General features: G+C 51.3%; 45 protein-coding genes. 18 read left to right on the forward strand and 27 right to left on the reverse strand.

Going from position 1 to position 48,825, the window contains the following annotated elements; translation table 11 throughout:
* The first annotated feature begins 28 nt into the window (after positions 1–28).
* Positions 29–160, forward strand: a complete 132-nt coding sequence (locus HK25_RS13505) for a hypothetical protein (protein WP_255375970.1) — start codon at positions 29–31, stop codon at positions 158–160.
* A 100-nt stretch (positions 161–260) separates the two neighbouring features.
* Here HK25_RS13505 and HK25_RS08905 read toward each other — a convergent pair whose 3' ends face one another.
* The 4 genes from HK25_RS08905 to HK25_RS08920 all read right to left on the reverse strand — a co-directional run bounded on the left by HK25_RS08905 (position 261) and on the right by HK25_RS08920 (position 4,018).
* The gene (locus tag HK25_RS08905) at positions 261–1,073 is read right to left on the reverse strand and encodes an SDR family oxidoreductase (protein WP_233127766.1); all 813 of its coding nucleotides are present in this window, start codon (positions 1,071–1,073) and stop codon (positions 261–263) included.
* 79 nt (positions 1,074–1,152) lie between these two features.
* Positions 1,153–2,043 carry an S-methyl-5'-thioadenosine phosphorylase gene (locus HK25_RS08910; RefSeq protein ID WP_086635977.1) on the reverse strand — a complete coding sequence of 297 codons (891 nt, stop codon included), beginning with the start codon at positions 2,041–2,043 and terminating at the stop codon, positions 1,153–1,155.
* Positions 2,030–2,806 (reverse strand): cytochrome c1, encoded by a 777-nt coding sequence (locus HK25_RS08915; protein WP_233127767.1) that lies wholly within the window; start codon positions 2,804–2,806, stop codon positions 2,030–2,032. Before HK25_RS08915 ends, HK25_RS08910 begins: the two co-directional genes overlap by 14 nt.
* A 9-nt stretch (positions 2,807–2,815) precedes the next feature.
* Complete coding sequence (locus HK25_RS08920) at positions 2,816–4,018, reverse strand: cytochrome b N-terminal domain-containing protein (protein WP_086635979.1); 1,203 nt, start codon at positions 4,016–4,018, stop codon at positions 2,816–2,818.
* A 324-nt stretch (positions 4,019–4,342) separates the two neighbouring features.
* On the opposite strand from HK25_RS08920, the gene hemF reads away from it, so the two are divergent.
* Both hemF and HK25_RS08930 read left to right on the forward strand, forming a co-directional pair.
* Positions 4,343–5,257, forward strand: a complete 915-nt coding sequence (hemF, locus tag HK25_RS08925; protein ID WP_086635980.1) for an oxygen-dependent coproporphyrinogen oxidase — start codon at positions 4,343–4,345, stop codon at positions 5,255–5,257.
* A gap of 108 nt (positions 5,258–5,365) precedes the next feature.
* The gene (locus HK25_RS08930) at positions 5,366–6,511 is read left to right on the forward strand and encodes a hypothetical protein (RefSeq protein WP_086635981.1); all 1,146 of its coding nucleotides are present in this window, start codon (positions 5,366–5,368) and stop codon (positions 6,509–6,511) included.
* Here HK25_RS08930 and HK25_RS08935 read toward each other — a convergent pair.
* The 3 genes from HK25_RS08935 to HK25_RS08945 form a co-directional block, all read right to left on the reverse strand.
* Complete coding sequence (locus tag HK25_RS08935) at positions 6,488–7,108, reverse strand: Smr/MutS family protein (protein ID WP_369824741.1); 621 nt, start codon at positions 7,106–7,108, stop codon at positions 6,488–6,490. The two genes, HK25_RS08930 and HK25_RS08935, sit on opposite strands and share 24 nt — an antisense overlap.
* A gap of 63 nt (positions 7,109–7,171) precedes the next feature.
* On the reverse strand, positions 7,172–8,593 hold the full coding sequence (locus HK25_RS08940; protein WP_086554461.1) for a cytochrome-c peroxidase: 1,422 nt from the start codon (positions 8,591–8,593) through the stop codon (positions 7,172–7,174).
* Positions 8,594–8,833: 240 nt separating this feature from the next.
* A complete protein-coding gene (locus HK25_RS08945; protein WP_086635982.1) occupies positions 8,834–9,514 on the reverse strand; it encodes a Tim44/TimA family putative adaptor protein in 681 nt (226 codons plus the stop codon).
* Positions 9,515–9,672: 158 nt separating this feature from the next.
* Here HK25_RS08945 and HK25_RS08950 point away from each other — a divergent pair, with 158 nt between their 5' ends.
* Both HK25_RS08950 and secB read left to right on the forward strand, forming a co-directional pair.
* On the forward strand, positions 9,673–10,188 hold the full coding sequence (locus HK25_RS08950) for a histidine phosphatase family protein (protein WP_086635983.1): 516 nt from the start codon (positions 9,673–9,675) through the stop codon (positions 10,186–10,188).
* Positions 10,189–10,402: 214 nt separating this feature from the next.
* A complete protein-coding gene (gene secB / locus HK25_RS08955) occupies positions 10,403–10,900 on the forward strand; it encodes a protein-export chaperone SecB (protein WP_086554464.1) in 498 nt (165 codons plus the stop codon).
* A 62-nt stretch (positions 10,901–10,962) separates the two neighbouring features.
* Here secB and HK25_RS08960 read toward each other — a convergent pair whose 3' ends face one another.
* Both HK25_RS08960 and hemC read right to left on the reverse strand, forming a co-directional pair.
* Entirely contained in the window at positions 10,963–11,682 is a 720-nt protein-coding gene (locus tag HK25_RS08960) for a uroporphyrinogen-III synthase (protein WP_233127768.1), read from the reverse strand.
* A complete protein-coding gene (gene hemC / locus HK25_RS08965) occupies positions 11,679–12,749 on the reverse strand; it encodes a hydroxymethylbilane synthase (protein ID WP_086554465.1) in 1,071 nt (356 codons plus the stop codon). Before hemC ends, HK25_RS08960 begins: the two co-directional genes overlap by 4 nt.
* Before the next feature lie 279 nt (positions 12,750–13,028).
* On the opposite strand from hemC, the gene tsaD reads away from it, so the two are divergent.
* The 3 genes from tsaD (at position 13,029) to HK25_RS08980 (ending at position 15,757) form a co-directional block, all read left to right on the forward strand.
* Entirely contained in the window at positions 13,029–14,129 is a 1,101-nt protein-coding gene (gene tsaD, locus HK25_RS08970; RefSeq protein WP_086554466.1) for a tRNA (adenosine(37)-N6)-threonylcarbamoyltransferase complex transferase subunit TsaD, read from the forward strand.
* 6 nt (positions 14,130–14,135) lie between these two features.
* A complete protein-coding gene (locus HK25_RS12970; RefSeq protein WP_158092940.1) occupies positions 14,136–14,309 on the forward strand; it encodes a hypothetical protein in 174 nt (57 codons plus the stop codon).
* A 626-nt stretch (positions 14,310–14,935) separates the two neighbouring features.
* A complete protein-coding gene (locus tag HK25_RS08980; RefSeq protein WP_086635986.1) occupies positions 14,936–15,757 on the forward strand; it encodes a 23S rRNA (adenine(2030)-N(6))-methyltransferase RlmJ in 822 nt (273 codons plus the stop codon).
* 9 nt (positions 15,758–15,766) lie between these two features.
* Here HK25_RS08980 and HK25_RS08985 read toward each other — a convergent pair whose 3' ends face one another.
* From HK25_RS08985 to HK25_RS08995, 3 genes are read right to left on the reverse strand one after another with little or no spacing between them, the layout of a single operon-like run.
* Positions 15,767–16,495 carry a MarC family protein gene (locus HK25_RS08985; protein ID WP_086554469.1) on the reverse strand — a complete coding sequence of 243 codons (729 nt, stop codon included), beginning with the start codon at positions 16,493–16,495 and terminating at the stop codon, positions 15,767–15,769.
* A 45-nt stretch (positions 16,496–16,540) separates the two neighbouring features.
* Complete coding sequence (locus tag HK25_RS08990) at positions 16,541–18,616, reverse strand: lysylphosphatidylglycerol synthase domain-containing protein (RefSeq protein ID WP_086635987.1); 2,076 nt, start codon at positions 18,614–18,616, stop codon at positions 16,541–16,543.
* Between the two features lie 17 nt (positions 18,617–18,633).
* On the reverse strand, positions 18,634–20,262 hold the full coding sequence (locus HK25_RS08995) for a lysine--tRNA ligase (protein WP_086635988.1): 1,629 nt from the start codon (positions 20,260–20,262) through the stop codon (positions 18,634–18,636).
* 166 nt (positions 20,263–20,428) lie between these two features.
* Between HK25_RS08995 and HK25_RS09000 the strand changes: the two genes are divergently transcribed.
* Positions 20,429–21,181 (forward strand): molybdopterin-binding protein, encoded by a 753-nt coding sequence (locus tag HK25_RS09000; protein WP_086635989.1) that lies wholly within the window; start codon positions 20,429–20,431, stop codon positions 21,179–21,181.
* A gap of 32 nt (positions 21,182–21,213) precedes the next feature.
* Here HK25_RS09000 and HK25_RS09005 read toward each other — a convergent pair whose 3' ends face one another.
* The 3 genes from HK25_RS09005 to HK25_RS09015 all read right to left on the reverse strand — a co-directional run bounded on the left by HK25_RS09005 (position 21,214) and on the right by HK25_RS09015 (position 23,435).
* On the reverse strand, positions 21,214–22,173 hold the full coding sequence (locus HK25_RS09005; protein ID WP_086554473.1) for an acetyl-CoA carboxylase carboxyltransferase subunit alpha: 960 nt from the start codon (positions 22,171–22,173) through the stop codon (positions 21,214–21,216).
* An 81-nt stretch (positions 22,174–22,254) separates the two neighbouring features.
* Entirely contained in the window at positions 22,255–23,184 is a 930-nt protein-coding gene (locus HK25_RS09010; protein WP_086554474.1) for a tyrosine recombinase, read from the reverse strand.
* Positions 23,184–23,435, reverse strand: coding sequence for a hypothetical protein (locus HK25_RS09015; RefSeq protein WP_086636003.1), 252 nt, complete (start codon positions 23,433–23,435; stop codon positions 23,184–23,186). Before HK25_RS09015 ends, HK25_RS09010 begins: the two co-directional genes overlap by 1 nt.
* 68 nt (positions 23,436–23,503) lie before the next feature.
* Between HK25_RS09015 and aroB the strand changes: the two genes are divergently transcribed.
* The 6 genes from aroB (at position 23,504) to HK25_RS09045 (ending at position 31,992) form a co-directional block, all read left to right on the forward strand.
* Positions 23,504–25,234, forward strand: coding sequence for a 3-dehydroquinate synthase (gene aroB, locus HK25_RS09020; protein WP_086636004.1), 1,731 nt, complete (start codon positions 23,504–23,506; stop codon positions 25,232–25,234).
* Positions 25,235–25,580: 346 nt separating this feature from the next.
* Positions 25,581–26,723: an OmpA family protein gene (locus tag HK25_RS09025; RefSeq protein WP_086635990.1), complete on the forward strand. Its 1,143-nt coding sequence runs from the start codon at positions 25,581–25,583 to the stop codon at positions 26,721–26,723.
* 153 nt (positions 26,724–26,876) lie between these two features.
* On the forward strand, positions 26,877–27,344 hold the full coding sequence (locus tag HK25_RS09030; RefSeq protein ID WP_086554476.1) for a GtrA family protein: 468 nt from the start codon (positions 26,877–26,879) through the stop codon (positions 27,342–27,344).
* Between the two features lie 191 nt (positions 27,345–27,535).
* On the forward strand, positions 27,536–30,181 hold the full coding sequence (gene alaS, locus HK25_RS09035) for an alanine--tRNA ligase (RefSeq protein ID WP_086635991.1): 2,646 nt from the start codon (positions 27,536–27,538) through the stop codon (positions 30,179–30,181).
* Positions 30,182–30,276: 95 nt separating this feature from the next.
* The gene (locus HK25_RS09040) at positions 30,277–30,978 is read left to right on the forward strand and encodes a phosphatidylserine decarboxylase (protein WP_086635992.1); all 702 of its coding nucleotides are present in this window, start codon (positions 30,277–30,279) and stop codon (positions 30,976–30,978) included.
* Between the two features lie 129 nt (positions 30,979–31,107).
* A complete protein-coding gene (locus HK25_RS09045; protein WP_086554479.1) occupies positions 31,108–31,992 on the forward strand; it encodes a phosphatidylcholine/phosphatidylserine synthase in 885 nt (294 codons plus the stop codon).
* Here the strand turns inward: HK25_RS09045 and HK25_RS09050 are convergent.
* The 7 genes from HK25_RS09050 to HK25_RS09080 all read right to left on the reverse strand — a co-directional run bounded on the left by HK25_RS09050 (position 31,984) and on the right by HK25_RS09080 (position 39,369).
* Positions 31,984–32,463 (reverse strand): NADH-quinone oxidoreductase subunit B family protein, encoded by a 480-nt coding sequence (locus HK25_RS09050; protein WP_086635993.1) that lies wholly within the window; start codon positions 32,461–32,463, stop codon positions 31,984–31,986. The genes HK25_RS09045 and HK25_RS09050 overlap by 9 nt on opposite strands.
* 18 nt (positions 32,464–32,481) lie before the next feature.
* Positions 32,482–33,987: an NADH-quinone oxidoreductase subunit D gene (locus tag HK25_RS09055; protein ID WP_086635994.1), complete on the reverse strand. Its 1,506-nt coding sequence runs from the start codon at positions 33,985–33,987 to the stop codon at positions 32,482–32,484.
* The gene (locus HK25_RS09060; protein ID WP_086635995.1) at positions 33,987–35,105 is read right to left on the reverse strand and encodes a hypothetical protein; all 1,119 of its coding nucleotides are present in this window, start codon (positions 35,103–35,105) and stop codon (positions 33,987–33,989) included. Before HK25_RS09060 ends, HK25_RS09055 begins: the two co-directional genes overlap by 1 nt.
* Positions 35,105–35,779 carry a hypothetical protein gene (locus HK25_RS09065; protein ID WP_233127769.1) on the reverse strand — a complete coding sequence of 225 codons (675 nt, stop codon included), beginning with the start codon at positions 35,777–35,779 and terminating at the stop codon, positions 35,105–35,107. The genes HK25_RS09060 and HK25_RS09065 overlap by 1 nt, the downstream gene beginning before the upstream one ends.
* Positions 35,776–36,807: a hypothetical protein gene (locus tag HK25_RS09070; protein WP_086554483.1), complete on the reverse strand. Its 1,032-nt coding sequence runs from the start codon at positions 36,805–36,807 to the stop codon at positions 35,776–35,778. Before HK25_RS09070 ends, HK25_RS09065 begins: the two co-directional genes overlap by 4 nt.
* Positions 36,807–38,576 carry a hypothetical protein gene (locus tag HK25_RS09075; RefSeq protein WP_086635996.1) on the reverse strand — a complete coding sequence of 590 codons (1,770 nt, stop codon included), beginning with the start codon at positions 38,574–38,576 and terminating at the stop codon, positions 36,807–36,809. The genes HK25_RS09070 and HK25_RS09075 overlap by 1 nt, the downstream gene beginning before the upstream one ends.
* 94 nt (positions 38,577–38,670) lie before the next feature.
* The gene (locus HK25_RS09080; protein WP_158092941.1) at positions 38,671–39,369 is read right to left on the reverse strand and encodes a class I SAM-dependent methyltransferase; all 699 of its coding nucleotides are present in this window, start codon (positions 39,367–39,369) and stop codon (positions 38,671–38,673) included.
* A 149-nt stretch (positions 39,370–39,518) separates the two neighbouring features.
* On the opposite strand from HK25_RS09080, the gene gloB reads away from it, so the two are divergent.
* A complete protein-coding gene (gloB, locus tag HK25_RS09085; RefSeq protein WP_086554486.1) occupies positions 39,519–40,247 on the forward strand; it encodes a hydroxyacylglutathione hydrolase in 729 nt (242 codons plus the stop codon).
* Between the two features lie 10 nt (positions 40,248–40,257).
* Here the strand turns inward: gloB and HK25_RS09090 are convergent, their stop codons facing one another.
* Together HK25_RS09090 and HK25_RS09095 are read right to left on the reverse strand one after the other, a co-directional pair.
* A complete protein-coding gene (locus HK25_RS09090) occupies positions 40,258–41,412 on the reverse strand; it encodes a DUF2125 domain-containing protein (RefSeq protein WP_086635998.1) in 1,155 nt (384 codons plus the stop codon).
* An 18-nt stretch (positions 41,413–41,430) separates the two neighbouring features.
* Positions 41,431–42,084 carry a lysophospholipid acyltransferase family protein gene (locus tag HK25_RS09095; protein WP_086636005.1) on the reverse strand — a complete coding sequence of 218 codons (654 nt, stop codon included), beginning with the start codon at positions 42,082–42,084 and terminating at the stop codon, positions 41,431–41,433.
* 249 nt (positions 42,085–42,333) lie between these two features.
* Here HK25_RS09095 and ahcY point away from each other — a divergent pair, with 249 nt between their 5' ends.
* Positions 42,334–43,623, forward strand: coding sequence for an adenosylhomocysteinase (gene ahcY / locus HK25_RS09100; RefSeq protein WP_086554488.1), 1,290 nt, complete (start codon positions 42,334–42,336; stop codon positions 43,621–43,623).
* Between the two features lie 78 nt (positions 43,624–43,701).
* On the forward strand, positions 43,702–44,088 hold the full coding sequence (locus HK25_RS09105) for a DUF3597 domain-containing protein (protein ID WP_086554489.1): 387 nt from the start codon (positions 43,702–43,704) through the stop codon (positions 44,086–44,088).
* Positions 44,089–44,289: 201 nt separating this feature from the next.
* Here HK25_RS09105 and dld read toward each other — a convergent pair whose 3' ends face one another.
* The 3 genes from dld to lpdA form a co-directional block, all read right to left on the reverse strand.
* The gene (gene dld / locus HK25_RS09110; protein ID WP_086635999.1) at positions 44,290–46,008 is read right to left on the reverse strand and encodes a D-lactate dehydrogenase; all 1,719 of its coding nucleotides are present in this window, start codon (positions 46,006–46,008) and stop codon (positions 44,290–44,292) included.
* Positions 46,009–46,129: 121 nt separating this feature from the next.
* On the reverse strand, positions 46,130–47,104 hold the full coding sequence (locus HK25_RS13395; protein ID WP_369822927.1) for a L,D-transpeptidase: 975 nt from the start codon (positions 47,102–47,104) through the stop codon (positions 46,130–46,132).
* 90 nt (positions 47,105–47,194) lie between these two features.
* On the reverse strand, positions 47,195–48,825 hold a 1,631-nt coding region (gene lpdA / locus HK25_RS09120; protein WP_086636000.1), incomplete at its 5' end, for a dihydrolipoyl dehydrogenase.

Here is a 48,825-nt window from a genome sequence, read left to right on the forward strand (position 1 = left end):
AAACTGTTTTCTAAAAAGGAATCAAATCATGAAAAAATCTACCTTAGCTAAACTTGCTGTTGTTCTTTTTGCTTACCCAAACCTGACGACCTGCTCTGTTCCAGCTGTTAAAGCAGCACCGGTACAGCATGTCGTTGCTCACACAACAACGGCACATTGATCGTCAGATCAGTCTGACCTGAAGCCTGGCGATGCCGGGCTTCAGGAGATGGGCTCTGTATTTTAAAAGTAAACCGGTATTATATTATAGTAATTTTTATCTAAACTTTTCCGCGCGCCAGGTATTTCTTTTTTCCTTTCAGTCCTTTTTTCATAAGGACCGGAAGAATCATTCGCCAGACACGCGGCATAATTAACATAAGCTGCGCCAGCACGCCGTCTGAACTCGGACAAAAAATCTCTGCTTTCGGACGCAAAAGAAGGCGCTGAACAATGCAGGCTATTTCATCCGGTGACGAGGGCGCCGTTACAAAATTTAAAGGAGAACCGCCACTATCAATTTCTTTTTGCAGCATCGGTGTATCAACGGCACCAGGAAACACTGAGGATACACGCAAACCGAGTGGCTGCACATCCTGAGCCAGAGCCAGAGCATATCCACGTAAACCAAATTTACTGGCAGTATAAATGCTGCTCCCCGCCAGAGGCACAAGAGCTGCCATAGAGTTAATAAAGATGATGTGCCCGGCTGCTGGCATAAGCGGCAACAACAAAGTTGTTAAAAAAACCGGGGCTTCGAGATTAACCCGCAGCTGCCAGGAGGCGCTTTCGATATCGTAATCTCCTGCTCTCTGAGGATTAATAACGCCTGCACAGTGAATTAATGCGGCAAGCGTAACACCAGCCTGACGCAAATCATCAGTCAGTGCTTCTATCTGCTGATTCTGTGCAATATCGCAGGCAACTGGCGTAACGTGATCCTGCGGCTGAAAATCACCGGCACGGTTGACCGCCAGAATGTGATACCCCTGACTGACAAGACGCTGCACAAGGTGGACACCAATCCCACCTGTTGCTCCGGTTAACAAAGCAACAGGGCGATTAATATCAGAAGGTAACTTCATAAAAGACATAGAGAGCAAAGCCAGAGTTGTTCCTTGCTCCTATATGAACGCTCTCTATCTCTTTGTCACGTATGGTAACAATTTATTATCATACTGTAAGGACACGACCTGCAATCGTTTTCAGCCTGGCCAGTAAAGCAGGGTCACGCGCTTCAGGTGCTGTAATCAGTGCGTGCTCAAGTGCACGGTCACACCCGGCAAAACACAGGTCACGCCGCTGACCAAGCGCAGGAATAACGGCTTTAACCAGTGCCTTCGCATTTGCAGAGTTTTTTTGCATAATTTTGATAACGCTATCTACCGTCACATTATCATGCTCTTCATGCCAGCAGTCATAATCTGTAACCATGGCAACCGTCGCGTAGCACATTTCAGCTTCACGCGCTAAAGACGCTTCCGGCATATTGGTCATACCAATGACAGAACACCCCCATGAACGATAAAGTTCACTTTCCGCACGTGTCGAAAACTGCGGGCCTTCCATCACCAGGTAAGTACCGCCACGCACAACATTCAGGTCCAGCGCTCTGGCCTGGGTTTCGAGCACACTGCCTATACGAGGGCAAAGCGGGTCTGCCATAGAGATATGAGCAACACATCCTGTGTCAAAGAAGCTTTTTTCACGCCAGATCGTACGGTCAATAAACTGATCAACAATAACAAAATGACCAGGAGGCAGCTCCTCCTTCAGGGAGCCAACAGCCGACAGAGAAACAATGTCTGTGACCCCGGACATTTTCATCGCAGAGATATTTGCCCGGTAGTTGAGACGTGAAGGCGGGATAGGATGCCCACGCCCGTGACGGGGCAAAAATACACATTTCACGCCGTCGAAACGCCCGAACAGCAGCTGGTCAGATGGTGCTCCCCATGGCGTCTCCACTGTACGCCACTCTTTGTTCTCAAGACCATCAATATCATAGAGGCCTGAACCACCGATAAGACCAATAACAGGCTCTACACTCTTATTTTCTGACATGAGACCAGATTCTCCGCTTCAGGATAACAAATATAATGATGAGAAAACACAGATAGAGCACAACGCCAACACCCAGCCGGCGTTTACTGTCACGATGCGGCTCAGAAACCCACTCCAGAAAGGTCGTCACATCATGCGCCTGCTGCTGTACAGTAGCAGGATGACCGTCCGTGAATGAGACAGCATTGTCATGAAGTGGCGGTGGCATAGCCGTAATATGCCCTATCATATAAGGGTTAGCGTATCGCGGCGCTTTCTCCCCCCCAACAGGCTCACCATAGCTTGTCAGCATAGCATAAATACGATCTGCCCCGCCGGGATGAATCAGACCTATACGTGACAGATCAGGAGGAACAGCCCCTCCGTTCGCTGCACGGGCCGCAGCAGGGCTACTATACGGTGAAGGCAGAAAATCGTCGGGCAACCCTTTACGAAACTTAAAATGTCCTGCTTCATCATGACCCGCAGCGATCTGCCAGGATTCAGCTAAAGCAATTGTCTGCTCAGGTGTCAGACCCATCTGACTCAGGTCGGAAAAGTGAACCTGTTTAAGGCTGTGACAGGCTGAACATACTTTTGCAAAAACTGCGTAGCCTCTCTGTACAGCGCTGAGATCGAAATGCCCGACAGGCCCCTCAAACGACCAGTGCTGAGGCGGGGCTTTCTGAGGCAGTAAAGAGGACTGTGCGTCAGCACTCTTTACACAGCCTGCACCCTGTACGGCTGCAAAGAACACGGATGCGATAACGAGATATTTTTTCACAAACATCGCTCAGTCTTCCACTTCATCAGGCAGATCAGCTTTCTGAGAACGAGCTGCCAGAGGCAGAAAAATGAGAAAATAACCATAATACCCGGCCATAGCGATACGCTCGACCAGCAACCAGTCACCCTGCACATGGTGCTTACCGGCAAGGCCAGACACAACAAAACATGCAATAAGCATACACAGGGCAATGCGCGACTGAACATGCATGCGCCCCCACGGCCTTCCGTCAACAGGCGCATCGTCCAGGGACGGAACAAAAAACAAAATCAGTACAGCCCCTGCTGAGAGCACAAGGCCGCCAAATTTTGAAGGAATAGCCTGCAACATCCCGTAAAATGGCAGGAAATACCATTCAGGCTCAATGCTGGCAGGAGTGTGCAGCGGGTTAGCAGGGCGATAATTCTCTGGCTCTGTCACCAGACCAGGCCAGAAGCACATTACAGCTACAAAAGCCAGTGCGCAGACAAGGATACTTAATACGTCTTTCACAGTGAAATAGGGGTGAAAAGACAGCATACGCTCACGGCCCTGCCCTTTGCTGCCTGACGGGCTGCTACTGCCCTTAAAGTGCACAATAGCGATATGCAAAGCCACAAGACCGGCAATGCTGAATGCGATAGTAAAATGCAACACAAACATACGGCGCAATGTAGGAGAACCGGGGCTATCCCCTCCCAGAAAAATCGATTCAAGCAATGGCCCGACACCAGGAACCGCCCCTGCGGCCTTACCTGCGATGTCGGCACCCCAGTAGGACATCTGCCCCCATGGCAGCACATAACCAGCAAAAGCTGTCATCATCGCCATGAGCAACAACGTCACACCACTATGCCATATCGCCCGGCGTGGTGCGGCATAAGAGCGATAACACAACCCCCGAAACATATGGATATAGAGAGCTGCCATAAAAAAGCTGGCTCCGGTGGTATGAATAGCCCTGAGCAGCCAGCCTGCTGCACCCCGGCGCTCAAGGGCTTCAACCGAACTAAATGCCAGAGACGCATCAGGCGTGTAAGACGTTGCCAGCAATAAACCGCTTGCTATCATCAGTGCCAGCACCATCAGCAGCACAGCACCAAGAGTCCAGAGCAGGTTAAGGTCACCTGGCACAGGAAAACTCATATAATTTCTGATAAAACCAGACAGACTATGCGCGTCTTTGCGCTCTGTATTCTCTGAAGACTGCGCAGATTGTTCGCCGGACATTTTCTTCTCTGCCAGAGTGGTCGGGCTTTTCAGCCCTTATTAATGCCGCAAACAGATATCATGTCTTGCCCTGTTGCGTCAGACCTTTACTTCATCAGGCCTGAAATACCTGCCGTCCTGCTCAGAAATCAGCCTGACATAAAAGCGGATATGACGATAAACTCTGCCAGAAATGAGACATAAAAATATTTTCAAAAATAGCGATACAAAAAACGAAAAGAAAAACAAATCTTTACAAAATGATGACAGACCGCGATGAAACAAACATAACCCTTAGCGGGAAGCTTCTCATCTCTGCACTCAAAAGAGCAAAAGAACACCGGCATGACCTCAGACACACAACATTCAGCCTCCGGGCATATTGCCCTCAAAACGGAAGCCCGACTGTGGTTTGAATCCCTCCGCGATAAAATCTGTACAGCCTTTGAGCAGATCGAACAGGAGAGCTGTGAACGCAAAACACCTGTGCTCAGGGAACGTACAGCAGCCGGGCAGTTTAAAAGAAAAACCTGGCAACGTCAGAATGAAGATGGCTCGCCCGGCGGCGGTGGCACTATGAGCCTGATGTCAGGGCGTGTGTTTGAAAAAGTAGGCGTGAATGTTTCAACAGTTGAGGGAACATTTACCCCGGCTTTCGCTCAGACTATTCCCGGGGCAGCAGAAGACCCCCGCTTTTTTGCTACCGGCATAAGTCTGGTTGCTCATATGTGCAGCCCGCTGGTGCCGGCTGTACACTTTAACACCCGTATGATTATTACCACACAGGGCTGGTTTGGCGGTGGTGGCGATATCACTCCGATGTTCCCTGCCTCTGATGAGGCCGCTCATGATGCTGAACTTTTTCACAACGCCCTGAAAAATGCCTGTGAGAAACACGACCCCGGTTATTATCCCCGCTTTAAAAAATGGTGTGATGAATATTTCTTCCTGCCTCACCGCGATGAGCCCAGAGGTCTTGGAGGTATTTTCTATGACCGTCTCAACAGTGGTGATGTCGCGGCAGACTTCGCTTTTACAAAAGACGTTGGCCTTGCCTTCCTTGAGAGTTATCCGGCCATCGTGCAGCAACGCATGACACTCCCATGGAGTGAAGAACAACGCGAGGCACAGCTCATTCGCCGCGGGCGCTATGTCGAATTTAACCTTTTGCATGACCGCGGCACATTATTTGGCCTGAAAACAGGCGGCCACACCGAAGCAATTCTGATGAGCATGCCACCAGAAGTGAAATGGCCATAACCCTAAAAAACGTTCAGAAAAATTATGCTCTTTCATTTAAAAAAAACTTTATAAGAGTACATCTCAGGCAGAATTGACGTTCACCCCTGATAAAGGAGAATTGCCCTCGTGCCGTGTAACACTACGCAGCATAATGCACCCCGGACTTTTTCACGTCGACGTTTGCTGAAAAATACCTCGGCCGGTCTCTGTGCTGCATCTGTTAACGCTCTGCTGCCGGAGAAAAGGCACACAGCCTATGCTGCAACCACCGGAGCACAATGCCTTGTTGTCGCAGGCATGGCAGATAGCATATGCGGGCAATGGGCTGATCTTCTTGCACCCTCCCTGGCTGAGAGACTTCGCTTACCTGCTTTCAAACTCAAAAACACTCTGGGGTGGGACGGCATTACCGCAGCCAACCTGTTTGAAGTTCAGCAGATGCAGGTACAACCTCCTGCCGGGCTGGTTGTGCCGGGTACGGTTATTCTTGCTGAACTTGGTGGCGACTCGCGGGTTCACTATGATTATCAGCGCTGGATTCCGACCTTTCTGAGCTACCAGCCAACCGTTACTGTTGGTCGTATCTCTCTGCACCGCTCTTTCTCTGCCATACTGAAAGAGCACCCTTTGCGTGTTGCAGTTTCAGGATATACCGGCAGAGAACTCCCCTCCCTTCTGGCACTTGAGCTACTTAAGCTGCATCCTTTACCCCTGACAGGGTTTGGCACACCAGAATCAGCTATTGAAGCTCTGCTGTCAGGCGCAGTTGATATCATTCAGTTACCCGTTGATTCTGCTTATGCTGACCGTATCGCCAGCCTGAAAGAAAAAGGCTTCAGGCCTCTTTTTACAAATTGTCTTTATAAAAATATTCTGCCTGCCACCGAGCTGCCGCCTGTTTTCGGCAGCATCTGCATACAGGAACGTCCGCGCGCCTTTACCAGCCCGCTTTATAAAGTCTGGAGCACAGCAACAACGGCAAGTACGTTATGCGCCGGTTTAATGATGCCTTTTCTGTCTGCACCGGAAACAGTCGCACACTGGCGACAGGCCTGTCAGGAACTGGCGGCCTTACCTGACATCAGAAATCACGCCAGAGCAGAAAATGAAGTCATTAAAACAGGTGCTGACTGTATGGCACTTTATGCTGCGACAAAAGCCGACACTTTAACAACCATAACTCTGCGACGCTGGCTGGCACTCAATATACCACGCTGGCGCGATGCTCAGGCGAGTAACAAACCTGCACTAAACACGACGACGACGCAGTAATATTTTTACGGCTCCCCGGTTTGCTGCATGGGGATACACCACACCAAGCATACGGGCCCGCAGCTCAGGGCGGTCAAGCCAGAATGGCAGCTCACGCCGCAGGATGCCGCCTTCTCCACCTGAACCAAGCCCGGTAATAATTTCTACACAGCGCAGGCCCTGGCGATAAGAAACATCCATAAACTCAAGCAGGCGATGATAAGCCTCCTGCGCAACCAGACCGTGCAGATCAAGGCGACGCTGAACGCGTGTCTTACCCTGCTCAAAGTTGCGCCAGCTCTGATCATCTATACCAGGACTCCGACGCCCGATTTTATCAGCCGGGTGTATCTGCCGCTGCACCTGTGCCGAGGCAGGAGAAACAGGCGCAAAAAAAGCCGGGAAAGTATGGTCGCGCGAAAGCACCTCAGATGGAAAATAAGGTGCCCCGGCGTGGCTTTTACTCTGGCGGGCGGGTTTCTTTTCAGGCTCTGAAATCTGCGTGGCAGTACAGTCCTTAACAGCATCATCAGCAGCGTTACGCAAAGGCACAACGTCGCTCATCACGCGGCCCCATAACACTTTTTCTTCTTCAGCTAACTGCCGCCACCTCGCCACAACCTGTTTTCTCCCTTACCTGCTCCCGCACTGACGCGACTGTGCGGGAGACCTCATGCTTTATCAGTTATGGCCCATCCCGGCCAGTGACTTGCCCTGATAACGCCCTGTCAGCGTTTTGAGAAAGGCAACGATATCAGCCACATCCTGATCTGAGATGTGAGTATCTGGTGTCTGATAGCGTGCCATCTGACGAACAGCTTCCTCAAGGGTCTTCACACTGCCATCATGGAAATATGGCGCCGTCTGATCAATGTTCCTCAGTGTTGGCACAACGAAACGCGACCGGTCCTCTTCCTTATGCGTTACAGTATAACGCCCCAGATCAGCATCAGTCATCGGGCCGCCGCGATCTTTAAAGTAATCCCCTTCAAGACCCATAATCTCATAGGCACCACCACCAAGTGCAACTCCGTTATGACAGCCGGAACAGCCAACAGACTTAAACTTAGCATACCCACGCCGGGCCTGCTCGCTAATGGCTGACTCATTGCCCTTAAGGTAAGCATCAAAAGGACTATCGGGGGTCAGTAATGTTTTTTCAAATTCAGCAATTGCCCCTGTTATCGTATTCTCATCGACTTCTGCATCAGGGCCATAAGCTTCATGGAACAGATCCATGTAGTGTGGGTCAGCCATTACCTTTGCGGCAACTTCTTTCCAGTCATGTGAACCCATCTCAAGCGGATTCATAACCGGACCGGCGGCCTGTGCCGCAAGGTCTGGCGCACGGCCGTTCCAGAACTGCGCAATTTTGAAATAGGCATTATACACCGTTGGCACATTGATTGGCCCCTTCTGCCCTCCAATGCCGGTTGCTGTAACCAGATGGTCAACCCCGCCATGGTTAAGATCATGGCAGCTTGCACAGCTGATTGTGCCATCACCTGAAAGCTTTTTATCAAAAAAGAGCTGCTGACCCAGAGCAACCTTTGCCTGATCAGTCAGAACTGCAGCCGGAATTGGGCGCACAGGCTGCCCTTCAAATTTACTGACAGCACCTGTGTCAGAATAATATTTACGCCGTGTATCTTCGATCCAGCGCAGAATTGACTGACGCTCAACATCAGAAAGATGGGCATGCCAGTGCATCAGAAGGTAGAGCGTTGGAGGCATACGATTTTGCGTAATAACTTCTTCAATACGCGACAGCTGCTCCTCTGTCGGAGGCTTGCCCTGCTGCATAGCGGCAAGAACCGGCTCTATGCGGAAATGACGCAGCCCCTCTCTGAGGTCTTTGCTCATCAGCTGCTTTGCCACCGGCAGATGAAAATAAAATGGCAGATTACGATTTGTTGCATGACAATAGTCACAGCGCGCCTCGGCCAGAGCATTAAACGCAGCCTGCGCAACGAGGTCTTTCGATGAAGGAGAAGAAGCCGAAAGCTTTGGGGCCGTCTCACGATCAAAATGTGTGAGATATGCGACCGTACCGCCATAAGCCAGCACGCCAACACCCACCAAAACTGCAATAGCTCTACGCAAAACCTGAACTCCTGAAAAATACTACATTCTGTCTGACGTATTTGCGTTCACCGCATGAAAACCGTCAAACAGATTATTTTTGAAATTTTCATTGATAAAAACGATCATACAAAACGATCAGATAACGATCATTAATGTTCTGAACTTTTAAACATTATACTATTTTTTACGCATAAACCACAATAAAAACCACAGGCACAGCCATAAGCGCCTGTGGTTCATTTAAAGTGTTATTAAATATCAGGCGCTACGTGCTGCAGCCAGACGCCACGTGCTGCCAGGAGAGCCAAGCAAACGCTCAAAAGTCCAGAGGTCAGAAAACTCTGTTACGGCATCTGTGCCAGCAACAGGCAAAGCGTCCGCTCCTGTGATCATACTAACCTGATCAGAAATGATCCTTACATCTATCGAAGCCAGCGTCCCGCCGTCCTGGTTATTCAGACGCACATCCTCAATACCCATAGAGAAAATCGCTTTAATCAGGGTTGTCTGCTTCTCCGAAGCGGCATCACGCGCTGTAATAGCCTTATCAAAAGACGCATAGGCCGCCGGGGTCAGACGCAGCTGTAAAACATCCCGGTTACCTGTAGCATAAGCCTCAACAACCTGCGCAAACACAGCCTGTGCCCCGGTCAAAAACTGCTGAGGGGTGAACTCGCTATCATACTGACGCACATTACCAAGCAACTGGCCGACCCGCGTATTATCTGCCGGAATCTGATAAGCCACACGCGGCACAACAGGCTCAGGCGCAGGCCCGGCTGGTGTATTTTTTACATCGGTCCGTAAAGCAGGTGGTACAGGCGCAGGCTGTATCCCCGTGCGTCGCCCCAGAACACTGCGCAGACGCAACACCAGAAATACCGCTACAAGAGCAAAAAATATGAGATCGACCGGCAAACGATCGAAAGAAAAATTCATTTTTTACACGCCCGTTTCTGTGCACTTACAAACCTGATTAATACAGCAAGCATAACCAGGGCGATCAATTGACACAATCTTAAAGCATACATCAGCTATACGCTTTTCTCCGACAAGCCCCTTGCAGAGCAGCATCTTATGTTTCTAATCTGACAGCCATGATTGTTTTGCGACATTGTGAAAGCGAATTCAACCGGCTTTACAGCCTGACAGGCCGTGACCCCGGAACGCCCGACCCCTCTCTTTCCACTCAGGGCAAAGAACACGCCCTTAAACTTGTCAGTGAGCTGCAGGGATCTGTCACGCGTATTCTGGTCTCACCCTTTACCCGCACGTTACAAACCGCAGCACCTCTGGCACAGGCTCTGAACATAACGCCCGAGATTATGCCTCTGCTACGCGAACGCAACCTTTACTCATGCGACGCAGGCTCGCCAGCCTCGACGCTTTCAAAAGCCTGGCCCGGTCTTGATTTCAGTCAACTCGATGAAAAATGGTGGTCTGGCCACCCTGAGAGTGACCACCAGCTGCAGGACCGGGTGCGCCAGTTCAAAGCGTTTATGCGCACACAACCCGATACATCACAGACACTGGTTGTATCACACTGGTGGTTTTTACTGGCACTTAGTGGTGACAGCCTTGAAAATGGCGACTGGCAGCATCAGTCTCTGTAAAACAGCCGTTTTCTCAGCTACATTGAAAGGGCTCATGCGGTATATACAGGAAACGAGGCCTGAAGGCTTTTTCTTTGCTCCTCCCCCTTGCAGATGCAGACGGAGCATGTCCTCATAAGCACATAGCCTGAACCGGCTCCGCTTAAGGAGCGGGAGCGGGTGTTCATTGTGGTCTTAATTTTTATTATAAACTACCAAGAAAGTTGCTTTTTTTATGTCCGACTCTCAACAGGTAACACCTCCTGCACTACCTCTGGCAATTAACCTGCAGTACACAAAAGACCTCTCTTTCGAGGTCCCTGCAGGCGCAGAAATTTTTGCAACCCTGAGATCTCAGCCCAACATTTCAGTGAATATTGACGTTCAGGCTAACCGCCTGCAGAACGACCAGGCGATTTACGAAGTTATTCTGACAATTAAAGCTGATGCAAAAGAAGCTCCTGAAGGTGCTAATGCTCCTGCCGGGCGCACAGTCTTCATTGTAGATCTGACATATGCCGCCGTTGTAACCCTGACCGATGCACCTGATGACCTGGTAGAACCTATTCTGCTGGTTGAAGTGCCTCGTCTGATCTTCCCATATGCACGCAACATCATCAGTGATGTAACACGTGATGGTGGCTTCCCGCCTATCGTACTGCAGCCAATCGACTTCGTTGCTCTGTGGCAGAGCAAACGCGCAGAATTCCCACAGACCGCAGGCAACGCCTGAGTCGTGGTATGAATGCCACCTCCGGAACTACGTGTTCCGGAGGTTATTCTGACACTGAGCTTTTACTTATGCTCAAGTAATGACAAAACAGACTGTGCATCAGGCCGCAAAGCGACCCTGACATGCTGCCAGCCGGCAGCCAGAAGCACCTCTGCCGTTTTTTCAGAAATAACCAGAGCCGTTGTTTTTCTTGCCTGCATCAATGCCGCACCGGGAGACAGAGCACGGATCCATCCTCTGGCACTCTCAGCTGAAAAAAACAGAATATTGCTGACCCCCTCGTTTATAAGAGCCAGCTGAACAGCTTCATCTATATTTTCTGCAGGCAGGGCGGCGTATGTCACGTGCCTGACCACATCGAAACCCTCCGCCTGCAGGCGTGCAAGCAATGCATTTCCCTGCCCGTCACCGGCCAGTAACAGCAAAGTTCCGACAGACGGAGCGACCTGTTTTTTAAGCACAGCTACGAGAGCTTCAGCATTACCCTGTGCGCTGTAAACACGATGAAAGCCTGCAGCCTGCGCGCGCTGTGCTGTACGGTCACCAACGGCATAAACCGGCAGCCATCTGTCAGCTGTTATCGCTTGTGCCCCGCAAACAGCCTGACCACTGGTAAGAATAATACCTGCCGGATTAGCAACGGAAGACAATACCGTTTCATACTGAATAACATGCAGCGCGGGTGAGGCATAAGCGCGCCAGCCGGCCTGCTCAACAGCCCGCATCGTTTCAGACAGACCGGGCTCAGGCCGGGTAACGATAACCCCGCCTGCTTTCATCATTCTTCAAAAATAGAAGCGGGACTATCGGCACGCAGACTTTTACCAAGCTCCCGCCCCAGACGCTCTGCATCTGCCGGTGCCCCGCTGATATCACGCTTAAGCAGGAAGGTTCCGTCCTCACTGGCGACAAGACCTGTCAGATGCAGCTGAGGCTCCTCACCGGCGACAAGAGGAATCAACTGTGCATATCCACCAATAGGGGTGCGACAGGAACCATCAAGCTCAGCCAGCAAAGCACGCTCTGCGGTGGAGACTGCACGGGCTTCATAGTCTTCAATCGCAGCCAGCAGCTCGCGCAGCTCAACATTATCCTCACGCACCGTTACACCAACAATGCCCTGCCCGGCGGCTGGCACCATAACTGTGGGATCAAACACTATGTCAGCACGTTCAGCCATTCCCAGGCGGCGCAGACCTGCGAGCGCCAGCAGAGTCGCATCACACTGGCGGCCGGCTAACTTATCGATACGAGTCTGTACGTTGCCACGCAGCAAACCAAATTTAAGATCCGGCCTGGCATGAAGCATCTGCGCCTGACGACGCACTGAAGCACACCCAACGAGTGCGCCATGTGGCAAAGCAGAATAAGGATCCTCCGGGTCAGCCTGACGTAACTCAGGACCAAGGATCAGAGCATCACGAGCATCTTCACGTTTAAGAGTACAGGCCAGCACCAGACCGGGCGGCAGGTCCGTTTCGAGATCTTTAAGGCTGTGAACAGCAAAATCGATACGACCGTCGGACAGAGCTTCGTGAATTTCTTTAGAAAATAATCCCTTACCGCCAATTTCTGCCAGGCGGCGGTTTTGAACCTGGTCACCGGTGGTGTTAATCTGGTGCTCCTGAAATGCGTTCATATCACGCAAAACCGGGCAAAACCGGGTCAGCATCGTAAGGAAAGCCCTCGTCTGCACCAGCGCCAGCGGCGAACCACGTGTACCAACCCGCAAAGGCAGCTGGCTGCGCGAAGCATGTCCGGTTGTCTTTTTCTGGCGGGCGGCTGCTTCTGCTGCAATTTTCTGCAGAGCGGGCGAAAGGGCTGGTGAGGAGGGTGAGGCTGAATCCATGAGTCCTGTCTATTACCAGAAAGAATGAAAAGACAAGCAGCCATAATGCCCGGCAGGATTGAAAAATTTGTAACCCAGCCGGCCAGCCGCACCGCCACACATCATCTGACCCACGACATGCCCCGGCGTTTGCCTTATACAGGCCACGTCAGCACAATACGAGAGAGCGGAAGGCAGATAATGACAGCTGACAGCTTTTTTTCTGTCGTATAGAAAGCCTGCTATGAACATCTGGCATAACGGGGCACAGACCCGCCCTCACACTAAAGGCGCAGAATAATGTCGATACAGCACACCGGCATTGCTGGCCCGGTTCTGGCCATAGAATCCTCCTGCGATGAAACCGCCTGCGCCATTCTGGCCCCTGACGGCACCTGCCTTGCGCAACGTCTTATCTCGCAGGATGGCCATGCAGATTTTGGCGGAGTTGTGCCTGAAATTGCTGCCCGCGCGCATCTGGCACTCCTTCCCGGCCTTGTCAGCCAGACGCTGAAAGACGCTGCCATGGCCCCTGAGGATATCGGCTTTATTGCAGCCAGCACCGGCCCGGGCCTTATTGGCGGGCTGATTGTTGGTACGGGCTTTGCCAAAGGTCTGGCACTTGCCCTGAATAAGCCCTTCGTTGCAGTGAACCATGTTGAAGCCCATGCCCTGACGGCACGCCTGCCCGGGCTGGTACCTGGTGGTGCGCCATTCCCCTACCTGTTGCTCCTCGTCTCGGGCGGGCACTGCCAGTGCATTGCCGTTGAGGGTGTGGGGCAGTACCGCAAACTGGGCGGCACCATTGACGATGCAGCAGGTGAGGCCTTTGACAAAGTCGCTAAAATGCTTGGCCTGAGCTGGCCCGGCGGCCCTGCACTTGAAAAACTGGCACGTGATGGCAACCCTGACGCTATTGCTCTGCCACGCCCGCTTGCCGGACGTGCGGGATGTGACTTTTCTTTTTCCGGCCTGAAAACTGCCGTGTCACAAAAACTTGCCCCTTATGGGCAGACAGCTCTGCCCTACCGGTTCGCGGCTGATCTCGCGGCATCTTTTCAGCAGGCTGTGGCTGATGTGGTAGCCAACCGCATACAGCAGGCCTTTGATATGATGCCCGAGGCCACATTGCTGGTGTGCGCCGGTGGTGTAGCTGCCAACACTGTGCTGCGCGCACGCCTTGAAGACGTTGCTGCCAGCCGCGGACTGCGTTTTGCAGCTCCCCCGCTCAAACTCTGCACCGATAATGCCGTTATGGTCGGCTGGGCGGCGCTTGAAACCTGCCAGGAGGCCGCACGCCGTGGCCTGCCCCACCCTGACGACAGCACAACGCGCCCCCGCCCCCGCTGGCCACTGGAGGAAATGACACAGCGGTTTGAAACTGAAACGCAGGCGGAGTAGACTTGGATGTCAGATCTCGTTGTTCATTGCGCAAACTCTGACCTGAACAGCATAGCAACGGCTCTTCAGACTGCCAAAATCCATCTGATTGATGACACCAGACATGGGCGGCCCTGGAAAGAGATTCTTCAGGGGGCCGTGACGCTCTGCGTTGGACTTTTCGCCGGCTGGATTGCCTGACAGCAAAAAGAAATTGCCAAAGAGAACAAAGAAATCACAAAACAAAAATTAAAATTAGAAATTTTTGAAAAAAGAATGGAAATAATAAGCAATATTGAAAACTTTTACAAAACACAAAATGATTTACGATTATTTGAACTTGAAAAAGAAATTATCATTCAAATAAAAAGATCTTCAGTTGAATTCGAATATGATGGAGATATAAAATATAAAGAACCAATAAAAAAACTTGCAGATTAATACATAAAAATACCAAGTAATTATAAAAATAATATCATTAACATAGAAAATATAATAAAATGATTATTTACAGAAAATACATCAATTTTGATTAATGAAATTAATGATAAATTAAATGAATCATATAAAATTAGACTTGATTATATGAAGGATATAGATATCATTGAAGATAAATTCACAATAAAAGATGAATTAAAAACACTACAATCTGACTTCAACCAAGTATACGATGACATGTGGGAAAGCCTTCGCGAGAACGAATTTAAAGGTCTCAGCAACTGGTAAACATCCCCCCTGCCTGGCGGCAGCACGCGCAACATGATGAAAAACCTGCCCCGCACATAATCTCTGTTTTCAATTCTCAGCAGCTCGATTATGCACAGAGCATGAACTACAGACATGCCTATCACGCCGGAAATTTTGCTGACTGCATGAAGCACGCGCTTCTGGTCTCTTTGCTTAGCCATTTTTTGCGCAAGCCCGCTCCTTTCATGGTGCTCGACACTCACGCCGGTCTTGGCCGTTATGACCTGCTCAGCACCGAAGCCGAAAAAACCCAGGAGTGGCACAGCGGCATAGGCCTGCTGGCTGACGAGCCGCATCACAGCCCGCTTACCCCCTGGCTGGAACAGGTTAAAAAAACCCGCAACCCGCATGTCTACCCAGGTTCACCGCTGCTCATTTCTTATCTGCTGCGCGAGCAGGACAGGCTGATCTGCTGTGAAAAGCACCCTGATGATAAGCGTAAGCTTTATGGTGTTTTTGCCCGCAACCCCGCGGTAGCTGTGCATGAGCGCGACGGATACGAGGCCCTGCGTGCCCTGCTGCCCCCCAAAGATATTAAGCGCGGACTTGTACTGATTGACCCGCCGTTTGAAGAGCTGAATGAGTTTGCCCGTCTGGCCCAGGCTGTCAGCACCATTCAGGCACGTTTTCCCGCTGCTATTATTGCCATCTGGTATCCCATTAAGCACCGTACACCAGTGCGTAACTTTATGACCGGCCTGCAGGATGCCGGCGTGCGTGATATTCTGACCGCAGAACTGCTGATGAAGCCCGCCACTGACCCTGATCAGCTTAACGGCTCAGGGCTTATGGTCATTAAACCACCCTATGGCTTTGCTGAGCAGGCAAGCCAGCAGCTGACCCGCCTGAAAACCGTATTTCATGCTTTTAGTGCTGAGGTTGTGCAGTCAGTCGCGCAATAAAGCGCGACCTCACTGAACGGCTTTAAGGTGCAGCCATATATCTGTGACAAAGCCCTGCACACCGGCTTCGAGAATCTGCACGCCAATACACAACAAAACAAGGGCTGCCATCCGGCTGACAATACGGGTCCCGGTTGTGCCCAGCATGCCCACAAATTTGTCAGCCCCGGCATAAACCGCCCAGACAATCAGCACCACACAGGTCGCTGCAAGACTCAGGGCAATCTCATAGGGCAAAAAAGGCTCATCCGGCGGGCAGCCTGACCCGAGGGCAATGGCAACAGCAATTGTACCCGGCCCGACGGTAAAGGGCATTGCCAGCGGAAAAAACGCGGTATCTGCCCAGTTGGGGGCCATAACGGTTTTACCGTCCTGCAGTGCCTGCTGCTCTTTTTTAGCCTCCATCACCTCGGGCCGCTGCAGCAAAAACCAGGCACGTACGGCAACAACCAGACCACCTGCCACACGCAGTGCATTGACTGTTACGCCAAAGAACACCAGCACTTTGCCGCCAAACCAGATCGAGACCATCACGATAATAAAAGAGTAAAAAGCGACCAGCCGGCTGAGTGCCCTGATTTCACCTGGTGAGCGACCAGCTGTTGCCTGTGCAAAGATTAAGGACGCCCCAAAGGGGTTCACAATTGAGAACAAGGCCGGAAAAGCCAGAAGAAAAGCTGATATCGCCGTGGACACACTATTCCCGTGCAAAAACGACGCCACAAACGGTAATGACATCTGCAATACTCACGATCAACTACAAAACCACTCTGTCACAGTGCGCTATGAAGCCGATAAAGGCACTAACGACTCCTGCTCTCTGTATGCTGCAACAAAGCGTGAGGCGAGCACAATATCCTCTGCCGGGTAGCAAAAATGAAAACGATCATTCTCAAGGGGCCATACGCTCAGGCCGATGTCGTCATAAACCCTGAGAAATGATTTTTCCACTTTCCAGAAAACCGGCTTCAGACCGCGCTGAACAGCCAGATCGCGAAAACGCCAGATCGCTGACACACTGTCACTCTCAGGGCCGGCCGGATCACCAATCGCAACCAGAAATTTACCACGACGAAAGAAAGGAATAACCGCCTCTTTTGTCTCACCGGTCACATAACCCTGTGGAGTGATCTTCGAACTGACTATATTCGTAAGAGCGTGTGGTAATGTCAGGTAACGTGCCTGTGCTTCAGCACTCCAGCGTGTCACGGCTATGCGACCAGGCCACATCAGGCTGCCGGTTACAACCAGCCCAAGAAAAACAGCCAGTGCTATGCCACCACGTGTCGTATCAGAAAAAGAAAGCTCAAAAACAATCTGCCACCAGCTTCCGGCAGCATGATGACTGACCAGAATAAACATGCAGCCACACAGCAGCACCATACACAACAGTGTCGAAGGTGCCAGCGGCTCACTCATCAGCCGTGCACGCCGGTAGTAACATGAACGAAATGGTGCGATCAGAAATGCAGAGAACCCCAGCATGATAGGCACAATAAACGTGTCACCACGCATAAAGGTCATAACAGCAGAAAACAGTAATGCCCCGAGAGTCAGACGCCAGGCGAGCGTAACCCGCTGTGACAGCCCGACCGCAAGCCCTATAAAACCAACCCCCATCAGCGAAAGAACATAAGCACTGATTTTATTCAGCCAGAGCAGCAGGTGCCCTTCAGCAACGGGATATTTTGCAACCGGATCAAGCAATGTCAGGCAAATAAGCATAATGCCGCAGATCGAGACCGTGCCGGTCGAAACAGCGACAGAAAAATCAGCTTCACTTTCACGCACAAGCTGGCTGGGCCTGATGCGGCGTGGCTGCAATGGCTGGGAAGCCTGCCGTAATCTACGCCGCTTTTTTGCCTCAAGCGCATCATCACTGCGCATAAAAACTTCATGCGCGGCAAACATTCCGCCAGCCAGAAAAAGAGGAATAATATAATAATACAGACGAAAAATAAGAATAACGCCCATAATCTGAGGCGTAGACATATAAGGCCCGAGGGCGAGCAGCATCGCCCCGTCAAAAACACCCAGCCCACCCGGAACACTGGCAATAAGCCCTGCGCTGTATGATGCGATATAGACTGCAAGAAATGTAGGGTAATCAATCGCCACGCCTGCTGGCAGCAAGACATAAGCAATAGCCGCAGTTGCCGCTACGTCAGCCGCAGCAACCACAGTCTGCATAACCCCCATGGCAGGAGAAGGCAGGTCAACCTGCCATTTGCCTATTTTGATCTGCCTGAGCCTGAAAGCAAGGCCAATATACGCTACAACCAGCGCCCAGAGTGCAATACCAGCAAAAGTGAGCAGAAAGCCCGGCACATGCTTACCGGCAAGGGGAATGACCTGAGGCTCCCATACCAGGACACCACCAATAAGAACCGATGCCCCCAGCAGATAAGTAACTGAACAAAATGCTATAATCTGTGCGATGGAGAAGGAATCCACCCCCCAGTTACGGTACAGGCGGTACCGGACAGCTGCGCCGGAAACAGCTGAAAATCCCAGGTTGTGAGACAAAACATAAGAACAAAAAGCCGCAAAGGCCGTACGTTTATACGACACTTTCTTATAACCAACCTGAACAACGGCAAGCCGGTCGTAAAAAGAAAGTATAAAATAAGAAAGAAACGTACACCCCACTCCCAGAAACAGTTTTTTCTGAGAAATGGATGTCATGGCCTGTTTAATGTCAGAAAATCTAAGATCTCTGACCTCATGCTGAACGACCACTATCGCTGCAACCATCAGAAGCAGGCCAAGAGCGTGAGGCAAATGCCTTAACCAGCGCCGCTTCTGACACGCCGCTGGCTTGTTCTGCCCCTGCAAATCTGACAGATTTTTACTGTCCATTGAAAATAATGCCTGATTTATTCCTGAGGCTCTCGTAACAGGGCCGTTTCAATCAGTGCTACGGTTTCACTCACACCATACAGGGCAACAAAACCACCAAAACGTGGCCCCTCTTTTTGCCCGAGCAGCACTTCATACAAACAACTGAACCAGCTTCTCAGCGGGTCAAACTCATGGCGTTTACCGATCTCAAACACGAGATTTTGCAACACCGAAGCATCGGTGCTCTCACCTTCATAGCCCCGCAGAGATTCTGCCAGATCAACCAGAGCGGCACGCTCTTTATCTGTCGGCACACGAAAAACTTTAGAAGGTCTCACGAAGTCAATATAATATGCGACCGCATGTCGGACAAGACCAGCCAGCATAGGGTGTGTCTCAGGCGAGACATCTGCATCGTAACGGCGGATAAACCCCCACAACACTTCAGGCGTTTCTGCATTAGCAACCGAAGCAAGGTTAAGCAGCATGCTAAAGAATACAGGTGAGCCTGACTGAGCCTCGACCTTCCCTTTACCAAAGAACCATGCCGGGTTCCCACGCAGGTCCCCCTCCGGAGCGTCAGAGGCCTGCAACGCCAGGGCCTTATCAACATGAGTCAGATAATCATCTGCAGCTTTAGGGATGACATCAAAATACAACCGCTTTGCACGCTGCGGCTGATTAAACATGAACTGCTCAAGGCTTTGCTGAGGGGCATATCGCAGCCACTCTTCAACCGAGAGACCATTGCCTTTCGACTTGGATATTTTTTGCCCCTGCTCATCAAGGAAGAGCTCATACGTCAGACCAGCCGGCGGCTCCCCTCCCAGAATACGGCAGATTTTACCTGAGAGACGCACACTATCAATCAGGTCCTTACCTGACATTTCATAGTCCACACCCAGAGCATACCAGCGCATAGCCCAGTCAGCTTTCCACTGCATTTTAGCGTGGCCACCGGTCACCGGCGTTTCGAAAACTTCACCTGTTGCCGGGTCAGTCCAGCGCACTGTGCCTTCAGCCGGGTTTACTGCATCCATCTTAACCTGCATCACCTCACCTGTGCGTGGATGCAGGGGCAGAACAGGAGAATAGGTTGCACGTCGGTCTGCACCAAGTGTTGGCGCGATAACCCCGACAATCTCCTCATGCACTTCAAGAACACGCCTCAGTGCGGCGTCAAAACGGCCACCTGTATAATAGAGCGTTGAGGAAGCGAATTCGTAATCAAAACCAAACTGGTCAAGGAAATTGCAAAGACGGGCGTTATTATGCGCGGCAAACGATTCGTGGGTTCCAAACGGATCAGGCACACGCGAGAGTGGCTGACCAATAAACTTTGCCAGCATATCGCGCTGCGGCACATTGTCGGGCACTTTACGCAGAGCATCCATGTCGTCAGAAAAAGCCAGAAGCTGCGCAGGCTGCCCCGTCAGCTCAGTATAAGCCTGACGCACCCACGATGTGCGGGCGACCTCTCCAAATGTGCCAATATGCGGCAGGCCTGACGGGCCATAACCGGTCTCGAGCAACGCAGGCCGTGCAGCCTTGCCGTCACCTTTGACACGACCCTGACGTGCCTGAACATGATCGGCTAATTTACGGGCCTCTTCAAAAGGCCACGCACGCGGAAGAGGGGGTTGGGGTGTATTTGGATCTGACATTTTGCGGAAGCTATGAACTGTGCAGACTTAGGTCAATAAAAAACAATAACGTCACGCACTTTACTGCTATTTTTTTACAGCTCTTGACCATAAACAGCACACGCTACATCCTGCTGCGGCACTATTAAGCGTATTGTCACATTACTTGTGTCAAAAGAGGTAACCCATGACCCGCACAGCCGCTCTGATTCTGATCGGTAATGAAATTCTCTCTGGCCGCACACGCGATGACAACATCCAGTTTCTGGCAACCGGCCTCGGCGAGCTGGGCATTCCTCTGCGTGAAATCCGGGTTATCCCTGATGTACAGGCAACAATTGTCACGACAGTCACCGAAATGCGTGCGCGCTATGATGAAGTGTTCACCACGGGTGGCATCGGACCAACCCATGACGATATTACGGCTGCCTGTGTTGCTGAAGCATTCGGTGTGCCGTGGGAGTTTCATCAGCCAACATTTGAGCTGCTCAGCAAACAGTTTGGAGAGAACTTCAACACCGCCCGCCAGCGCATGGCCAAATTTCCACGTGGCGCGACCCCTATTCCTAACTCAGTCTCAGGCGCCCCTGGTTTTACAATAGGGAATGTGCATGTCATGGCCGGTGTACCCCGTATTATGCGGGCGATGTTCACTGCTCTGGCGCCGACACTGCAGCATGGCCTGCCTGTCATGTCACGAACCTGGCACACCACAACATTATTTGAGGGCTCTCTGGCTGAAGAGCTTGAGCATATTCAGACTAGTTACCCGCACCTTGATATCGGCTCATACCCTTTTCACCGTCAGGATGGCCGACGCGGTGTTGCTCTCGTTGCCAAAGGCCAGGATGAAGACGCCGTTATTAAAGCGGCAGAAGCAATCTATGATCTGATTATTAAAAAAGGCGGGTCTCCTGTTGAAGGAGAAGCCCCGCCCTGATCGGTTTTTTTAATTTTGTAGCCTGTGAGAAATTACTTAGACGGCACTTCACGGCCCATCGCGAGGAATTTCTCACGCCGCAGCTCTTTAAGACGCGATGACGACAGCTTCTGCAAAGGCTGTAACTCTTCTGCAATTGCCTGGCGCACTGTATTAAATACGGCCTGCGAGTCGCGCTGTGCTCCGCCAACCGGCTCCGGAATGATACGATCAACCAGCTTAAGGCGCAGCAGATCCTGCGCTGTAAGGCGCAGTGTTTCAGCTGCAACGCTCGCCTGCTTAGGGTCACGCCACAAAATTGAAGCACAGGCCTCTGGTGAAATAACAGAGTAGATCGCGTGCTCAAGCATAAGCACCCTGTCACCGGCACCTAAAGCAACAGCACCACCTGAGCCACCTTCACCAATCACTGTTGCGATCAGAGGCACAGGGGCTTCAAGGCATACATCAATTGAGCGTGCAATAGCTTCAGCCTGCCCGCGCTCTTCCGCATCAATACCAGGCCATGCACCTGCAGTATCAATAAATGTAAGAACTGGCAGCTTAAACTGACCTGCCAGTTTCACCAGACGCTGTGCCTTACGATATCCTTCGGGGCGGGCCATACCAAAATTACAGGCCAGGCGGCTGTCAAGATCAGAGCCACGCTCAGTGCCGATCACCACAACAGGGGTGCCATTGAAACGACCGATGCCGCCAATAACAGCACTGTCGTCAGCATAGAGCCTGTCACCCGCCAGAGGTGTAAATTCAGTCAGCAGAGCGGCCACATAATCTTTGACATGCGGGCGCTGCGGATGTCGCGCAACCTGCACTTTCTGCCACGGTGTCAGCCTGGCATAGATAGCTCGCAGGTGCTTCTCTGCCTTCTCCTGAAGACGAGCAGTTTCCTCTGCGATATTTACCCCATTGGGGTCACTCATCTGCCGCAGTTCATCGATCTTGTTACCAAGTTCGGCGACGGGCTTTTCGAAATCAAGATACTGATGCATGCGATGCGCATAGCATATCCGCGTATAAAACAAAATTAATTCATGAGCTCACAGAGACAAAATACACACAGAGAAAATGCCCTAATTTCCTTTTCTGCCGCCGCCTTCGGCTAAAGGATGGCAACTCTCTACGACGCGCCGCAAATGCTCTGTTTGCACATGCGTATATATTTGAGTCGTAGAAATATCTGCATGCCCCAGCAGCATCTGCAAAGCCCGCAGATCAGCCCCCCTGGCAAGCAGGTGCGTAGCAAAAGAATGCCTCAGCACATGAGGGGAAAGACATGTCGGATCAAGCCCGGCTCTGACACCAGCCTCGTGCAGAATTTTATCAAAAGCCTGACGGGTCAGAGCACGCTTTGGGTCACGCCCGGGAAACAGCCATGGGCTTTCAAGCCAGGCATCACAGGCATACAGCTCTTTAACCGCCTGCCAGGCCGTGACTGAAACCGGGACCAGACGCTCACGCCCGCCTTTACCGCGAATCAGCAACATAGGCCGTTCGCCCCTCAGCGCCTCTCTGGGCAAAGACAACAGTTCAGAAATTCGCAACCCGGAACTATAAAGCAGCTCCAGAGCCGCACGCGCAACGAGCATACGGCGCTTCTGCGCTACCGTATTATCACTCTCCTGCACATGACAGGCCTCTATAAGAGCCTCGACCTCTGCCTCAGAGAGAAAGTGAGGCAGTGCCAGCTCAGGGCGTGGCGAATCAAGAGTCGCAGCAGGATTATCCTTCCTTATCCCCTCACGCAGCAGGAAGAGATAAAACTGCCTGATGCATGACAGCCGCCGCGCAATTGTACGACGCGCCTGCCCATCTGCACCAAGGTCAGCCAGCCAGGCAGCCAGCTCGTCTGTTTTTGCATCAACAGGCAATATTCCACGCATGGCCAGGAAATCAGAGCACGACTCGAGATCTGCTGCATAGGCAGCAAGTGTGCGCGCTGAAGCCGCACGCTCTGCTACCAGCATTTCAAGAAACAGTTCTGCCTCGTGCCCTTTGATCATCACGGTGCCGGAGCGGCCTGAACAGCTGGTGCGGCTGGCGCCACCGGAGCCGCCAGAGGCACAGGCGGAGGAGGTGCCGGCGGCATAGCCTCAGCTGGCATGACAGCCATTGGAGCAGGAGCAGCCTGAACAGCAACGGTGCCGTGTACTGCCTGCTGTGCAGGCGGGTGAACAGAACCACCCAGAGCGAAAATACCACCGGCAAGAGCCAGGCAGATGACAGCAATACCAATCAGTAGCTTACGATTCATTTTTCTTTTTCCCGTCATAAGCAGAGAACATAGATGTGTTCCTGCAGCTCTATGGTAAGCTGAGCATCATGTCATCACGTATCTTATCATCACATCAGACGGCAGACCCGCCTCCGCTTCCACTTAACCTGGAAAAAATTACTCACCAGCATAATGCAGGCGCCCCTCCTTCGCGACGCAGCATCGTTCTGGTGGGGCTTATGGGAGCCGGGAAAACCACTATAGGCCGCAGGCTTGCTGACCGCCTGCGCCTTCCCTTTATTGATGCTGACGTTGAAATAGAACGCGCAGCAGGCTGCTCTATCGCTGAAGTTTTTCGCCTCTACGGTGAGGCTGCCTTCCGTGACGGAGAGCGCCGTGTCATTCGTCGCCTGCTCGAAGGCCCGCCTATGGTGCTGGCAACGGGTGGTGGTGCCTATATGGATGCCCAGACACGCGCCCTTGTACGCGAGCGCTCTGTTTCTGTCTGGCTGCGCTGCTCACTGCCGGTTCTTCTCAGTCGGGTTATCGGCCGGACACACCGCCCGCTCCTGAACACGGAGAGCCCTCATATTGTGCTGTCACGCCTTATGGACGCACGTCACCCGATTTATGCCGAAGCTGATATTATCGTCGATTGCGGAGAATATAACGTGGATCACAGTACAACCAGAGTGATCGAGGCTCTGGCTCATTCACGCCGGCCAGTCAGCCTGCCCGTCGCTTTATCACACACCTCATATGACATTCTGATCGGCACAGACCTGCTTCAACGTGCCGGCGCTCTCCTCGCCCCGCTGCTACCGCAGAAAAAAGCAGTTATTATCACGGACAGTAATGTCGAGACTCTTTATCTGGAAAGACTCCAGAACTCTCTGAGTGAAACCGGCATCACCTTTCGCACACATGCGGTCATGCCCGGAGAAGCGTCGAAAAGTTTTAAAACATTTGAAAGCATTATCGATTCCATCCTTGAGGATGGCATTGAGCGTAAAACCGCCATCATTGCCCTGGGCGGCGGGGTTGTAGGTGATCTGGCCGGCTTTATCGCCGCATCGACTCTGAGGGGGCTGCCATTTGTACAGATTCCGACAACGCTGCTTTCACAGGTCGACTCCTCAGTTGGTGGTAAAACCGGCATTAACACCCGGTGGGGTAAAAATCTGGTCGGAGCTTTTTGTCAGCCTCTGACCGTACTGGCTGACGTTTCAACCCTTCAGACTCTACCACTAAGAGAACTGAAAGCCGGATATGCCGAAATCGTCAAAGCAGGGCTTATTGGCAGCCGCAGGCTGTTCAGATGGTGCGAGCTGAACGGAAAAGCTGTTCTTGAAGGCAACACAGAAGCACAGACCGAAGCTGTACGGCAGGCCTGTGCCTTTAAAACTGAGGTCGTGGCAGCTGACGAACGTGAACAGCAGGCCAGCAACGGGCGGGCTCTGCTCAACCTTGGCCACACTTTTGGTCACGCACTCGAAGCTGAAATGGGATATGACGGACGCCTGCTTCACGGTGAAGCCGTCTCTGTTGGCATGCAGCTTGCGTGCGCACTCTCTGTCAGACTGGGCCTCTGCCCCGCTGCTGACTATGAGCGGCTGACAGCACATTTGCATGCTCTTGAGATGCCGGCACACGTTCGTGATCTGCCATACAGCTTCAGCGCCCGGACACTCATCACTCATATGCAGCGCGACAAAAAAATGCAGGACGGCAAACTTTCTTTTGTTCTGTTACGCGGAATCGGAGAAGCCTTCACCAGTCGCGATATTGACGACCATCTTGTGCATGAGGTCCTGACCGAAGACGGCTGCATATCTTAAAAAAAGATTTTTTAAACCTTTCAGATTTATTATGGCAGACCTCGTCAGGTCTGCCATAATCCTGCCGTGTTTAACGGCGAGATAACTGCGCAGGCTGCCTGATATGAAGCCTGCGACTTGAAATCACTGCCTTATTCTTCAAACAGTTGCATCAATAATTGTTTGTCGGAGCGAAACAAACTGTTGCACCCAGGACACAATTGTGTTTTGTAATGGCAGTAAGGATGCAGCTACGGGTTTCTATTTTAGAACTAATCGTTTTATTAGAACTTCAGGCATCTAAAGTAACTTGGTCCGCCGAATGGTTGGCGGCATAATTAACAGATGAATTATTGAGGGCGAAAAAATGCGTCTCCGCACGGCGTTACTTGCAACCACACTAATGGCAGCGGCTCCTGCGGCCGCATCTGCCACCACCATTACCGGACCTTACGTCAACGTTGGTGGCGGCTACAACCTGGTCCAGAGCCAGCATGCTCACATCTCCGGCTTTGCCGGTGGCGCATCAAGCGATGAGAACGTCAGTTCTTCACGCTACCGCCACCAGAACGGCTTCACCGGTTTTGGTGCATTTGGCTGGGGCTTCGGCAACGGTCTCCGCGCTGAAGTAGAAGGTGTTTACAACTACTCAGAAATCAATCACCGCACGGCATCTGTTGCTAACAAAACACGCAGCAGTGATCAGTCTTACGGTGGTTTCGTTAATGTTCTTTACGACATTGACCTGAAGCAGTTTGGCCTTGATGTGCCTGTTACACCATTCGTTGGTGTTGGTGCCGGCTACCTGTGGCAGCATTACAACCCAACCTACTCTTATTTCTCTAACAAAAACACAAGCCATCTTGGCGGCACAAACGGTGGCTTTGCTTACCAGGGCATCATCGGTGCAGCTTATGACACCGGCATTCCTGGCCTGCAGGTTACAACTGAATACCGTATGATTGGCCAGCCTGGCTCATTCGTTGATGGAGCTTTCTCTTCATCAGCTAACTATGCCAACGGCAGCACAGGTCGCGGTCACGTTAACTTTGACCAGCGCTTCAATCATCAGTTCATCCTGAGCCTGCGTTACGCTTTCGACACAGCTCCACCAGCACCACCAGCTGTTGCTCCTGTTCCGGCAGTGCCAGTACACGCACCAGCTCGTTCTTACCTGGTGTTCTTCGACTGGGATAAAGCAACACTCAGCGCACGCGCTCGTCAGATCGTAGCTGAAGCTGCACAGGCTTCAACACACGTTCAGACAACACGCATCGAAGTTAACGGCTACACCGATAACTCAGCAGCACACCCTGGCCCACGTGGTGAGAAATACAACCTGGGTCTTTCTGTTCGTCGTGCAGACAGCGTAAAAGCTGAACTGATCCGCGATGGCGTTCCTGCTGCTGCAATCGACGTTCATGGTTATGGTGAAGCTCACCCACTGGTCCCAACAGGCCCTGATACACGTGAGCCTCAGAACCGTCGTGTGGAAATCATCCTCCACTAATACGGCTGGTCTTTATGACAAGGAAAAGAGGTGTCTCACGACACCTCTTTTTTTTTGCTATCCTTCTTCTGTGTTCACACAGGGGCGTAAAATATAGTGTCTGAAAAGCTTACAATTTTCCTTTCCCGATTCACTACAGCGGAAAATACCGCAATGGTGATAAGGCTTTTCAAATTTGGAAGTATCGGCTGCCTGGGCTTTATATGGGATTCTGCAACCGTTTATGGTCTGCGCCCTTTTACTGGCCTGACAGCTGCCACTCTTATTGCATATTTTGTCGCAGCCACCCTTAACTGGCTGCTCAATCGCCTCTGGACATTCAGAGAAGTCGAATCCTTTGATCATCCGCTCCGTCAGTGGGCTCGTTTTCTTGTCGCAAACAGTCTTGGTTTTCTGCTTAATCGCAGTACGGTTTATACGCTATTTTACTTCTTCCCTCTGTGCAGGGATTATCCGGTTATTGCGCTGGCAGCCGGCTCCCTCGCTGGCCTCATCGCCAATTTTAACCTGAGCGAAAAAATCGTTTTTCGAAAAACCATATCCTCTGCTCCATCTCCGGATCAGACGAGTAACGTACAATCAGAGCCGGAAAAAACATCTCCCACCAAAGATGCTGCATGATGCATTTACCACGCTGAATAACACCGCCTCTTTCAGTAAAGAGCGGAGTGCGCTACATAGAACGATGGGTTAAGGAAGTTTCTTTGTTTTCCTGCCTGGCCGTGACTGGTGTTTTATGGATTTTTTCTGCAAAGAATACCGCTTAACACTCTCATGTGCCCAACCAGTTTCAGGACCGTCTGCCTCAAGCCATGCTAACAACAAACGATATCCGCACTACATTTCTGGATTACTTTGCCGGAACAGGGCACCAGATTGTCCCCTCTTCTTCGCTGGTACCACGTAATGACCCTACTCTGCTGTTTACCAATGCAGGCATGGTTCAGTTTAAAAATGTCTTCACCAGACAGGAAACACGACCTTACTCACGTGCAACAACAGCGCAGAAGGTTGTAAGAGCAGGCGGCAAGCATAACGATCTTGATAATGTTGGCTATACAGCCCGTCATCATACCTTTTTTGAAATGATGGGGAACTTCTCGTTTGGAGATTATTTCAAACCTGAAGCAATTGAGCTTGCCTGGACACTGGTAACAAAAAATTTCGGCCTGCCCAAAGAAAAGCTGCTCGTCACAGTTTATGCTGAAGACGAAGAGGCTGCCAGCCTCTGGCGCAAAATTGCAGGACTTGATGACAGCCGTATCATCCGCATCCCTACAGCTGACAATTTCTGGCGTATGGGTGATGTCGGCCCGTGCGGTCCGTGCTCTGAGATTTTCTACGATCATGGCCCTGACGTTTTTGGTGGCCCTCCTGGCTCCCCCGACGAAGATGGTGACCGGTTTGTAGAAATCTGGAACCTCGTCTTCATGCAGTATTTTGAAGATCCGCCAGGCACACGCTCACCATTACCAAGCCCGTCTATTGATACAGGCCTGGGGCTTGAACGCTTTGCGGCTATTTTGCAGGGCAAGCGCGACAACTACGATACAGATATTTTCCAGGCGCTGATCCATGCATCATCTGAGCTGACACATCAGGCCGCAGATGGCGCTTTCAAAGCCAGTCATCGTGTTGTAGCTGATCACCTGCGTTCATCAGCCTTTCTGATCGCTGATGGTGTGCTGCCCGCCAAAGATGGTCGTGGCTATGTCCTTCGCCGCATCATGCGCCGCGCTATGCGTCACCTGCATATGATGGGTACGAAGGACCCTTCATTCCACAAGCTGCTCCCTGTTCTGCTCCAGCAGATGGGCCAGGCGTACCCTGAACTCACACACAGCGAGAGCCTAATCCGCGAAACTATGCGTGGTGAAGAAGAGCGCTTTAAGGCTATGCTTGACCGTGGTCTGGCTCTTCTGACGGAAGAAACTGATAAGCTGCCTTCCGGCGCACCCCTGCCAGGTGATGTGGCCTTCCGTCTTTATGACACTTTTGGCTTTCCCCTCGACCTGACACAGGATGCCCTGCGCAGCAGCGGTCATACCGTTGATGTCAGTGGCTTTGATGCTGCTATGGCTGTGCAGCGTGAGCGTGCTCGTGCCTCCTGGGTTGGCTCAGGCGATACCGCGCTTGAAACGATCTGGTTTGAAGCACGGGATAAGTTCGGCTCATCCGAGTTCCTTGGTTACTCTACCCGTCAGGCAGATGGTGAAGTGCAGGCCGTAGTTTCAGGTAACGCCTTCGTCAAAGAAGCCTCAGCCGGTGACGAAGTTGCTGTTCTGCTCAATCAGACTCCGTTCTATGGCGAAAGTGGTGGTCAGGTTGGTGACACCGGCACACTGACAGGCAAAGATTTGCAAATTGCCATCACCGGCACGCAGAAAAAAGCTGGTGATCTGATCGTTCATTACGGCACCATCATTAAAGGTACGCTGCGCCCGGGTACGGCTGTGACAGCAACGGTTGATCATGAACGCCGCTCAGCTATCAGCGCTCACCATTCAGCAACCCACCTGCTTCATGAAGCGCTGCGCCGTATTCTTGGGACGCATGTGACACAAAAAGGCAGCCTGAACGGGCCAGACCGCCTGCGTTTTGACATCAGCCAGCCCCGCCCTGTCACAGCTGAAGAGCTTGCGCAGGTCGAAGCTGAGGTAAACCGCCTGATCAGAGAAAATTCACAGGTCGTTACCCGTTCAATGACACCGGATGAAGCGGTTGCCGAAGGTGCAATGGCTCTGTTTGGTGAAAAATATGGCGATGAAGTACGCGTAGTTTCTATGGGCGTATCTGACGGCAGCAAAGCCGCATGGTCTGTTGAGCTGTGTGGTGGCACGCATGTTAACCGCACCGGTGACATAGGGCTGTTCCACATTACGTCAGAAAGCGGTGTATCTGCCGGTATCCGCCGTATTGAAGCTCTGGCTGGTAAAGCCGCTGAGGACTTCTCACTCGCAAACGAGCAGCGTCTGCAGCAGATGGCCGGCATGATGAAGGTCAGTGTATCTGATGCGCCTGAACGCCTGGCAACTTTGCTTGAAGAACGTCGCATTATGGAGAAGCAGATTTCGCAGCTCCAGCGCCAGCTGGCCGCGGGTAATGCGGTTTCAGCCGGAACGGAAACGGTAGCTGGTGTACGTCTTGCCGTTCGCAATGTTGGTGACACAGCCCCCCGCGAGCTCAAGGGACTTGCTGAAACCATTCTCAAACAGGGTGAAACGGATGTCGTCGTTCTGATTTCTACCGCCGGAGGCAAGGGCAGTGTCGTTGCAGCTGTAGCAGCCGACAAGACCGAGGAGCTTGATGCGGTAGCTCTTGTAAAAGCTGCAAGCATTGCCATGGGCGGCAAAGGTGGTGGCGGACGGCGCGATATGGCTCAGGCCGGCGGCCCGGATGCTGACGCTGCTGATGCTGCATTTGAAGCTGTTCGTCAGATTCTGTCTGAAAAGAACTAAGAGCACCATTTGCCAGCGGGAAACTATATTGCTTTTTTTTACCCGCTGGCGTTCTTAAGCCCTTGCTTTATTTTATGCCGACAAGGAAAAACGTCATGTCTCTGATTGCTTCCATCCTAAAAGTGATGGCTCCCCCTCACCCTGAGGCACGACCTTTTCTTCTCGCGTCTGGCGCGACGACACTCGTGAGCCGTTTTCTGAGCCGTAAAATCTCTAACCGCCATCTGAAAACGACAGCAAAATTACTGAGCACCACCAGTGCACTGTTTTTCGGCTTTTGCCTGTATTTCTTCCGTGATCCTAAGCGGCACACACCCGCACGCAACGATGTTGCCGTTGCCCCGGCTGACGGACGTATTGTATCGATTGAAAAAATTGCACCACCGGCTGAACTCAACATGGGCACAGCACCGGTATGGCGCATTGCAACCTTTCTGTCAGTGCTCGACGTGCATGTGAATCGTGTCCCTGCGGCCGGCACTGTAACCTGCATTGCCTATCACCCAGGCCAGTTTCTCAACGCCAGCCTTGACAAAGCTTCAGACCTGAATGAACGCAATGCCATGAGTCTGCGCCTTCCCGATGGCCGTATACTGGCAGTTGTACAGATTGCAGGCCTTATTGCACGTCGTATCGTCTGCAGTGTTTCTGAAGGGATGCAGGTTGAAGCCGGAGAGCGCTTCGGGCTTATTCGCTTTGGTTCGCGCACAGACCTATACCTGCCACCCGGTGTAGAGCCTCTGGTATCTGTTGGTCAGACAATGATCGGCGGCGAAACTGTTATGGCGCGCCTTTAGGAAGAATGAGTGTGCCAGGGTTTTTAATGCTGCGTTTTATGACCAGAGGTTTGTCCCGCTCGCCTGAAGAACAAACCATTCGGCATAATGACCGATAATGCGAACACAGCGGGCATAACGGAGCGAGAAATGCATAAAGATGATTTTGAGGCAGAGCCTCAGTTTCGAGCAAAAAAACCCCCGGCAAGACGGTTAAAACGCCGTGTTCGTAAAAAAATGACCGGCATTTCCTTTAACCGTCTTATCCCTAATCTTCTGACTATGCTGGGTTTGTGTGCCGGGCTGACCGGCATGCATTTTGCAACCAACGGAGATTTTCAGCACGCTGTCATCTCTCTGCTGATCGCTGCTTTTCTTGACGGGCTTGACGGGCGCATTGCCCGTATGCTGGGCGGGTCAACACGGTTTGGTGCCGAATTTGACAGTCTTTCAGATTTTGTGTGCTTTGGCGTGACCCCCGCTTTTATTCTTTATTTCTGGGCCCTGAAAGATGGAGGATATAACGCCTTTCTCCCCTGTCTTTTCTTTATCGTCTGCATGGCACTGCGTCTGGCACGCTTTAACTCTATGCTTGATGATGAAAACACAAAACCAAAATATACGAGCGGGTTTTTTACCGGTGTCCCGGCTCCTGCCGGAGCATTTATTGTTTTATTTCCACTTCTTACAGGCCTGGAAGCGGAAAGATTGAATCTTCACGGGCTGCTGAATATCTCCCGTAACCCTTATGTTGTCTCTGCAACATTAATTGCTATCGCGCTGCTTCTGGTATCCACTTTACCGGTCTGGTCATTTAAAAACTTCAAAGTCCCTAAATATTATGCACTCCCCATCATGCTTGGTACGGGTATTTTTGCTGTTTTAATGGTCGCTAACACGTGGGCAACACTGGCAGCAGGTGATCTGATGTATCTGTCACTGATACCCATGAGCTTAGCCAGCTACAAACGCCTTAAACATGAAGCCGAAAATCTGCATATCACTTCAGAGGAAGATGATCTGCTCTCAGAGTGATGCTTCAGCCTCAGACTGACTAAAAAGCGAACACAGGCCATCAAGAACAGCCTGTGGCGGCGGCGGGCACCCGGGGATGGTCAGATCAATCTGTACTTTGCGCTGCACCCCCCCCATAACAGCATAATTTTCTGTAAAAAAACCGCCATCAAAAGCGCAGTCACCAACACAGATCAGCCCCTTAGGCAGAGGCATGCTTTTCCAGGCAGCCTCAATAACCGGTGCCATGGCTCGTGTCAGTGCACCGGTTATCAGCAAAACATCAGCACCCTGAGGCGCCTTTACAAAACCAAAACCAGCACCACGCATATCACAGGCTCCGGCAGCCAGGGCCTCCAGCTCCATACCGCAGCCACCGCACCCTCCTGTATCCACATGGAAGAGGAGCAGCGGCCAGCGTGGGCCGGCAGGTTTAAGACGTGTCCCGCCGCCTGTAAAACAGGCATCAAAAACTGCACGCATCAAACTCATACTATCAGGCCTTTTTGTTTAACCATCATACGCGGCAGCATTTACACCTAAAGAGGCACGCCCCAGTTCAAGGTCTGAAATATCCTGACCAGACAAAGCCGCCTCAAAAACCATCAGCGCCGCAGCGGCAGGGTCTCTGACATACACCCGTTCAACCCGTCCGCTACGCAGGATAACCCAGTAGAGCACCATACCCCATGGGCCTTCTGAAACACCGATACCCTCACTGTCTGTAACAGAAAGCTCAGTCCGCCCTCCGGCAGTCAGACCAAGGCGGGGGCCAAGGTCACGTAACATCCGCAGGCTTTCGCCTGTTTCTGCGACCATCACAGCAACACGGTCCTCAGCACATCCGCCTTCGCGTCCGGTTGTAAAACGCCATACTCCGTCATAGGCCCATAAAAGACGCCTGAAATCCCCCTCTCCGCCAGCTGCGCGCAGAACAGGACCATCAACACCAAAACGATCACACATACTGCGATCAACACATAAAATGTCAGACAAACGTGCGGAAAGACCGGGGTAGTTGCGCCACAATGCCGCCAGAGAAGGATAAAACTCCTCACCAAGCTCAGAGAGATGGCGACATAACTCTCCGGCCTCAGCAGCCTGCTGCAGGCTGACGCCGCCAGGTACAATATGATCCATCAGCAGGCGTGAGCCCAGAACAGGAGTTGCAACAGCGAGCAGCTTTTCGCGAAACATCATACACTGAGAGGCAACAAGTGACGCACCCGCATGACGGGCTATAGCAGCAAGCGCGAACAAATGATGCGTAATACGCTCAAACTCAAGCAACACAACACGCAGCAGCTCAACTTCTTCTTCAACACTCTGCCCGCAGGCCGCCTCTACCGCCTGACAAAAAGCCAGTTGATGCGAGACAGAAGAGCCTGCTGCGACACGCCCGCTTAAACGGCATGCCTCCTCTATACGCGACATGTGCCAGCGCTGTGCAAGACCACGATGCGCATAACCATTAACTGCTTCGGCACGGCGTATCTGCCCGCCATTATCTGTCGCCAGAGCAATATAAACCGGCGTTTCAAGGCCGCCTGTTGCAGGGCCTGACGATGCCTGTACCCCACCGGCCTGCATAATCTCATCCGAGGGCTGAAACACTAAATGTCTTTCTGGCGACTTTTCAGACGTGTCTGTATTACCGCTCAGCGGCCCCCTGACAGACCATAACCCATGATCAACCAGGGGACGCTCATCCTGGCACCACATCGCTTCGGCACCATAGAGATCAAAAATCATCCGCTCATAATATGCTGAAACAGGACGCGCAGATGACAGAGCAGGATAACGATTATTTTCTAATAACAGGCTGGCTGCCAGAGGCTGCATATCAGGCTGCATAAAGAGCGCATGAACATACGTGCCATCGCACCACAGGCCGGTAAAAGACAAAGGATGTTCTTTAAGGCTTTCTATCAGGTCCCGCCATAACATCTCTCCCAGCACATAACGCCACGATGTTTCTGTCACAGTACCTGACTGAATATAACTTACAGGATCCATCAGAAAACCCCCAGCATCATAGCCAAAGGCACCATAAAACCCGTTGCAACCAGCACAACACAGGCGACACGCCCTGCACTGTCATGAGGCCAGAAAGAAAGGTCTCCCGAATTTTTAGGAAACACACGTAAAATCACACCCAGAATACCGCCTATTGTCAGTATAGTCAGCATCCATGACATGTCGCTGAGCACAGAAAATAAGAGCAGGCAGCCAACAAACGGTGCTCCGGGTGGCTGGCAGGCCAGGGCACGGGCCGCCCATGCGTACTTAGCCATTTCAGTTCCCCCGGCCAGACACCATCCACACAAAAATAAAAGAGCGGCGACATCAGCTCTGGCACCCACCGCAATAAAAGCCAGCGCGAGTGGAAAAGAGTAAAAACGATACCACTTATCGTCACCACGTGTACTGACAGCCGTAAACCAGAGAGAAACAAGCCCTGCTATAATCAGTGTTGTGTGAAAGGCATCCCCTCCTGCTGCACGAAAATGTAAAGACAGAAGGATGACAGCCCCCACAAAGGGACGAAAGAAAGCGAGATCGACATTCTCTGCCCAGATCATGCTGAATGGCACCAGTCCGGCAAGAACAATGCTGCCACAGGCAAGCATAATGCCTGCCTCGGTTTTTCCTGGCGGCAGCAAAAGTCCGGCCAGGACAAGAAACAGACCAACCGCCATGCTACGCAAAATACGCCAGCCCACCATGGCTTTGCCCGCAGCATGGCCAATAACGAACACCCCGTAAACAAGGGATAAACCAAGCAGACCAAGCCCCACAACCGGCTCTGGTGTAATACATGCCAGGTCCGCAAGTCCGACAGAAACATAAGGCAGGCTGCGTAATAAACGTGTCTGAAAACTCTTTTGCTCCAGCACGGTCATCAACAGGCCAAAGGCCAGCATAACACGCCCGGCCCTCTGCACGGGGTCATCGTCCCACCCTGAAGCAACAGTACCGGGATTAAGAAACACTACGACAGAGAGAAGGCAGGCTATACCTGCTGCCCACAAAGAAAGCCGGCGGTTCTGTGCTTTTCCGGTCATAGCAACGAGAACAGCACCCAGAAAGGGCCAGACAAACGAAAGGGCTGCAAAAAAAAGAGAAGCCGTCATCAGGAAGCAGATCCCCTATCTGACGCACCAGAGCGCTGAGGCACATAGTCAGGGTGTGGTGCACCAGCGGCATGATCCAGCGCATCACCATCATCCTGCTGGCTGCGTTGCCATTTTTTATTTTTATGCTCCTGACGTACAGGAGCACGAACGACATGCACGCGCGGCATCACCCGGTGCACACAGGCCCCACCCAGTATAGCAATGCAACAGCCGATCAGTGCGGTAACCGCAAATGCCGTCACCTGCCTGTACATCACGGCAGATAATAAAACACCCTCTGCACAGGTAAGAAGGCCAGCCCACTGCCAGACCATCGTCTGGCGAACACTCACTGTGACTAACCCTGCCATAACAACACATATACCTGCGGGAAAAACCGTGCCATCGGGGTATAAATTCATCAGCATGAGCAAAATCATCACACCAGGAAGTAAAAAAGGTGCTGCGATAACCTTACTTTCTCTCACCTCGTCATACTGATAGAAATTAAGAAACAAAACAGGGCCGACACCCAGTATTACAGCAAAGGCAGCCCCTGCCTCCTGCAGCGGTGTCAGGGCATCAATAAGCATGGCAACGGCCGTCATGATGCCCAGAGCCGGCAAAAAAGCTATGCTGCGTGCTGCAACACAAAGAGCAAGGAACGGAACGATTACAGCGGCCAGTGTCATGGCGCAAACCCTCCTTCTTCCTCATTGTACCATGATGTTTTATGCGAAGGCGGCGTGCCTTTCTCGTTTTTATCAGATACCGGAAGGAAAAGAGGCGTTGCAATCTGCCAGGCGACCAGCCCTGCCAGAAAAACAGATAAAAAACGTACACGCCCGCGCTTTATCACCGACAAAAGAACGAGCCGGATCAGCACCAGAAAAAACATCGCACAGACCAGTTTAAGGACCCAGCCTCCGGTACCGTAAAAACAATTTACCATCCATGCTGTGGCACCCTCCTCAGGGAGCGGCAAAGCCAGCACCCCCGACCAGACAATATCACCGGCGAGCGTTATCCAGCACAACTGAAGAATGTCATGAGTCCAGAGCCATAATCCCCGGTCTGCGCCAGAAAGAGGACACTGAGCCTCGTCCGCAACGCTGCCACCCTGCCCGAGAGCACCAAGGAATATAGCAGCCCCGGCCAGCACAAAAGGTGCTCCCTCCCCTGAAGGAGAATAGGCTCTTGTGTGAATAAGAAAATTGCTGAGGTCCTGGCCGCCGGTCATCAGCAATATTGGCGTAAGCGCAGGTAAAAGCAGTATATCGCTGACACCGCTCAGATATCCGTCTGAAGCAGACTGCCCTGCCTGAATCATTACGGGGAGCATCAGCAACACAGACACCAGCACAAGCAATGCACAGATGAGCAGCAAACCAGGAGCAGGAAAGCCGGGAGGACTTAAAGAAAAAACAGGCACCATGCCACAGACAGCGATGGCAAGAACAAAAGCAACCCGCGTTACAATGCACCCGACCTGCTGACCCGGAGCCATGATACCAGGGCGCTTTAACTGATGCCTTATATTCTGCCACCTGCCACCGGGCCAGTAACGCAGCTGCCCTGTTATTCTGCCAGCCAGCAGATCAACAAACCCGCGAAAATAAGGGGCCGCATACATCATCAGAATAATCTGAAAAAATAACGCGATTACAATAAGCAGATACCATTGCCATGTCAGGATCAGCGGGGGAGAAAACGACGTCATTATCCTGCAAATAATCCTAAAAACAGCCCGGCGCCAAGAAACAGTAAAACAAGAACACCACTCTGTGCTTCACACACCGCGCAAAATCTAAGGACAAACTGCCATAACGGACTGACTGCCGCGACACATTTCTGCCAGCCGGTATGAACCGAAACTTTGTATGTCTGCCACCCCAGAAAAGTATCAACCTGAGCATTAAACTGTCTGTCAGAAGGGACAGGAGAGATGGAATTCAGCTCCTTTTTTTCAGCCTGTATGAAGGGTGCCCCCTGCTGCCAGAAAGGAGCCTGAAACTGCGCCTGAGGGAGAGGCGATATTTTAAAAAGTGTACTGAACATCTGAAGGCAGCCAGCACACAGTAACAAAGCCATTACACAATAAAGAGGGGTGTAACTCTCAGATGAACTGATAAACCAGACTGTAATGCTTTTTGACCACAGGAACGGACGTTGAAAAGTACCGGCGAGAAGATTATCTGCAAAGGCAAGCCATCCTCCCGGAAAGAATGCAACGACAGCAGCCGCTGCGACACAAACCAGTGCGGGCAGCAAAGTAAAAATACTCTGCGCTGTATCTTTATCTTCCTGTGTGGAACGAGAACGCACAACGGCAAGAACCAGGCGCAGCAAAGCCAGAATATTAATGACCATAACGCAGGAGGTTATTACGGTAAGCACAATCACTGCCAGCGCCTGTAACGGAGGTACTGCGCGAGCAGCCTGCTCAGCTGCACCAATAAAACACCATAAGACTGAAAAACTCCCCAGCGGCGGCAGGCCAGACAGAAAAAGCAAAGCACATGCCATAATGCCCTGGGCGTAGCATCCTTTTAGACGGGAGGGTAAAATCAGAGAACTGGCGCCCTCTTCCCGCTCCGGAGATGCGTCTTTTGTGTCCTGACAGAGCCATAAAAGGACAAGAGCTGATAAAAAAGGTGCTCCGGCGGCCAGAAGAGCTGCTGTTCTGAACTGCTCTCCGCCCTCAAGTGTCGTGCCAAATGCCAGCACAAGAATAACGACCAGCAGGCCGAAACCTGATGTGACCAGACCCGACATCAGCTGACCGGCAGAAGACGAACGACGTAAAGCCTGCATGCTGCCAGACAAAGCGACGCCACAGCCGCAACAAAGCAGAAAAAACTGACAAACCGAAGGTAACACACCTGATTCAGTGAGTAATCGCCCAAGCAGAAACAAACCTGTCGCGCCAGGCAGCAGGGCAGAAGGACCAGTTTGTACGGATGTCGCCTTGCCCAGCAGCAGGACCATAACACACAAGGCCGGCGTAAAAAGAAGGCTGTCAACAGGCACTGTAGCCGGCACCACGGCCACAGGCAGACAAAGACCAATCCACCCTTTTCTCACCAGAAGAATCAAAGCCGTACCCACAAGGAGGCCAAAAATAAGCGGCGAAAGCGCAAGGAAAGCAAAACCACTCAGCACACAGGCAACACCATAACGCCCCGAGCCACTGACCCCTCCGGCAAAAGACAGCAGTACCATCATAGGTAAAACCGGGCCATCCATGCCAAAAACCGGGCACCAGCTCAGCTCACCTTCAATACGCAGCACTGTACCGACCGCAGACAAAAGACCGGTCAGCACCCAGAATGCGACCAGTATTTCAGCACGCCACGGCTCTGCCCGCCCAAACCTCGCTGCCGGCAGAACCGTAACGATACCGCAACCGGCCAGGCAGATAAGAAGGCCACAAAGAAAAAATGAAACCGGAATGGTCTTACCCCCGAAACATATCTGACAAGAAACCACACCATATGCGGGACAGAGGACCCGAATAACCTTAAACCTGCAGGTGAGATCTTTTTTTAACTCTCCTGCAGATACGCAGAGTATACCGAAACCATCACCTTATAAAAGAACGTAAAAAAGCCGGCCGGTGACTTATATACCGCCGCCACCGCCGTTGCCAGACCGGAAGAGGTAATGTGAGAGAAGCATTGATATTTTTCACAACCTCAATAACGCACAGGCTACCCAGACCAGGTACGAACATTTTACCTGCAATATCGCTCACAAAATTAATATGAGCGTTTTTACATTCCCAGGTCAGGGGGAGAAAAAACATCTTCTCCTGGCGCTCTGCTTTCAGGCAGGCAAGATCGAGTAAACGCTTTATCGTATAAGATGAAAAAGCCAGTTCTCTGGCAAACGGGGTGTGCTTCAGACGGCTGCGCCCCGTCAGAGCTGCGGGGAAAATTAAAATCATACGCCCGTCATCCCGCAAAACCTGGGCGGCCTCCCGCAATAGCCTGACAGCCTGGCGTTGCGTCTGAAAAGCATGCATCAGGACAACACGATCAAAACTTTCACTTTGAAACGGTAAAACACCTGCTTCGCCAACAAGCGTATGCACCATGCTGTCACGCAGACCCGCCCCTCCACGCTTCACACCATCATAATGCGGCAAAACAACTGAAACAGGATTCATCTGCAGCCCCGGCCAGGCGCGCAGGCAAGGGGAAGCATAGCCCACTCCAAGCACTTTCTGCCCGGCAGTCAGATCCGGCCAGAAAACTCTGACCTGACGATGCAACAGCGACATACATCTCTGGCCGGTCCCGGTTGCATAAAAATCAGACAACGCTGAAAAAGTGACGTTTTGCATAGTTCATGTCTATCATGATCCTTTGATCCTGTGACACTACAGATCATATAGTCTTTTATGACTTACGCTATACAGGAGCCCCCGTAATGTCTCTTTCAGTGCACCCCATCCCTGTCATGTCAGACAACTATGTCTGGGTTTTAACCGACACAAAAACTGGCATAACAGCCATTGTTGACCCGGGAGTCGCAGAACCGGTTGAAAAAGCACTTGATGCTGCAAACCTTAAACCTGACCTGATTTTGCTTACACATCACCACCCTGACCATACAGATGGCACAGAGGCCCTGAGAAAGCGCTACAATGCAAAAGTCGCAGGGGCTGCTAACGATGCCAGCCGCCTGCCAAAGCTTGATATTGCATTGCGTGAGGGTGACACAGTAGCCGTAGGTGACTCTGTTGCGAAGGTGCTGGATGTACCGGGACACACAATCGGGCATATCGCTTTTTATTTTGACGGTGCTCCTCCTGCCCTTTTCTGCGGTGACACACTCTTTAGCATGGGCTGTGGCCGCCTTTTTGAGGGTACGCCGGCACAGATGTTTGACTCTCTGAGCAAATTTAACAGTCTGCCTGACGAGACCCGTGTTTATTGTGGCCATGAATATACACTGAGCAACGCGGCTTTTGCGCATCATACAAACCCCGACAACAAAGCTCTGCAGGCTCGCATTGAAGAGGTAAAGAAGCTGCGGGCTGAAAATCTGCCAACCCTGCCAACAACACTTGGCACAGAACGGGCTACCAACCCCTTTCTGCTGGCAAAAGATGTAGCCACCTTTACAAAATGGCGTCAGGAAAAAGATAACTTCTAAACAACCTCTCTTAATGAGAAACAGTTGTATCAGCCTGCCTGCCCTGCATCAGCCCTTCGGCGGTATGCAGGGCAGAAAGCAGAGAGCCGGCACTGTAACCGGCAAACACAATCTCACTATGACGAACGGGAACAAACAGCGTCACAGAGCGCGGCTGTGTTTTCTCATTACGAGATAAAACGGCATCAAGCTTTGTCATAATTTCCTGTTGCTGCTCCGGCACTATATTATCATGCCTCAGCTGCTCAAAAAACGGTCGGAAACTCGTCAGAGTCAACCAGCTGTCACCACTCAGCCCTTCATGCTCAAGCACAAAGAGTTTTGCAGCCCAGGTCATATGCAGACCCTGCCAGTCTGCCTCAGCCTGAGGAATAAGAATATCAGGTAAAGCCTGGGCCGCCGTTACCGGCTCAGAACCAGAATTACCTTCTTTCTGCTCTGCCACATCACCGGTACTGCGTAACAAACGCTGCCAGCTTTGCCGGCGCTCAGATAAAGGACCAGGAATTGTCACAACGACAGAAACATTAGTTAACACGTGGCGACCGGGCGCGATGTTAAGCTTCTGCGCAGTGATGTGCAAACCCGCTATCCGCTTATCAGCCTCAGCCTTTGGGTTAATAAGCATACGCCCTTTTACCTGGCGCAGTGAAAGAGCGTGTTGCGCCAGTACACCCTGCCGGGAGGAAAGCGTGATAAAATCTGTAGAAAACGCTATATCCTGAGCAGAAAGAGGAAATACCCCCCGCAACGGAAGCAAAAGCTCAACAGGAGCACCTGCCATTTGCCAGACATCGCTCTGCTTTGAGGATAAAGACAGCCCCAGCTGTTCTCCGCCTTCAAGCCTCAGAACAGCTGAAAAAGGATGAAAAGGTGAAAAACCCAGCCGGACGTTCTCAGCAAAAAAAAGTGCTTTCTCCGAGCATCTTACCGAAGCACCTGAAAGCTGCACTGAAGGATTAAAAAAAATACCGGGGTAGCTTGTCTGCTTTGTCGCTCTGAGCGTACACCCGCTTTGCTGCTGAAAGGCGACAAGCTGGCGCTTTAAATAAAACTGACCAGACAAACTTAATATAAAATCCGCCATACCGCATAACAGGATGCCGCACAGCGCGAGCACAACAGAGCGATATAAAATCTTTCTGCGCGTTTTAAGTCCTGTCATGCCGTCACAACCAATACATCAGGGAGAAAATGTCTCCTCCATATCTCTCCAGGCCTGCTGAATGTCAGAAATCATCACTTTACCAGGCGCAGGCTGCACTGGCTTGCCAATGACCACATATAAATCCCCTGATTTTTTCAGAAAAGCATTCCGCCCCCAGAACACACCGGAGTTTGTGGCTACAGGAATAACCGGTTGTTTTGTATGGTTTGCCATAGCCGTAATACCAGGCTTGAGCGGCACCCTCTCCCCCGGAGCTGTTCTTGTTCCTTCAGGGAAAATAATCACCTGTTTGCCAACATCCATCGCCTTGCTGGTTTCCTGCAACAAAACACGTAAAGCCCTGGTCCCGGCAGAACGGTTAATGGGCATCATGCCGGCGAGAATAAGCATTGGCCCGACAAGAGGTATTTTGCGCAGTTCCCCTTTCATGACGTAACAGGGCCTGGAAACAAGTAACATCCAGATAAGAGTGTCAAACGCTGACTGATGCTGAGAAGCAATCAGCAAAGGGCCTTCAGCCGGCAGATTTTCCCGCCCGACAATATGAACTTTAACCCCGCATACAGACTGAAAAAGCGCAAGCACCAGTCGCGACCACAGCTTTGCATATGGTAACGCATAGCCCCGCGCAAACCAGCGCACAGAAAATGCCCCCACACCCATGAGCATTGTCAAAGAAAAGGAGGCGACATTAAAAATAACAGAACGGATAATAGCTACAATCACAACAATATCTCTTTAAAAGCGGTCCGTGAGCCCGCTCAAAAATCAGCCCGTGGCTCTCTCCATGCTCTTAAAAGCTTACCTGTTGCAAGTCATTATAACATTAAAATAAGAAAAACTCTCCTTCTCTCTGGCCTGCGCGGAGTTCGGGATGTATAAAAATCCACCTTATCTCAAGAGGATTAGAGAACCACGATGAGCGACTTTAAAGTAAAAGACATTTCTCTGGCTGAATGGGGCCGCAAGGAAATTTCCATTGCAGAAGGCGAAATGCCAGGCCTGATGGCGCTCCGTGAAGAGTATGGCAAAAGCCAGCCTCTTAAAGGAGCACGCATTGCAGGCTGCCTGCACATGACCATTCAGACTGCTGTTCTGATGGAAACCCTGGTAGCTCTCGGTGCGACTGTGCGCTGGTCTTCATGCAACATCTTCTCCACCCAGGATCACGCAGCGGCAGCTATGGCCGCAGCTGGCATTCCGGTTTTTGCATGGAAAGGCCTTAGCGAAGAAGAATTCGTATGGTGTATCGAGCAGACGGTTAAAGGCCCTGATGGCTGGACCCCGAACATGATTCTCGATGACGGCGGTGACCTGACCGTGCTGATGCACGACAAATACCCTGAGCTGCTCGCCGATGTTAAAGGACTTTCTGAAGAAACAACAACAGGTGTGCACCGCCTGTGGAAAATGCAGAAAACCGGTGAACTCAAAGTTCCTGCAATCAATGTTAACGACAGCGTAACCAAGTCAAAATTCGACAATCTTTATGGCTGCCGCGAAAGCCTGGTCGATGCGATCCGCCGTGGTACTGACGTGATGATGGCTGGTAAAATTGCTGTCGTTGCCGGTTATGGTGATGTTGGCAAAGGCTCTGCTGCCTCTCTGCGTAACGCAGGCTGCCGCGTGCTGGTAACCGAGGCTGACCCGATCTGCGCCCTGCAGGCCGCTATGGAAGGCTATGAAGTTGTTACCATGGAAAACGCTGCATCACGTGGCGATATTTTCGTGACAGCTACCGGCAATGTTGACGTCATTACCCTTGAGCACATGCGCGCCATGAAAAACCGCGCCATTGTGTGCAACATCGGTCACTTTGACTCTGAAATTCAGATCGAAGCCCTGCGTAACTTCACGTGGGACAATATCAAACCACAGGTTGATGAAGTTGTTTTCCCTGATGGTAAACGTCTGATCGTCCTTTCAGAAGGCCGCCTGGTAAATCTTGGCAACGCAACAGGTCACCCCTCTTTCGTGATGTCTGCGTCTTTCACCAACCAGACTCTGGCACAGATCGAACTGTGGACTGCTCCGGCTGGCAAATACGAAGCCAAAGTTTACACCCTGCCTAAAAAGCTCGACGAAAAAGTTGCTGCTCTGCACCTTGCTAAAGTTGGAGCACAGCTCACACAACTCAGCCAGGCACAGGCTGATTATATTGACGTACCGGTTCATGGTCCGTTCAAAAGCGAAGAATATCGCTACTAAGAGCATACAGACTAAACGGATCACAACCTGCGGGTTGTGATCTGCTCTGTTTTTTCTCTTCACACAGGAGATTCTCTGATGAGTATTTTCGGCTCAATTCTCTCAGCTATTTTCCATCATGCTAAAGCAGCGACACCTGATGCGCCGGCAGCAGCCGGGAGTGCACCTGCACAGACAGGCGCTGCATCTGCCACGGCACCCGCAGCTGCAGCACCGGTAGATGTCAATGCTGTGCTAAATGCGCTGGCAGAAAAGAACCCCCAGAAGCTCAACTGGCAGGAATCTATTGTCGATCTGCTTAAGCTGCTTGACCTGGACAGCTCTCTCGATGCCCGCAAAAAGCTGGCTGGCGAACTTGGCTTTACCGGGGACACCAACGATTCAGCCTCTATGAACGTCTGGCTGATTAAAGCTGTGCGTCAGAAACTGGCTGAAAACGACGGCAAGCTGCCTGCAAGCCTCTGATACTCTGCTAAACATTCTACAGAGTATACAGATATCATTATGCCTGATTGCTAAGGCCATCAGGCATAATGTCGGCCATTAATGCTTTTGAGCTACCTTTGCAGCCTCAGCTAACGAAACAGGCATACTTCATATTACTGGCAATGCTGGAATAGCGCCAATAAACGTCATTAATAATCGAATAGCTTTACCATTATAAAACTAAACGCTCTCAGCAACCCATTTTCGTTTTTTAGTCGCCTGACCAATGCCCGGGTTGAGACAATTGCACGGATCAAGCGTGCGATAATGCGCCAGCATTTCATCTGGTGCCTGGTACAAATGTCCTACATTATGCTCAGCAGGGTAGCGCGCACCACGCGCATCAAGACCAGGCAACATGCTGTGTTCAACGGCCATGACATCATAGCCTTTTTTCACAACATAATCCTGATGCATCACATGGCACAGAAAATGACCATAATAGAGCTTAACAATCAGCTTTTCTTCAATTTCGGCTGGCAGCTTTTCAAACCAGTCCTGGTCATTACGACGCAGAGCTACGTCGAGAGCCACAATATTTTCAGCCTCCCGGTGATGCACCGCACGATAGCGCACCGCTGCACCGGCAGCAGCAAAACGATGCAGAAAAGCACGCTTACCTTCGTCTGTCGTGCACTCAAAAAATGAGCCACTGGCCTTGCTGAAATACTCCTGCAAATAAACTCTTACAGCAGGCATCAGCTTCTCTGAAACTTTAAGCATCAGGTGATGTTCAAAGCGATTTCTGTACTCAAGCATCCTTTTAGGCAACTGACCTGGTAAAAATTTACTGGCGAATTGTAAAAAACGGTCACTGGGGCTGTCAGGTAAAAAGCGGAATTTTTTAACAAAGCCATCAAAGTGCAATTTCCAGGCAAAAAACCGGGGCAAAAATCCTGTGCCCAGATAGCGAATAACTGCAAACGTATCTTTGCCGTATTTCTCAGCAATATCAAATGCATCCCGATGCATATATTCACCAGCAACCGGCAGCTCATCAAAGCCTGTCAGTAAATGACGCCTCAGATCTTCAAGCTCCTGCGTGTCATTTGTCCCAATATAAAAAACATGGGAACGTTTCTCAGCAGGGAATGTGTCCAACCTGACAGCGAACACCACAAGCTTACCGGCACAACCGGCAGCTTCATGCCAGCGTGCAGGATCAGCATTATACCGTGCCGGAGTGTCTGCATCCACGTCACGAACATGCTGAATATAGCGGTCATCATGCCCACGGGCTGCATCCCACGTGACATCAGCATCACTAAAATCACCGTTTTGCACCCGTGTCAGAACAGCCTCCGGGTCATCCCCCAGGTTAATACCCAGGTGGTTAACCAGGCGCAGCTGTCCATCTTCCCCAACCTGGCCAAAAATAGCCATTTCCGTATAAGCCGGGCCACGCTGTACCAAAGCACCGCCTGAGTTATTACTTACACCACCAAGAACGGATGCCCCGATGCAGGATGAACCAATAACTGAATGAGGCTCACGCCCCAGCGGAGCCAGTTTATTTTCAAGCTCATACAATGTAGAGCCTGGCAGGCAGACAACCTGGCGCCCCTCACCGATGAGGTGAATACCTGTAAGCCGCAAAGTGCTGATCAGCACAATCTCACGGTCGTAATTATCGCCATCAGGTGTTGAGCCACCGGTCAGACCGGTATTAGCTGCCTGCATAATAATAATTTTATCAGCCTGCACAGCAGCCTGAGCAACCCGCCAGAGCTCTATAAGGGTACCCGGCCTTACAACCGCGAGCACCTGACCTGACCCAAAACGAAACCCATGCCGGAACTGATACGTGTCAGCATCTCCACTCAGCACATGCTCTTTACCAACAATCGCTTTAAGACCAGATACAAGCGCGTGATCTGGCTGAGATTGTACATGCGCCATGGGATATTAGTCTCCTGAATGTTTGTTATTTTTTATCTAATGTTAAGCTATTTGAAAATAGCAAAGAGAAGCTACACACAAAACCATTTTATCTAATAATATCTGCAGGTAATATTAAAACTCACCTAATCATATTATGTTGTTTCTGAACAGACTGAGCCACCTTACTCGGATGAGCTGCTTTCAGCGCATCCGTTGAATCAACCACAACGAGAAGAGACCCTGCTAAAGGCGACTGATTACGATCTTTGCGCAGCAAGGCACTAAAACGCCTGTCAATTGCGGCAGCACGCTCATATTCAGCATCAATCAGACCATGTTTATCAATGAAAATATTTAATGCTGCAGGGATGCGCACACATCCTTCTGACGCGGTATGCCCCAGGCGCGGCTCAAGATAAACAGGGTCAGTCGCATGCATCTCAAGGCGAATTTGCCCTTTCTCACGTGAGGGCAGCCAGCCTTTTTCAGCCCACTGCCAGCCAAAATCCCACACGCGCATATCTTTGACACCGTTCCCTTTGATACCATGCTCGTTTTTCGTACCTAAAGCCCTGTAGCCCAGAATATCTGATGTATTCGCAAAAACACCTGTCGGGGTAATATAGTAATATTTACGACCAGTTGTACCACTTGATATTTTGGTCACGCCGATAACCTGCCAGTCCTCAGCATCGCCAGGAAGTGCTGCAATAAGTGCAAGGCGCTGAACCCCGGGGTTACGGTCTACAACAACCAGCACCTGCGGACGTGTCAGCGGATGGTCTGCTGAATGCTCTGCCAGTTCTTTCTGTGCAAGGCTGATCCAGAGCGCTTTCTTCTCGGCTGAAATATTTTTTTCACCGCCAACCTCTTTATTAAAAGCGAGAGTAAGGCGATGCACTTCTGCTGGCACATCCTCAACAGCAAGTGTCGGATAATCCGGCATAGCTGGCACTTCAGGAAGAGTTTCACTACCGGCCGTATGCTGGTCAGAGGTTATTTTATCTGCCGGAGCTGGACTGGTTTGTTCCGACTGAGGTGTTTCACTACCAGAAACGAGAGGAGAGACGGCCCGCTCCTGCGCATGCGCCAGGAGCGGAACAGGAAACACCATGCATGCCAGAATAAAAATTTTTGCTCTGTGCAAATCAAACTCTCCGGTCACTGACGACGGAAAGTTCTGGTGCTCCCTTCGTCAAAAATTTTAAATATTCAGAGAACGGCCATCTGCACCCAGAGCCGCTTCTTTCACTGCTTCACTCAATGTCGGGTGTGCATGGCAAACGCGCCCGATGTCTTCAGCAGAAGCACCAAACTCTATAGCCATTGTTGCTTCTGCAATCAGCTCACCGGCAGAAGGGCCAATAATATGCACACCAAGAACACGATCTGTTTTTTTACAGGCGAGAACTTTCACAAACCCATCAGTCATACCCAAAGCACGTGCACGACCATTTGCAAGGAAAGGGAACTTACCTGTTTTATACTCTACACCTTTTTCCTTTAGTGCTTCTTCTGTAAATCCAACAGCAGCAACTTCAGGCCATGTATAAATAACGCCTGGAATGGCATCATAATTTACATGACCAGCCTGACCTGCCAGCAATTCTGCCAGAGCCACGCCTTCTTCTTCTGCTTTATGTGCCAGCATCGGACCAGCAATAACATCACCAATCGCATAAATACCGGGAACACTGGTAGAAAAATGTGCATCCGTGACAATACGGCCACGCTTATCCAATTCAATACCGGCTTCTTCCAGCCCCATATTTTTGCTGGCAGCAGTACGGCCAACAGCAACCAGAACAACATCTGCCTCAATCGTTTCAGCAGCGCCACCGGCAGCAGGCTCAACAGTCAGCACAACACCTGACTTTGTTTTTTCTGCTTTGGTTACCTTATGACCCAGTTTCATTTTAAAGCCCTGTTTTACCAGGAGTTTCTGAAACTGAGATGCCACTTCGCTATCAATACCCGGAACCAGATGGTTCATGAACTCAACGACTGTAACATCTGCACCCAGACGATTCCAGACACTGCCCAGCTCAAGACCGATAACGCCACCACCAATCACGACAAGCCGTTTAGGCACTGAAGACAGCTCAAGCGCGCCTGTTGACGTAACAATAACTTTTTCGTCAATCTCGATACTTGGCAGGTTCGCACTATCACTGCCTGAAGCAATGATGATGTGCTTTGCTGTAACCGGCTTGCCATCAACAGTAATGCGACCCGTACCTTCAACCTTACCGTGACCTTTAAGCCAGGTAATGCCATTTTTCTTGAAAAGGAACTCAACACCTTTGGTATTGGCTGTCACAATCTCGCTTTTACGAGCCTGCATTTTAGCAAGGTCAAGACCAACTTTTTCAAGCACAACACCATGAGCTGCAAAATCATGTGCCGCGGCATGATAATTTTCAGATGACTGCAGCAATGCCTTTGAAGGGATACAGCCAACATTAAGGCAGGTACCACCAAGGGTTGCGCGTTTTTCTACACAGGCGACCTTAAAGCCAAGCTGTGCTGCCCGAATTGCGCATACATACCCACCCGGGCCTGAACCAATAACAATGACATCATAATCAACGTTTTCAGCTTCAGGTGCAGCCGCTTTTACTTCCGGGGCTGAGGCAGCCGCCTTTGCCGGAGCTGGCGCAGAGGCCGCTTTAGCCGGAGCACCACCACCGGCTTTACCTTTTTCAAACAGGGCCAGAACCGCACCGACTTCAACCTCGTCACCTTCTTTCACGACGTGGCTTTCAAGACAACCATCAGCCGGAGCAGGCACTTCAACGCTGACCTTATCGGTTTCAAGCTCAACTATACCCTCGT

The organism is Acetobacter sp. DsW_059, assembly GCF_002153695.1.
Classification (GTDB): domain Bacteria; phylum Pseudomonadota; class Alphaproteobacteria; order Acetobacterales; family Acetobacteraceae; genus Acetobacter; species Acetobacter thailandicus.

Bases quoted from the DNA above. Each gene is read 5' to 3' on its own strand.
- HK25_RS13505 (WP_255375970.1), top strand. From the start codon at position 29: ATGAAAAAATCTACCTTAGCTAAACTTGCTGTTGTTCTTTTTGCTTAC.
- HK25_RS08905 (WP_233127766.1), bottom strand. From the start codon at position 1,073: ATGTCTTTTATGAAGTTACCTTCTGATATTAATCGCCCTGTTGCTTTG.
- HK25_RS08910 (WP_086635977.1), bottom strand. From the start codon at position 2,043: ATGTCAGAAAATAAGAGTGTAGAGCCTGTTATTGGTCTTATCGGTGGT.
- HK25_RS08920 (WP_086635979.1), bottom strand. From the start codon at position 4,018: ATGTCCGGCGAACAATCTGCGCAGTCTTCAGAGAATACAGAGCGCAAA.
- hemF (WP_086635980.1), top strand. From the start codon at position 4,343: ATGACCTCAGACACACAACATTCAGCCTCCGGGCATATTGCCCTCAAA.
- HK25_RS08945 (WP_086635982.1), bottom strand. From the start codon at position 9,514: ATGAATTTTTCTTTCGATCGTTTGCCGGTCGATCTCATATTTTTTGCT.
- HK25_RS08950 (WP_086635983.1), top strand. From the start codon at position 9,673: ATGATTGTTTTGCGACATTGTGAAAGCGAATTCAACCGGCTTTACAGC.
- secB (WP_086554464.1), top strand. From the start codon at position 10,403: ATGTCCGACTCTCAACAGGTAACACCTCCTGCACTACCTCTGGCAATT.
- HK25_RS08960 (WP_233127768.1), bottom strand. From the start codon at position 11,682: ATGATGAAAGCAGGCGGGGTTATCGTTACCCGGCCTGAGCCCGGTCTG.
- hemC (WP_086554465.1), bottom strand. From the start codon at position 12,749: ATGGATTCAGCCTCACCCTCCTCACCAGCCCTTTCGCCCGCTCTGCAG.
- tsaD (WP_086554466.1), top strand. From the start codon at position 13,029: ATGTCGATACAGCACACCGGCATTGCTGGCCCGGTTCTGGCCATAGAA.
- HK25_RS12970 (WP_158092940.1), top strand. From the start codon at position 14,136: ATGTCAGATCTCGTTGTTCATTGCGCAAACTCTGACCTGAACAGCATA.
- HK25_RS08980 (WP_086635986.1), top strand. From the start codon at position 14,936: ATGAACTACAGACATGCCTATCACGCCGGAAATTTTGCTGACTGCATG.
- HK25_RS08985 (WP_086554469.1), bottom strand. From the start codon at position 16,495: ATGTCATTACCGTTTGTGGCGTCGTTTTTGCACGGGAATAGTGTGTCC.
- HK25_RS08990 (WP_086635987.1), bottom strand. From the start codon at position 18,616: ATGGACAGTAAAAATCTGTCAGATTTGCAGGGGCAGAACAAGCCAGCG.
- HK25_RS08995 (WP_086635988.1), bottom strand. From the start codon at position 20,262: ATGTCAGATCCAAATACACCCCAACCCCCTCTTCCGCGTGCGTGGCCT.
- HK25_RS09000 (WP_086635989.1), top strand. From the start codon at position 20,429: ATGACCCGCACAGCCGCTCTGATTCTGATCGGTAATGAAATTCTCTCT.
- HK25_RS09005 (WP_086554473.1), bottom strand. From the start codon at position 22,173: ATGCATCAGTATCTTGATTTCGAAAAGCCCGTCGCCGAACTTGGTAAC.
- HK25_RS09010 (WP_086554474.1), bottom strand. From the start codon at position 23,184: ATGATCAAAGGGCACGAGGCAGAACTGTTTCTTGAAATGCTGGTAGCA.
- HK25_RS09015 (WP_086636003.1), bottom strand. From the start codon at position 23,435: ATGAATCGTAAGCTACTGATTGGTATTGCTGTCATCTGCCTGGCTCTT.
- aroB (WP_086636004.1), top strand. From the start codon at position 23,504: ATGTCATCACGTATCTTATCATCACATCAGACGGCAGACCCGCCTCCG.
- HK25_RS09025 (WP_086635990.1), top strand. From the start codon at position 25,581: ATGCGTCTCCGCACGGCGTTACTTGCAACCACACTAATGGCAGCGGCT.
- HK25_RS09030 (WP_086554476.1), top strand. From the start codon at position 26,877: ATGGTGATAAGGCTTTTCAAATTTGGAAGTATCGGCTGCCTGGGCTTT.
- alaS (WP_086635991.1), top strand. From the start codon at position 27,536: ATGCTAACAACAAACGATATCCGCACTACATTTCTGGATTACTTTGCC.
- HK25_RS09040 (WP_086635992.1), top strand. From the start codon at position 30,277: ATGTCTCTGATTGCTTCCATCCTAAAAGTGATGGCTCCCCCTCACCCT.
- HK25_RS09045 (WP_086554479.1), top strand. From the start codon at position 31,108: ATGCATAAAGATGATTTTGAGGCAGAGCCTCAGTTTCGAGCAAAAAAA.
- HK25_RS09050 (WP_086635993.1), bottom strand. From the start codon at position 32,463: ATGAGTTTGATGCGTGCAGTTTTTGATGCCTGTTTTACAGGCGGCGGG.
- HK25_RS09055 (WP_086635994.1), bottom strand. From the start codon at position 33,987: ATGGATCCTGTAAGTTATATTCAGTCAGGTACTGTGACAGAAACATCG.
- HK25_RS09060 (WP_086635995.1), bottom strand. From the start codon at position 35,105: ATGACGGCTTCTCTTTTTTTTGCAGCCCTTTCGTTTGTCTGGCCCTTT.
- HK25_RS09065 (WP_233127769.1), bottom strand. From the start codon at position 35,779: ATGACACTGGCCGCTGTAATCGTTCCGTTCCTTGCTCTTTGTGTTGCA.
- HK25_RS09070 (WP_086554483.1), bottom strand. From the start codon at position 36,807: ATGACGTCGTTTTCTCCCCCGCTGATCCTGACATGGCAATGGTATCTG.
- HK25_RS09080 (WP_158092941.1), bottom strand. From the start codon at position 39,369: ATGTCGCTGTTGCATCGTCAGGTCAGAGTTTTCTGGCCGGATCTGACT.
- gloB (WP_086554486.1), top strand. From the start codon at position 39,519: ATGTCTCTTTCAGTGCACCCCATCCCTGTCATGTCAGACAACTATGTC.
- HK25_RS09090 (WP_086635998.1), bottom strand. From the start codon at position 41,412: ATGACAGGACTTAAAACGCGCAGAAAGATTTTATATCGCTCTGTTGTG.
- HK25_RS09095 (WP_086636005.1), bottom strand. From the start codon at position 42,084: ATGCTCATGGGTGTGGGGGCATTTTCTGTGCGCTGGTTTGCGCGGGGC.
- ahcY (WP_086554488.1), top strand. From the start codon at position 42,334: ATGAGCGACTTTAAAGTAAAAGACATTTCTCTGGCTGAATGGGGCCGC.
- HK25_RS09105 (WP_086554489.1), top strand. From the start codon at position 43,702: ATGAGTATTTTCGGCTCAATTCTCTCAGCTATTTTCCATCATGCTAAA.
- dld (WP_086635999.1), bottom strand. From the start codon at position 46,008: ATGGCGCATGTACAATCTCAGCCAGATCACGCGCTTGTATCTGGTCTT.
- HK25_RS13395 (WP_369822927.1), bottom strand. From the start codon at position 47,104: ATGGTGTTTCCTGTTCCGCTCCTGGCGCATGCGCAGGAGCGGGCCGTC.